The following is a 55455-nucleotide window of genomic DNA, read 5'->3' as shown; positions in this document are numbered from 1 at the left end:
ACGCCCGCGCCGAAGGGCTGAGCGATGCCGTGGCCGATGCGATCCGCGATCACTACAAGCCGGTCGGGCAAGGCGATGATGTCCCGACTGCGTCGGTGACGGTCGCCGTGGCGCTGGCGGACAAGCTGGATACGATCCGCAGCTTCTTCGGCATTGATGAAAAGCCGACCGGATCGAAGGATCCCTTCGCGCTGCGCCGCGCCGCGCTGGGTATCATCCAGCTGGTTACGAGTAATGCCCTGCGCCTGGGTATTGGCGAGGGCGACGTGCTGTCCTTCTTTGCTGACCGCCTCAAAGTCCAGCAGCGCGAAGCGGGCGTTCGCCACGACCTGATCGACGCCGTGTTCGCGCTCGGCGGCGAGGATGATCTGGTGCGGCTGCTCGCGCGGGTCCATGCACTTCAGGCGTTCATTGGCACCGAGGACGGGGCGAACCTGCTGGCTGGTTACAAGCGCGCCGCGAACATCCTCAAGAAGGAAGAGTTCGAGCCCGGTGCGACCAACACCGCGCCCGAACCGGCGGAAGCCGCGCTGATCGCCGCGCTCGATGCCGCCGCCCCGCGTGCGGCGGCGGCGGTCGAGGCGGAGGACTTCACCGCCGCGATGGCCGCGCTGGCCACGCTGCGCGCGCCGATTGACGCGTTCTTCGAAGCCGTCACGGTCAACGATGCCGATCCGGTCAAGCGCGCCGCACGGCTTGGTCTGCTGGAACGGCTGCGCAGCGCGGTTCACCAGGTGGCCGACTTCTCGCGCATCGAAGGCTGACCTTACGGCAGGGCACGGCGCTGGTCCCCCGGATTTGCTCCGGGGGCTGCGCTGTGTTGCCCCTGAAACAAGTCGCCCTGCGTGCTGCGATGCACAATTTGGCTGACTTCACCGCCTGCCATCGTTAGGGGCGAAAGGACACCGGCAGCGATTCGCCGGTTTCTGGAAATGGCGGTTTTCCATGACTTCATACGTATTCACATTCGGCGGCGGCGTAACCCATGCGGACCCGCGGGCGAAGGACAAGACGGTGGTGGGCGGCAAGGGCGCGAACCTTGCGGAAATGGCCGGGATCGGCCTGCCGGTGCCGCCGGGCTTCACCATCACCACCGAAGAATGCGTGCGCTACCTGGCTGAAGGCGGCGACTTTTCGGACAGCCTCAAGGCCGAAGTGGCCGAAGCGCTGGCCCATATCGAACGTTCGGTCGGCAAGCAGTTCGGCGATCCGGCCGATCCGCTGCTGGTCTCGGTCCGCTCGGGCGCGCGGGTGTCGATGCCGGGGATGATGGACACGGTCCTCAACCTTGGGCTTAACGACCAGACGGTGCAGGGGCTGGCCGCCTCGTCCGGCGATGCGCGCTTCGCCTGGGACAGCTACCGCCGCTTCATCCACATGTATTCCGACGTCGTGCTGGGGCTGGACCATCACCTGTTCGAGGACGCGCTGGAAATCGCCAAGGAAGACGCGGGCTATTATGCCGACGTCGAAATGCAGGCGGAAGACTGGCAGAAGATCGTCAAGGAATACGAAGGAATCGTCCAGGACAAGCTGGGCCGTCCGTTCCCGCAGGACCCGCAGGAACAGCTGTGGGGCGCGATCCGCGCCGTGTTCGACAGCTGGGATTCCGACCGCGCGAAGGTCTATCGCCGGCTGAACGACATTCCGGGCGATTGGGGCACGGCGGTCAACGTCCAGGCGATGGTGTTCGGCAACATGGGCGAAACCAGCGCCACGGGCGTTGCCTTCACCCGCGATCCGGCGACCGGCGAGAAGGCCTATTACGGCGAATGGCTGATCAACGCCCAGGGCGAGGACGTGGTCGCGGGGATCCGCACCCCGCAATATCTCACGAAGTATTCGCGTGAACGTGCCGGGGCCAAGCCGCTGAGCATGGAAGAGGCGATGCCGGAAGCCTACGCCGAGCTGGCCGCCGTGTTCGAGCTGCTGGAACAGCACTACCGCGAAATGCAGGACATCGAATTCACGGTGGAACGCGGTAAGCTGTGGATGCTCCAGACCCGCACCGGCAAGCGCACCGCCAAGGCCGCGCTCAAAATGGCGGTCGACATGGTCGGCGAAGGGCTGATCGATGAAAAGACCGCGATCCTGCGGGTCGATCCGATGGCGCTGGACCAGCTGCTGCACCCCACGCTCGATCCCGATGCCCCGCGCGACATTCTGGCCAAGGGCCTGCCGGCTTCGCCCGGCGCGGCCAGCGGCGCGATCGTGCTGGATGCCGACACCGCGCAAAGCCATGCCGAACGCGGCGAGGCGGTGATCTTGGTCCGCGTCGAAACCAGCCCCGAAGACATTCACGGCATGCACGCCGCCAAGGGCATCCTGACCGCGCGCGGCGGGATGACCAGCCACGCCGCCGTGGTGGCGCGCGGCATGGGCCGCCCCTGCGTGTCTGGCGCGGCGGGCCTGTCGATCGACATGGCGAACCGGACCCTGCGGATCGGCAACCGCGAGCTCAAGGAAGGCGATATCATCACGCTGGACGGCACCACCGGTGATGTCATGGCCGGCGAAGTCCGCACGATCGAGCCCGAGCTGGTTGGCGATTTCGGCGTGCTGATGGACTGGGCCGACCGGCACCGCCGGATGAAGGTGCGCACCAATGCCGAAACCCCGGCCGACTGCCGCACCGCGCGCCAGTTTGGCGCGGAAGGCATCGGGCTGTGCCGCACCGAGCACATGTTCTTCGACGACAAGCGCATCGCCGCGGTGCGCCAGATGATCCTGGCCGAGGACGAGGCGGGCCGCCGCGCCGCGCTCGCCAAGCTGCTGCCCGAACAGCGCGCCGATTTCCACGCGATCTTCGCAGTGATGGCCGGCCTGCCGGTCACCATCCGCCTGCTCGATCCGCCGCTGCATGAATTCCTGCCGCACAGCGATGCCGAATTCGCCGAGCTGTCGGACATGATCGGGATCGGGGTGGACACGCTGAAGCGCCGCGCGGGCGAACTGTACGAGTTCAACCCGATGCTGGGCCACCGCGGCTGCCGCCTGGGGATCACTTTCCCGGAAATCTACGAGATGCAGGCCCGCGCGATCTTCGAAGCGGCGTGCGATGTTGCCGCCGCCAGCGGTGAAGCGCCGGTGCCCGAAGTGATGATCCCGCTGGTTGCCACCCGCCGGGAACTGGAAATCCTCAAGGGCGTGGTCGACCGCGCCGCGCAGGCCGTGTTCGCCGAAAAGGGCCGCACGCTGCACTACCATGTCGGCACCATGATCGAGCTGCCGCGCGCCGCGCTGATGGCGGGCGAGATTGCCGAAGTGGGCGAATTCTTCAGCTTCGGCACCAACGACCTGACGCAGACCACCCTGGGGCTGAGCCGCGACGATTCGGCCAAGTTCCTGAACGCCTATGTGGAACAGGGCATCTTCGCGCGCGATCCGTTCGTCAGCCTGGATGTCGATGGGGTCGGCCAGCTGGTCAGCCTTGCGGCAGAGCGTGGCCGGACGACCCGTCCGGACATCAAGCTGGGGATCTGCGGCGAACACGGCGGCGATCCGGCCTCGATCGCGTTCTGCGAAAAGGTCGGGCTGGACTATGTCAGTGCCTCGCCGTTCCGCGTGCCGATCGCCCGTCTGGCGGCAGCGCAGGCGGCGCTGCGCTAGGCGCGCCAGCCGCTCAGCGTCAGCAGCTCGAACCGCTCGACCCGGCGTGTCCCGAACGCCGCCTCGGCCCGCGCCAGTGCGGCGCGGGTCAGCGGCGGACCGGGGCGGGCCAGCACGTTGCCAAGGCCCTGCGCGCGCAGGTCCTCGACCAGCCGGGCCAGGGTGGAAAAACGCACATCCACGTGGCGGCTGTCCGCCACCGGATTGCTCCAGCCCGCGCGCTGGAGCAGCTGTGCCCCGGCGCGCACGTCGATCATCGGGTGCATGCGCGGGGCAGGGCGGTCGCCATCCGCCGCAAGCATCGCTGCGCGAAGACCCGCCAGCGATCCAGCGCTCGGCACGCACACGATGGCCAGCCCACCCGGCGCCAGCGCCTTGCGAATGTGGATCAGCGCGCCAGGCAGGTCGTTGACCGTGTCGAGCGTGCCCAGGCTGGCGATCAGGTCAAAGCCGCTGGTGGGATAGGGCAGTTCCTCGGCAAATCCGTCTGCCGGATCCGCTTCGGTTACCGCTGCACCCATCGCGCGCAATTGCGGGGCGAGCGTGCCGGTCCAGTCGCCGATCACCAGCGCCTGCTGCGGCGTGTGGCGCAGGAAGCCCAGCCGTTCGATCACGTCCTCGACCATGTCGTCGATCAGATAGCGCGCGGCATCGGGGCCGCGTTGCAGGTGCAGCGCGCGGCGGCGCGCGGCCAGACGGCGGGCGGGCGAGAAGATCTGCGGCGGAGCGGCGGCTTGGCTCATTCCCGCGCCCTGCCTTGCGCCGGGGCGGGGCGCAAGCGATAGTGCGGGCCTGATGCAGGTTCCCGCCGCCCTGGCCCCGATCGTCGACCTGGTGTTTCCGCCGCGCTGCCCGCTGTGCGGTGAGGCGCTGGTCGAACAGAGCGGGCTCTGTCCCGAATGCTGGGGCGAGCTGCGCATTCCTGGTGCTCCGGCCTGCGCAAAGTGCCAGCGTCCGTTTGACCTGGGCGTGCCGGACGGCGCGATCTGTGCGCCGTGCCTGGCCAATCCGCCCCGGCACGACGGGATCGCCGCCGGTACGCTCTACACCGCCGAATCGCGCAAGCTGGTGCTGGCGTTCAAGCACGGCCAGCGCATCGCCCTGGCGCCGATGCTGGCGCGATTGATCGTGGCGCGCCTGCCGGCCGAGGTTGGCCCGGATTGGCTGGTGGTGCCGGTGCCGCTGCACCGCTGGCGGATCTGGCAGCGCGGCTACAACCAGTCGGCCTTGCTTGCGCGCCAAGTGGCGCAGGCGCGCGGCGCGACGCTGCTGGTCGATGGACTGGTCCGCCACAAACGCACCCCGCCGCTGGGCGGATTGGGGCGCAAGGCGCGCGCCCGGGCACTGTCCGGGGCGATCGCGGCCAATCCCAGGCGGCAGGCGGCCTTGCACGGGGCAAAGATCGTGCTGGTCGATGACGTGTTGACCAGCGGGGCGACTTCGGATGCCTGCGTGGCGGCGCTGAAACGGGCGGGGGCGGCCAGCGTGATGATCGCCTGCTTTGCCCGCGTGCTCGACGAGGCGCTTTAGCGGAAGGCGGCCAGACTAACGAAAACGCCCGGAACCGAAGCTCCGGGCGTCCTCGTGACGAAACTCTCAGAACGCTGCCGTGAAGCAGTTCGGCGTTCCCCCTTGAACGCCTCGTTCAATCCCTCATGCGGTCGCCCGGTCGTTGCGGGCTGTCCCTGAACCAGGGCCTTGCGGACTGGTGGGCGGCGCTTAACCGCAAGTGTTCAATCAGCGAATCGCGCCTGAATTGGAAGCGGGAAGCCGCATCCAGGCAGATTTTGGTCGACACATGTGGTTATCCTGCAACAAAGGGCGCCTATGGCTGGTAGCGACACCCACGAGAGAGAGCAGGGCAGTGACTTTCTGCCCAGGTTTGACGGCAATGGTCTGGTGACCGCGGTGGCCTGCGATGCGGATAGCCGCGAGGTGCTGATGGTCGCCTACATGAATGCCGAGGCTTTGCAGCGCACGCGCGACACCGGGTTGGCAACGTTCTGGTCGCGCAGTCGCGGCGCCTTGTGGCTGAAGGGTGAAACCTCGGGGCATTTCCTGCGTGTTCAGGAAATCCGGGTGGATTGCGATCAGGATGCGCTGGTGCTGTTGGTGCGGCCCGAGGGGCCAGCCTGTCACACCGGGGCGGTCAGTTGCTTTTACCGGCGGCTTGACGGCGAGGGGCTGCACCGGATCGCTGATTGACGCTTACGTAAAGGTAAGCTATTAACGCCGGCATGGATCACTTTGGCGGAACTCCGGCGTCGCACGATGGCGCGCATCTCGATCGTCCAGACGCGCTGCAGCGCGAACAGTTCACCATCTCCGACCTGACGGCGGAGTTCGATTGCACGGCGCGCGCGCTCCGCTTCTATGAGGACGAAGGGCTGATCGCCCCGGCCCGCGTCGGCCTGACCCGGGTCTATTCGAAGCGCGACCGGGCCAGGCTCGCCTGGATCATGCGCGCCAAGAACGTCGGTTTCAGCCTGACCGAGATCAAGGAGATGATCGATCTCTACGATTTGGGCGATGGCCGCGCCGAACAGCGCCGGGTGACCGTCCAGCGCTGCATGGACAAGGTGGAACGCCTGCAACAGCAGCGCGCCGACATCGATGCCGCCATCAACGAGCTGAACGAGTTCATTCGCCTCGTCAAAACCCGCGACCCGGCCGCATTCGTGGCCTGAACTTTTCGAACCGAGGATCACATCATGCCCGTCTACAAGGCGCCCGCGCGCGACACCCGCTTCGTTCTCAACGAAGTGCTCAAGCTGGAACAATATGCTGCGCTGCCGACATTCGAGAACGCCGGCCCCGACATGGTCGACACCATCGTCGAGGAATGCGGCAAGTTCGCCGCCGAAGTGCTCGCCCCGCTCAATCCGGTGGGTGACAAGGAGGGCTGCAAGCGCAACCCCGACGGTTCGGTGACCACGCCCAGCGGGTTCAAGGAAGCTTTCAAGCTGTACCGTGAAAGCGGGTGGGGGACGCTGTCCTCGCCGACCGAATTCGGCGGGCAGGGGATGCCGCACGTGCTGGGCTTCGTGGTCGAGGAATTCGTCGCCACGGCCAACCATGCCTTCGGGATGTATCCGGGCCTGACCAATGGTGCGGTCAGCGCGATCCTGGCCAAGGCATCGCCCGAACTTCAGGCGAAGTACCTGCCCAAGATGGTGACCAACGAATGGCTGGGCACCATGAACCTGACCGAGCCGCACTGCGGCACCGACCTGGGCCTGATCCGCACCCGCGCCGTGCCGCAGGCCGATGGCAGCTACTCGATCACCGGCACCAAGATCTTCATTTCGGCCGGTGAACACGACCTGACCGACAACATTGTCCACCTTGTCCTGGCCAAGACTCCGGACGCGCCGGAAAGCAGCAAGGGCATCTCGCTGTTCATCGTGCCCAAGGTGCTGGTGAATGACGATGGTTCGCTGGGGGATCGCAACGCGGTGTCGTGCGGCGCGCTCGAACACAAGATGGGCATCCACGGCAACGCCACCTGCGTGATGAACTACGACGGGGCCAAGGGCTGGATCGTGGGTGAGGAGAACAAGGGCCTGGCCGCGATGTTCATCATGATGAACGCGGCGCGCCTGGGCGTCGGCATCCAGGGTCTGGCCCAGGCCGAAGTCGCCTATCAGAACGCGGTCAAGTATGCGCAGGAACGCCGCCAGGGCCGCGCCCTGACCGGGGCGGCCGAGCCGCAGGAAAAGGCCGACATGCTGTTCGTTCACCCGGACGTGCGCCGCATGCTGATGGACGCCAAGGCCTTCACCGAGGCGATGCGCGCGTTCTACCTGTGGGGCGGCCTGCTGGTCGACCTGAGCCACAAGGCCGCGACGCCGGAGGAACGCCAGACGGCGGACGACATGATCAGCCTGCTGACCCCGGTGCTGAAGGGCTACGGGACCGACAAGGGTTTCGACACCTGCGTCAACATGCAGCAGGTGTTCGGCGGCCACGGCTATATCGAGGAATGGGGGATGAGCCAGTTCGTCCGCGACGCGCGCATCGCCCAGATTTATGAAGGCGCCAACGGCGTCCAGGCGATGGACCTTGTGGGCCGCAAGCTGGCGCTGAACGGCGGGCGCGCCGTGCAGGCGTTCTTCGCGGAAGTCGATGCGGCCTGCGCCGCCGCCAAGGACAAGCCGGAACTGGCCGTGCTGGCCGCCGGGGTCGAACGCGCCAATGGCGAACTCAAGGCCGCGACAATGTGGTTCATGGCCAACGGTATGACCAACCCCAACAACGTTGGCGCCGGTGCGCACCACTACATGCACATGATGGGCGTGGTCGCGCTGGGCCTGATGTGGCTCAAGATGGGTGAAGCCGCGGTTGCAGCGCTGGCTGCCGGGGCGGAAGACAAGGCGTTCTACGAGGCCAAGCTGACCACCGCGCGCTACTATGGCGAACGTTTCACCCCCGATGCCGGGGCACTGCGCCGCAAGATCGAAACCGGATCGGAAGCCGTCATGGCGCTGCCGGTGGAAGCCTTCGCGACGGCGTAAGCGGACTGGTTACCCCTCCCGCTGGCGGGAGGGGGTCAGGCCATTCCCGGCTCGCTCAGCAGCCGGCCCATCGCCTTGCGCACCGGCGGCAATGCACCCAGCCGCAGCACCCCGGCCCGGATCGGGCGGGCGCGGCGGCGATCGTCGGTGAACAGGCCGACGAGGTGCAGCGTGGCCTGGTAGAGCGGCATGGTCGCCACGCGGTGCCGGATGGCATAACGCTTCAGCCGCGATGGTTCGCCCGGGTCGCTCGCCTGGGCAATTACCCGCGCCAGCCGCCACGCGCTGAGCAGTCCGAAGTTGAAGCCGTGCGCCGTCACCGGATGCATCCCCACCGCCGCATCGCCAACCAGCGCGCAGCGCGGGCCGCTGAAGCGTTCGGCATAAGTCATGGCCAAGGGGTAGGGCGTGGGACGCGTTTCGAGGGCAATCTCGCCCCATTCATCGCCCAGGTATCTGGCGTAGAGCGCCGTTAGATCGGCGTCCGGCAGTGCACAGACCCGCTGCGCCTCCGCATCGGGCAGGGTCAGCACAAGCGAGCTAATCCCTTCGCCCAGCGGCAGCAGCGCGATGGTCCGGCCATGGTCAAACCATTCGGTTGCCACGCCGCGGTGCGCCTTGGTGTGACGGATCCGGCCGACCATCATGGTGTGCCCGAACCGCTCGACAGAGGCGCCGATCCCAAGTTGTTCGCGGGTCTGCGAGAAGCGCGTATCGGCCGCGACCAGCAGGTCGGCGGCGAGCCGAGTGCCGTCGTCCAGCGTAGCCTCCGCCCCGGCGGGACTGGTCCGCGCCTGAACCACCTTGCGCCCGCAGCGCAGTTCGACGTTGGGCTGGCCGTCCACCGCCTTGAACAGCGCGGCGCGGATCAGGTGGTTGGAAACCAGGTGGCCGAGCGCCCCGGTCTGGCCCGAGCCGATGGACAACGCAAAGGGCGATTTGCCGTTGCGCACGCGCGCCTCGGTCAGCGGGAACTTTTCGGCTTCGGGGACGTGCTGCCACGCGCCGAGACGCTCTAGGATGCGTTCGGAGCGCAAGGTCAGCGCAATTTCGCGCCCGTCAGGCGGCGGGGCTGCCAGCTCCTCGCGCGGCTGCGGCTCGATCAGCACCACCTGGTGCGGTGAACCCGCGAGCGAACGGGCCAGGCTGAGCCCGGCAGGACCGGCTCCGACAATCAGGATGGTGCGGCGCATGGAAATACCTCCACCACGGCGCTTAGGCCGGGTGGAGGCGAGGGGATTTGCGCAAGGTCAAGCGGAGGCGAAAACCTCGTTCAGGAAACTGGTCAGCGCGGCCCAGCTCTGGCGGTCGGCGCTTTGGTCGTAGGCAATGGCAGGGAGGCCGCGCGCATCGCTGGCGGGGTCGGTGAAGCCGTGTTTGACCCGGGCATAGCTGTGGAAATGCCAGTCGGCGCCCACGGCGTCCATTTCCTCCCAGAAGGCCATGACCTGGCTGCGAGGGGCCATCGGGTCGGCATCGCCGTGGCAGACCAGAATGCGCGGCTTGATTGCCGCGGCGGCCGGGCGCTGGGTATCGAGCAGGCCGTGGAAGCTGGCCACAGCAGTGAGGTCGGCCCCGCTGCGCGCCAGTTCCAGCACGGCCTGGCCGCCCATGCAGAAGCCAATCGCGGCGAGGGCAAGGCCCTGCGCCGCCGGATGCGCGCGGAGTGCGGCAACGGCGGCGTGCAGGCGGGCGCGGTAGTGATCGACATCACCGCGCAGCGCTTCGGCCAAGGGACGCGAGGCTTCGAAGCTGGCCACAGGTTCGCCGTAGAAATCGGCGATCATCGCGGCATAGCCCATGTCGGCCAGCAGCTGGGCGCGCCGTTCGATTGCGGGCAACACGTTGGCGATGGTCGGGAACACCACCACCGCTCCGCGCGGCGCGCCTGCCGGGCGGGCAAGCCACCCGGTCAGCGCTGTGCCGCGATCGCTATAGTCGACCCGCTCGAGCGTGCTCATTCCGGCAGGAAGTCCGGCACCGACAAATAGCGCTCGCCCGTGTCGTAGTTGAAGCCCAGCACGCGGCTGCCGGCCGGCAACTCAGCCAGCTTCTGCTTGATCGCGGCCAGCGTCGCGCCCGAGCTGATGCCAACCAGCATGCCTTCCTTCGTGGCGCACAGACGGGCCATTTCCTTGGCGTCGGCCGGGTCGACCTGGATCGCACCGTCGATCGATTGGGTGTGCAGGTTGGCCGGGATGAAGCCCGCGCCAATGCCCTGGATCGGGTGCGGAGCAGGCTGACCGCCCGAGATTACCGGCGAAAGGGTTGGTTCGACCGCGAAGGCCTTGAGCGCAGGCCACTTGGCCTTGAGCGCTTCGGCGCAGCCGGTCAGGTGGCCGCCGGTGCCAACCCCGGTGATCAGCACGTCGATGGGCGTGTCGGCAAAGTCGGCCAGGATTTCCTGGGCGGTGGTCTTCATGTGGACGGCGATGTTGGCCGGGTTTTCGAACTGCTGCGGCATCCACGCACCGGGGGTGCCGGCGACGAGTTCGTGCGCGCGTTCGATCGCGCCCTTCATGCCCTTTTCGCGCGGGGTCAGGTCAAAGGTCGCACCATAGGCGAGCATCAGGCGGCGGCGCTCGATCGACATCGATTCGGGCATGACCAGCACCAGCTTGTAGCCCTTGACCGCAGCCGCCATGGCGAGGCCGATCCCGGTGTTGCCGCTGGTCGGCTCGACGATCACGCCGCCGGGCTTGAGGCTGCCGTCAGCCTCGGCCGCTTCGATCATGGCGAGGCCGATGCGGTCCTTGATCGAGCCGCCGGGATTGGCGCGTTCGGCCTTGATCCAGACTTCATGGTCCGGGAACAGCCGCGACAGGCGGATGTGCGGAGTGTTGCCGATGGTGGCAAGGATGCTGTCAGCCTTCATGAGACATCTTCCTTCTGACGGTACTGCGGCGCGAAGGTCTTCGCGCGCTTGAGTTCGGGGAATAACACGGTCCAGATCGCCGTCACCACCACGGCGCCCGCGCCGCCCAGCGCAACCGCGCCGACCGGGCCGAGCAGCGCGGCGGCGAGGCCAGACTGCATTTCACCCAGCTCGTTCGAGGCGGAAATCGCGAGGCCCGAGATCGAGGAAACGCGGCCGCGCTTGTCATCCGGGGTGTTGAGCTGGACCAGGGTGTTGCGGATGAACACCGACACCGCATCGGCCGCGCCCAGCACGGCGAGCATGGCCAGCGAGAGGTGGAAATTGTGCGACAGGCCGAACGCCAGCGTGGCTGCGCCATAGACCGCGACTGCCCACAGCATCTTGGCCCCGACATTGCGGGCGATGGGCCGGAAACCAAGGTACAGCGCGACCAGTGAAGCGCCGAGCGCCGGCGCGGCGCGCATCAGGCCGAGGCCTTCGTCACCCACCTTGAGCACGTCATAGGCGAAGGCCGGGAGCATGGCGGTGGCGCCGCCGAGCAGCACGGCGAACAGATCGAGCGTGACGCAACCGAGCAGGAAGCGTTCGTGCCAGACGAATTTCGCGCCCTCGCTCATCAGTTTGAGCGGGTGGGCCGGAGCGGCGGCTGGCGGTGCGCGGTGATGGATCGCCAGCAGGGAGATGATCGCCAGCACCAGCGCGCCGGCCGAAAACCAGTAAGGCAGGGCGTGGTCGCGGGCGAGTAGGAACCCGGCCAGGGCCGGGCCGATCACGGCGGCAGACTGCCAGGCGATGGAACTGGTCGCGACTGCCTTGGGCAGCAGTTCGGCCGGGACCACATTGGGTACGATGGCGCTGATGGCCGGCCCCATGAACACGCGGGCTGCGCCGTACAGCGCGGCCATGGTGAAAAGCAGCGGCAGTGTCAGCACGTTCATCGCATTGGCGAGGGCCAGACCCACCGCGATCACCAGGTCGATGGTGCAGGAGACCGCGCCAACGTAGCGCCGGTCCATCCGGTCGGCCAGGACCCCGGCCAGCGGGGTCAGCAGGGCAAAGGGGATGAACTGCACCAGCCCCAGCACGCCCAGCAGGAAGGCGGCTCGCGCCTCGCTGAGCTGGTGGACTTCGCGGGCGATCTGATAGGTCTGCGCGCCGATCACCACGACCATCGATGTGGTGGCAGCGGTGGAAATGAACCGCGTCAGCCAGATCAGGCGATAGTCACGGACTTGCAGGGGATGGGTCGGCTGGCTCACTCGCCAGCAATGGCACCCCGCCCGGCGCTTGCCAAGGCGGGACTTGCTACGCGGTGATAAACGGCTGCTTTAGCGCGAGCGGCGCAGGCGCGGGTTGGGTTGCAGCGTGTCGATCATGCGGATGAAGTCATCCAGGCGAATGATCCGTTCAAACTGGAATCCGGCGCGCTCGGCAGTCGCCCAGATCAGGTGCGCTTCGATCCGGCCGACCACCGGCAGGCGGATCACCACACGTTCACCGCGGCTGAGCTCAAGCTGGCCATCGGCCATGAAGCCATGCGCCGAAAGATTGACGATATGCAGATGCACGTCGCCCAGACGCCGATGTTCGCCGATCACCTTGTGATCGACGGGGTGGCGGGTAGCCCGGCGCATGTCGGTTACGGTCAGTTGAGCTCCTGCGCCCATGCCCGTGGTGCCTCCTGGTGGATTCGAACAGCCCCAAGGATGCAGGATATTGCCGAATAAACCGTAAACCCGGCAAGTTCTTGCCGGATAAGGCTTTCATCAGGCGGGGCGCAGGATTCCGTGCTTCTTCTTGCCCGACGAAATGCGCCGTTCGGCCCCGCCGGCGATGTGAAACGATTCGTCCGTAACCGCTTCGCCGTCGATTCGCGCGCCGCCCCCGGCGATCAGGCGCTTGGCCTCGCCTCGGCTGGCGGCAAAGCCGATCCCAACCAGCGCGTCGATCATCGCCAGTCCGGCAGCCGGCAGTTCCAGCACCGGCAGGTCCTGGCCCAGGCCGCCCCCGGCGAAGGTTGCCGCCGCCGTCGCTTCGGCAGTGCGGGCAGCTTCCTCGCCGCGGCACAGCCGGGTGACTTCATTGGCGAGGATCACCTTGGCCTGGTTGATTTCGCTGCCTTCCAGCGCTTCGAGCCGGGCAATCTCGTCCAGCGGCAGGTCGGTGAACAGGCGCAGGAACTTGCCCACGTCGCGGTCATCGGCATTGCGCCAGTATTGCCAGAAATCGTAGGCCGGCAGGGCATCGTCGTTGAGCCAGACGGCGCCTGCGGCGGTCTTGCCCATCTTGGCCCCATCAGCCGTGGTCAGGAGTGGGGTTGTGACACCGAACACTTCGGTGCCGTCCATCCGGCGCGCCAGTTCGATCCCGTTGACGATGTTGCCCCACTGGTCGCTGCCGCCCATTTGCAGCCGCACGCTCATGTTCTTGGCAAGGTGGCGGAAATCGTAGCCTTGCAGGATCATGTAGTTGAATTCGAGGAACGTCATCGGCTGTTCGCGATCAAGCCGCAGCTTGACTGAATCGAACGTCAGCATCCGGTTGATGGTGAAATGGGTGCCCACTTCCTGCAGCAGCTGGATATAGCCCAGCTTGCCCAGCCAATCGTGGTTGTTGACCATCACCGCGTCGGTCGGCCCATCGCCGAAGGTCAGGAAGCGCTCGAAGATCGTGCGGATCGAGGCGATGTTGGCCTCGATCGTCTCGTCGCTCAGCATCTTGCGGCTTTCGTCGCGGCCGGTGGGATCGCCGATCCGCGTCGTCCCGCCGCCCATCAGCACGACCGGCTTGTGCCCGGCCTGTTGCAGGCGGCGCAGCAGCATGATCTGGACGAGGCTGCCGACGTGGAGCGATGGCGCGGTGGCATCGAAGCCGATATAGCCGGGCACGACCTGCTTCGCGGCGAGGGCATCAAGCCCTTCGGCGTCGGTCAGCTGGTGGATGTAGCCACGCTCGTCGAGCAGGCGGAGCAAGGTCGATTGATAGGTCATGCGTGCTTTCCGGTTTGCGGGCGCGCGCCTAGCACGGAGTGGTGCGGATTGGAAATGTTTGAACTGGCCTGCCACGGCGATCATCCGCCACGCGATCTGCGCGGCGTGCAGGCGCGGATCATTGGTCTGGACCCGCACTGGCTGACGCTGCGCTGGCGGATCGAGGGCGCGGGCGCGCTGGTGGTTCCGCCGCTGGCGGGTAAGGGCCGCGCGGATGGCCTGTGGCGCACCACCTGCTTCGAGCTGTTCGTGCGGGCAGACGGGCAGGCGGGCTATGCCGAATTCAACCTTAGCCCGTCCGAACGCTGGGCCGCCTATGACTTTACCGGCTACCGCGCGGGGATGGCCGACCGCCCGGTGGCGCGCGGTCCCGTCTGCACCATGCGCCAGGGGCAGGGGCTGGCGATCTTCGATGCGGCGATCCCGCGATCCGCGCTGCCACCGCTGCCGTGGACCTATGGGCTGAGCGCCGTGATCGAGGAGCAGGGCGGGCAGCTGTCGTACTGGGCGATCGCTCATCCGCCGGGCAAGGCCGACTTTCACCATGCCGCTTGCTTTGCCGCCACGCTTGCGGCACCGCTCGCCCCATGAAGTTCGGTATCGACCGCCTGTTGGCGGACCCCGCCTTGCGCAAACCACTGGAAGGCAAGCGCGTTGCCCTGGTCGCCCATCCGGCCAGCGTCACGGCGGACCTGACGCATTCGCTCGACGCGCTGATTGCCGCCGGGGTCAATGTGACCAGCGCGTTCGGCCCGCAGCACGGGCTGAAGGGCGACAAGCAGGACAACATGGTCGAAACCGCGGACGAGCTGGACCCGCTCTACCGCATCCCCGTGTTCAGCCTTTATGGCGAGGTGCGCCGCCCCGGCGCGCGGATGATGGACACGGCCGACGTGTTCCTGTTCGACCTGCAGGACCTGGGCTGCCGGATCTACACCTTCGTCACCACGCTGCTTTATGTGCTGGAAGCCGCGGCAGGCACTGGCAAGGCGGTATGGGTGCTGGACCGGCCCAACCCGGCCGGGCGCCCGGTCGAAGGGCTGACCTTGCGCGCCGGCCAGGAAAGCTTCGTCGGGGCCGGCCCCATGCCGATGCGCCATGGGCTGACGCTGGGCGAAATGGTCCAATGGTTCGTGCGGCACTTCAACCTCGATGTCGATTACCGCGTGATCGCGATGGACGGCTGGCAGCCTGACGGCCCGGGGCTTGGCTGGCCGACTGACCGGGTGTGGATCAACCCCAGCCCGAACGCGGCGAACCTCAACATGGCGCGCGCCTATGCCGGCACGGTCATGCTGGAAGGGACCACCCTGTCCGAAGGGCGCGGCACCACCCGCCCGCTCGAAGTGTTATTCGGCGCGCCCGATCTGGATGCCCGCGCCGTCCATGCCGAAATGCAGCGGCTTGCCCCGCACTGGCTGGACGGCTGCCGGATCCGCGAATGCTGGTTCGAGCCGACGTTCCACAAGCACGCCCATGCGCTGTGCAGCGCGCTGATGATCCACGCCGAAGGGCCATTCTACGATCACGCCGCGTTCCGCCCGTGGCGGCTCCAGGCGCTGGCGTTCAAGGCGATCCGGCGGCTCTACCCGGACTATCCGCTGTGGCGCGACTTTCCCTATGAGTACGAGTTCGAACGGCTGGCGATCGACGTGATCAACGGCGGCCCGGCCTTGCGCGAATGGGTGGACGATCCGCAGGCCGCGCCGGACGACCTCGACGCTCTGACCAGGCCGGACGAGGCGGCCTGGCAGGAAGCGACCCAGTCGCTGCTGCTCTACTGAAAGGGAGAAGGATGACCGGACCGGCTGCCACCGACTGGCGAGGCTCCACCCGCGTGATGCTGTGGGTGCTGCTGGTCGTCTACATCTTCAACTTCCTTGACCGGCAGATCGTCAACATTCTGGCCGAACCGATCCGCAAGGATCTGGATCTGTCGGACACCCAGATCGGGCTGATGACGGGGCTGGCCTTTGCGCTGTTCTACACCTTTCTGGGCCTGCCGATCGCGCGCATTGCCGATCGGCCCACCACCAATCGCGGCTGGCTGATTGCGGGGGCGCTGGCGGTGTGGTCGGGCATGACCGCGCTGTGCGGCCTGGCGCAGAATTTCGCGCAGTTGCTGCTCGCCCGGATCGGGGTGGGCGTAGGCGAGGCCGGCTGCACGCCCGCCGCCCATTCGCTGATTGCCGACCGCGTGCCCGCAAACAAGCGCGCCAGCGCCATGGCGTTCTATGCCCTGGGGATCCCGGCAGGATCGCTGCTGGGTATGGTGATCGGCGGCTATCTGGCGGATGAGATCGGCTGGCGCACGGCCTTTCTGCTGGTCGGCGCGCCGGGCGTACTGTTGGCGCTGGTGGTGGTGGCCTTGATCCGCGATCCGCCGCGGCCCTCGCGCACTGCGGCAGAGGGTGGAGCGCTGGGCCTGCTGGCCACGCTGAAGGTGCTGACCGGATCGCGCACCTTCGTGCTGGTCCTGGCGGCGGGATCGGCTTGTTCGTTTCTGTCTTATGGCAAGACCACCTGGTCGACGATCTTCTTCCAGCGCAGCCACGGGATGAGTCCCGGCGAAGTGGGCTTCTGGTTCGGCCTGTGGGGCGGGATCGCCGGGATGATCGGCACCTTCATGGGCGGCTGGCTGGCCGACCGCTTCGGCGCGACCGACCGCCGCCACGTGGTGACCGCACCGGCCATCGGCATGGCGCTGGCAGTGCCGGTGGCCTTTGCCGCCTACCAGGCGACCGATTGGCGGGTGTCGCTGGCGCTGATCATGGTCCCCAACGTGCTCAATTCGCTCTATTACGGCCCGGTGTTCTCGTCGGTGCAGGGGCTGGTCGCGCCGCACCAGCGCGCGGTGGCGAGCGCCATGCTGCTGTTCTGCCAGAACCTGCTGGGGCTGGGGCTGGGACCGTTGTTCTTCGGGATGATCTCGGACTTCCTCAAGCCCGAATTCGGAGAGGAATCGGTGCGTTACGTCCTTTACGGCGCGGCCTTCATGGGCCTAATCCCGGCCTTGCTGTTCTGGCTGGTGCGCCCGCGCCTGACCGGCGAGCTGGACCGCTATACGTAGTTCGCGATCCAGGCGATCAGTTGCGCCGAAGGCAGTAGCAGGACCTGCGCCAGCATCGTGCCGGCCAGGCGGCTGAAGCTGATCCACACGATGGTGCGGCGGAACAGGGCTTCGCTGACCCGGCCTTCCACCGCATCGTCGGTCATCACCGACAACTGCGGGTCGATCAGCGCGAACAACAGGATCGTGGCAAAGCCGTTGATCACCGCCGAGAGCTGGCTGGCGGTAACGCGGAATTCGGGGTTGAGGTAACCGGCATAGAGCGAGGCGACCACGCCCACGGTAATCAGCGCCTGGGCCAGGCAATTGGCGAGGAGCACGCCCCAGCCCACGCCGCGCGGTTTGGCGAGGTTGCGCAGGTGCATCAGCGAGGGTGGATGCAGCGCATCGCGCACCGTCTTGAGCCCGGTTGGCGTCGCGGTCTTGAGGATCAGCTTGGCGGTTGAGCGGTGCTGCTGGAAATAGCCGATCGCCCGGGCGAACAGGCGCTGCCCGCTGGGTACCAGCACGATCCCCACCGCGACAGAGACGCTGGCCGAGGCCAGGATAATCTGGAAATCCAGGAACAGGCTGTCCCCGCCGCCGTGGACGATGCGGTTTTCGATCCGCTTGGCCAGGAACGGCCCTAGAAAGCTGTTCGACGTGCGGCTGACCAGCACCAGGATGTTGAACAGGGCAAAGCTCATCGCAATGCGGCGCGTGCGCACCCCGGCGATGCGCGCGGCATAAGCCAGGGTGCCGATCAGGTTGATCCCGGCGGTCAACAGGCAGATGATCAGCAACTGGCGGTCCATCACCGGGTCTTAGCCGCCGCGCGGCGGCGGGACCAGTGTCAGCCGAGCCGTGTCAACAGCGCCGTGTCGCCGATCAGGTAGCTGGTCATCGACAGTGCGCCGTCCAGCGTATCGTTGAACAGGCCCACCCCGTCGCCGGGCAGCCGCGCGCCGTGGACATAGAGCAGCGGCAGGTAATGCTCCGCGCTGTTGATCGCCGCACCGGCAGCCTGGTCATCAGCGGCAAAATGGGTCAGCGCGGCGTGATCGCCGGCCACCATCGCGCGGTTGATCCGCGCGCGGAAGTCCAGCGCCCAGTCGGGCTGGGTGCCGGCGTATTGCCGCCACAGCGCCAGGTTGTGGATCACGTTGCCGCTGCCCACCAGCAAGACCCCTTCATCGCGCAGCGGGGCGAGCGCCGCGCCCAGCGCGGCATGGGCATCGCCGTCGAGCGAGCGATCCAGGCTCATCGCCACCATCGGAATGTCGGCCGCCGGAAAGATCGGCTGCATCACCCCCCAGGCCCCGTGATCGAAGCCCCAGCTGTCATCGGGCTGGACCCGGTCGGTGCCAAGCAGGTCGACAATCCGCTGGACCAGCTCGTCCGATCCGGGGGCCGGGTATTGCATCGCGAACAACTCCGGCGGGAAGCCGCGGAAATCATGGATCGTGCGCGGGGCAGGACCGGCGGTGACATGGGTCTTACCATGCGTTTCCCAGTGCGCCGAGACGACCAGGATTGCGCGCGGGCGGGGCAGGACCTGTCCCAGTCGCTGCCAGGTGCGGCGTTCCGGCACGTCGGAAATCACGGTCATCGGCGATCCGTGGCCGATGAACAGGGCTGGCTGGCGATTGGCGGTCATGCGGCAGAGATGGACCTTGGCGTCCGCATTGCAAGCATGGGAAATCTTGGGGCGATCAAGCCTGCGCTTGGCCGGTGCGGTGCGGGGCGGTTTCGGGCATCAGCAACGCGGCGATCAGCCCCGGCACCCAGATCGCGATCAGATACCAGGCAATTGCCATGGGTGTCCCGCTTTCCTTGATCGCCCAGGTCACGATCAGCTGCGCGGTGCTGCCGAAAATGGTCAGCGGCAGGGTGTAGCCCATCGCGAAATTGCGCGCCCGGCTCGCCTTGGACAGGCTTTCGCTGACCGCGACTACGAAGACGCTGGAAATGCCGTTGGCCAGGCCGAACAGGGCGCAGGCCAGGGTGAATGTGGCGGGGGTGGGGCTGCCGATCAGCCAGGCGAACAGCGGCCAGGCCCCCAGCAAGGGCACGATCGCGGCGGCCAGGATGACCGGACGGCGGCCAACCCGGTCGCTCAGCCAGCCCGCGCCCAGCCCGGCGATCACCCCGGTAACATAGGACAGGAACTGCCCGCCCAGCGCCGCGCTTTGCCCCATCTTGAGCGAAGCCTGCGCGAAAGTGCCAAGGTAGTTGAGGATGTAGCTGGTCGAGGTGCCGGCCGAAAACAGCACGAAACCCAGCGCCATGATCCGCCATTCCCGGCGCGTCGGCGGCGGGGCATGGGCCGCGCGTTCCTCAACCGCGTGGGTTTCGGGCAGGGTCCGGCGGACCCACAGCGCATAGGGGATCACCACCAGCCCCAGCCCCAGCGCGATGCGCCAGCCATAGTCGGCCAGTTCCGCCTTGGTCAGCACCAGGCTCAGCACCAGGCCGACCAGCGCGCCCATGCCGCCGGCCGCCAGCTGGGTAACGCGTTGCAGGCTGCCGATCAGCCCGCGGTGGGTGTGCGCCGCAGCCTCGATCAGGAAGGCGGTGCTGGGGCCAACCTCGCCCCCCAGGGCAAAGCCTTGCAGCAGCCGCGCGATCACCGCGATGATCGGCGCGGCGATTCCGATCTGGGCATAACTGGGGGTCAGCGCCAGACCGGCGATGCCGGCCCCCATGCAGGCCAGGGTCAGCAGCAGTGCCGGGCGCCGCCCATGCCGGTCCGCGTAGGAACCGATCAGCCAGGCCCCCAGCGGGCGCGAGACAAAGCCTGCGCCGAAAGTCGCCAGGCTCGCGATCAGCGAGAGATAGGCGTTGTCCGAAGGGAAGAACGCCTGCCCGATCTGGATCGCGAAGATCGAATAGACCAGGAAGTCGTAGAACTCGATCGCATTGCCCAGCGTCGCGCCAACGATGGCGCGGCGGGCGTTGTGGCGTGTACCCCCGTCCACGCGCTCAATGCTTCTTGCGGGTCAGCTCGCGCATCGCGTTGTCGAGACCTTCCAGGGTCAGCGGGAACATCGAGCCGCCGACCGCTTCGCGGATCATCTTGGTCGACTGCGAATAGGACCACTGCTTTTCGGGCACAGGGTTGATCCACACGGTCGCCGGATAGACGTGCGCCAGGCGCTGCAGCCAGACGCTGCCGGCTTCCTCGTTGAAATGTTCAACCGAGCCGCCGGGATGGGTGATCTCGTACGGGCTCATCGCCGCGTCGCCGACGAACACGACCTTGTAGTCGTGCCCGTACTTGTGAAGGATGTCCCAGGTGTTGGTGCGTTCGCTCCACCGGCGCTTGTTGTCCTTCCACACGCCTTCGTACAGGCAGTTGTGGAAGTAGAAGAATTCAAGGTTCTTGAACTCTGCCGTGGCGGCGCTGAACAGTTCCTCGACCAGCTTGATGAACGGGTCCATCGATCCGCCGACATCAAGGAACAACAGCAGCTTGACCGCGTTGCGCTTTTCCGGGCGCATCTTGATGTCGAGCCAGCCCTGCCGCGCGGTGCCGGCGATGGTGCCGTCAAGATCCAGCTCGTCCGGGCTGCCTTCGCGGGCGAAGCGACGCAGGCGGCGCAGCGCGATCTTGATGTTGCGGGTGCCCAGCTCCCGCGAATTGTCGAGGTTCTGGAACTCGCGCTTTTCCCAGACCTTCAGCGCGCGCTTGTGCTTGCTTTCGCCGCCGATCCGCACCCCTTCGGGGTTGTAGCCGTTGTTGCCGAACGGGCTGGTGCCGCCGGTGCCGATCCACTTGTTGCCGCCTTCGTGGCGCTTCTGCTGTTCCTCGAGCCGCTTCTTCAGCGTCTCCATGATCTCGTCCCAGGACCCCAGCTTCTCGATCGCGGCCATTTCCTCGGGCGTGAGGAACTTTTCCGCCACAGCCTTGAGCCAGTCCTCGGGAATGTCGACCGGGTTCTGGCCGTAATCGGTCAGCAGACCCTTGAAGACCTTGTTGAACACCTGGTCGAACCGGTCGAGCAGGCCTTCATCCTTCACGAACACCGCGCGGGAGAGATAGTAGAACTGCTCGGGCGTCTGCTCGATCACGTCCTTGTCGAGCGCTTCGAGCAGCATCAGGTGCTCCTTGAAGCTCGCCTTGATGCCGGCGGCGCGCAGTTCATCCACGAAATTGAAAAACATCGGATCAGGCCTTTCCCTGCGGTTTATGCACCACCGCGACCAGAATGAAAGAGATATACATCAGCAGATACCACGCACCCAGCTTGGCCGGGCTGACCATCGCCCATTCGTGCTTCTGGCTGGGGTAGCGCCAGGCATTGGCGAAAGTGCCGATATTCTCGGCAAACCATATGAACAGCGCGACCAGCAGCCAGCCCACCAGCAGCGGCATCCAGCGCTCCTCGCGCCAGACGCGGAACCAGATGCGGGTGCGGGCGAACAACAGGATCAGCGCGGCGAACAGCGCCAGGCGGATGTCGGGCAGCCAGTGATGGGCGAAGAAGTTGACGTAGATCAGCACGGCCACGCCGCCTGCCAGTGCCGGACTGGGGTAGGCGGTGAAGCGGAAGTCGAAGATCCGCCACACCCGCGCCAGGTAACTGCCGACTGCCGCATACATGAACCCGCTGAACAGCGGCACGGCGCCGATCCGCAGCACACTGGCTTCGGGATAGAGCCACGATCCGGCCGCAGTCTTGAACAGTTCCATCACCGTGCCGACCGCGTGAAAGGCCAGAATCACCTTGGCTTCCTCCAGCGTTTCGAGCCGGAAGGCGAGCATCGCGGCCTGGATCGTCAGGGCCGCCAGCGTCAGGAAGTCATAACGGGCGAGCGCGGCATCGGCGGGATAGAACAGGTGCGTGCCCAGTAACAGCGCGAGCATCAGACCGCCGAACAGGCAGGCCCAGCCTTGCTTGAAGCCGAACAGCAGGAATTCATAGAGCCAGGAGTGCCAGCCCGGGCGCGGCTCGTACTGTTCGAGCGCGGTGCGGACCGCGGCGAACCGGGTGTGGGCGGGGGCACTCATCGCGGCATACTCAAGACTTGTATGTAATACATACAATATGTAGGCTGCCCGCAAACAGAGAGGACGCCTGCTACATGCTCAAGCTTTACTCGTTCGGCCCCGGGGCCAACTCGCTCAAGCCGCTGCTCACGCTGTATGAAAAGGGGCTGGAATTCGAGGGCATCCGGCTCAACCCCGCGAAGTTCGAACACCACAGCGACTGGTTCAAGGCAATCAACCCGCGCGGCCAGGTGCCGGCGCTGGTCGATGGGGACCGGGTGATCACGGAATCGACGGTGATCTGCGAATACCTGGAGGACAAGTATCCGACCGAAGTGAAGCTGCGCCCCGATGACCTGGCCGACCGCGCCGAAATGCGCGTGTGGACCAAGTGGGTCGACGAATATTTCTGCTGGTGCGTGTCCACGATCGGCTGGCATCGCGGCGTCAGCCACATGGCCAAGGCACTGAGCGACGAGGAGTTCGAGGAACACCTCAAGAAGATCCCGATCCCGGAACAACAGGTCAAATGGCGCCGCGCGCGCGAAGGCTTCCCGCAGGACCTGCTGGACGAGGAAATGCGCAAGATTGCCGTTTCGGTCCGCCGGCTCGACGATCACCTGCGCGAGCATGAATGGCTGGGGGGGGGGATGTACACCCTGGCTGACATCTGCAACTTCGCGATCGCCAACGGCATGCAGCACGGCTTTGCCGACCTGGTGAACGAGGCTGACACGCCGGGGCTGGTGCGCTGGATCGCGCAGATCAACCAGCGCCCGGCGGTGCAGCGCATGTTCGCCGAAGTGCCGATGGAACGGCTGGGGCCGCCGAAGGAGTGACCCCGCAGCGGCGGCGGGCACTCAGCTCTGCCGCCGCGCCATGAAGGCCAGGCGTTCGAACAGCATGACGTCCTGCTCGTTCTTGAGCAGCGCGCCGTGCAGCGGCGGGATCGCCTTGGTCGGGTCGCGGTTCTGCAGCACGTCGAGCGGCATGTCCTCGTTGAGCAGCAGCTTGAGCCAGTCGAGCAGTTCCGAGGTCGAGGGCTTCTTCTTCAGGCCCGGCACTTCGCGGACTTCGTAGAACACGTCCATCGCCTTCGAAACCAGCGTCTTCTGGATGCCGGGGAAGTGGACGTCGATGATCGCCTGCATCGTGTCGCGATCGGGGAACTTGATATAGTGGAAGAAGCAGCGGCGCAGGAACGCGTCGGGCAGTTCCTTTTCGTTGTTGCTGGTGATGACCACGATCGGGCGTTCCGCAGCCGCGATCGTTTCGCGCGTTTCGTAGACGTCAAAGCTCATCCGGTCGAGTTCCTGGAGCAGGTCGTTCGGGAACTCGATGTCGGCCTTGTCGATTTCGTCGATCAGCAGCACCGGCAGCTGGGGCGAAACGAAGGCTTCCCACAGCTTGCCCTTCTTGATGTAGTTCGAAATGTCATGGACGCGTTCGTCGCCCAGCTGGCCATCGCGAAGGCGGGCCACGGCGTCGTATTCGTAGAGGCCCTGCTGCGCCTTGGTCGTGCTCTTGACGTGCCATTCGATCAGCGGGGCGTTCACCGCCTTGGCGATTTCGTGGGCCAGCACGGTCTTGCCGGTGCCGGGTTCACCCTTGACCAGCAGCGGGCGGCGCAGCAGCACCGCGGCGTTGACCGCCACTTTCAGATCATCGGTGGCGACGTAGTTGCTGGTGCCTTCGAAACGCATGGGTTCTCCCCCGTGATGTTTAATCGCTTGGTTAAACGATAGGCGGCAGGCACTTCGGTGGCAAGGGGCTAGTTGAACCCGTTGGTCCAAGCTGACCGCCCGAACGAAGGCGGGCGCCGCTGCCTTTCGGCGCGGCGCCCGTTCCCCCATCCCACTCCGGAGCGAGGCCCCCACCTCGCATCGCGACCCGAAGCTGCTTTGTTGCGGACCTGCCTAAGCCGGGCTATGCCGACTTGACTATAAACTTTTTGGGAATTGGATGCGCGGCGATGATTGCGCTGGCCGGCCTTGCCCTGCTTGACCTGCTGACCGCTGAGCAGCGCCACTGGCTGGCCGCGCTGGGCACGCGCCGCAGCTATCAGGATGGCGAGCTGATTCACCGCCGGGGCGATCGCGATCCGTCGATGTGCGTGGTGATATCCGGTCGGGTCCGGCTGACCCGGCTCCATGCCGATGGCACGCAGACCTTCGTCAGTTCGATCCAGCCCGGCCAGCACTTTGGCGATGTTCTGCTGCACGGCGGGCGGCAGCGGCGCACGCACGATGCGGTGGCGGTCGGCGCGGTGCGGCTTGATCACTATGATGCCGATGCTTTTGCCAAAGTCCTTGAAAATCCGGTGGTGGCGCTGGCGCTCTACCGGATTACGGCGCTGCGCCTGTCGGGCGCAATGGCGATGAGCGATGACCTGCGCGCCCTCCCGCGCGAGGTCCACCTCGCCAAGATCCTGTTGTCGCTGCGCACCCAGGGCAATCCGCCCGGCACGATCGAATGCGTGCAGGACGATCTCGCCGCGCTGATCGGCACTTCGGTCATGACCCTGTCCAAGGCGCTGGGCGTTCTGAAGCGCGCGGGCCTGATCGAAACAGGCTATCGCAGCCTGCGGATCATCGATCGCAAGGCGCTGTCGGCCTGGTTGGCAGCGCGTTCGCCCGAATAGGCCGCCCGGCTCAGATCCCAGTCACGGCGTAATGGATCACCAGCTTGTCGTTGGCAGGCACTTCGATGCGGAACACGTAGCGGCCATCCACCTTGTCGAGCGGCCGGTCGGCATCGACCAGGCGCTGGGCGCCGGCGGTGTAGTATTTCACTTCCAGCTGGATCGGCGCGGCGCCCGCATTGGCAATCTGGATCCGCTGGACTTGTTCGCCCTTGCTCAGGCGGTCGAACAGTGCGCTGCTCAGCATCGGGACCAGCGCCCGGTCCTTGCTTGCGGCCAGGACGGTGCGGGTCACGGTGACATCGGGGGCAGGGCCGAGCCGCAGCTCGATCTTTTCGCCCACGGTAGTATCCGCCAGCTGCGGTTCGCCCACCAGCATTGCCCGCCCGGACTGCTCCTGTTCGACCAGGAACGATCCGGCCGGCAGCGGCAGACCCAGTTGGCTTGCCTTGTCGTTGCGGGTCCGCAGCAGGGGTGTGGCCATGACCTCACTGGTTACGTCGCTCCACGACCGGGCGGAGAATTCGGCCAGGTAGACCCGTTCGAACGGGACGCCGCGCTGCTCGATCAGGCGGGTCTGCTTCATCTGGCGCGCCGCCACGGTGGTGCGTTCCGCCACGCGGTAGAGCTTGAGATCGCCCAGCTGCTCGGCCTCGGGTGGAGGCGGAGCGGGGGGCGGTGGAGGCGGCGGAGCGGCCATAGCCATCATCGGCAGGGCCATGCGGTTCATCTTGCGCAGTTCGGCGCTGCTCATCTCCGCGTCGAAGCTGTCATAGGCCAGCCCCAGGAACGGCTGCACCAGTTCATAGGGACGATCGGGCTTCAGCGGCACATCGCTGGTCTTCTGCATCGGCCAGCAACTGGCCAGGGCGCGCGGCATGGCGTTGGCGAACTGGCGCACATAGGCGCGCTTCAGCCCGCCCGCGACGATCTGCGTCTGGGCGTTGTTGAGGCTGACCGAATTGCCGTTGGCCAGGGTGATCCAGCCGCCCAGGTCCATGGTCTTGCCATCCGCGCTGACCTGCGCGGTGTAATTGGCCGACCAGTCGAACCCCTGGGCGATGTAGGTCAGGGTGACCGTGGCGGTCAGCGCGCGGGCGCTGCGGGTCTGGACCGACAGGGTGGGGCGGGCGGAAAGACCGCCGGTGCCCGGTTCGTACCGCAGCGCTTCGGGCACGCCCGAACAGCGCAGCGCTTCGATCCCGTCCTTGGTGCGCAGCATCACTCCGGTTTCGTTGGCCGATGTGACTTCGGCTGGCACGAAGGTGACCTTGCCTGTCGTCGCACTGGTGCGCTTGAGCAGCAATTGCTTGCCAAGCGAAGCGCGCAGCAAGGTGGCGGGTGAGAGCAGGGCCGCATCGCGGTTCTTTTCGATCACGCCGCCCGGCAGGCCGGTGACGATCGCGCTTTCCGGCACGATGCCATCGACCACCCCGACAAAGCGCAGGCGGCTGCGCCCGGCCGGGATCGTCACCCGGCGCGTTTCGGTGACCACGGCAAACCCGCCCAGCGAATCCAGGCTGATCGAGCCGCCATTTCGCCACGGCGCGCGGTAGATCGTGACCGAGGTGTCCACCGGATCGGACGCGGCAACATCCTGCGCCAGCGCCGGGGCGGCAAGCAGCGCCAGCGTGGCGGCGAGGATCGGGGCAGGGGAGCGCAAGGGCCCAGTCCTCAGTAGCGCGAATCGAACGTGGCGTTCAGGTCCACCTTGCCATTGGCCGGAACCGGCACGTTCCAGGCGACCGAATCCGCGTCGAGCCGCTCGCTCTTGCGGCTTTCGGCAGATACCTTGGTATCGCCCCACAGCCCGCGCTGGACCACGCGTACGGTCACTGGCTTGGGCAGGGCATTCGACAGCGTATAGCGCATCGTGGTCTTCCAGCGGCTGCTGGACAGGCGCTGACGGTCCTCGACCACCGGCTGGACCTTCACGTCAAAGGCATCGCCGGTGCTGATCGACAGCTTCGAACCCATCGGGGTGTGGCCGATCGCATGTTCGCCGATGAACTGCGCCTGGCCGCGCGAATCCTTGATATAGAACCGCACGACCCCGGCGGGCAGCTGGTCGCCCAGCCCGCCCTGGGCGCTGTTGCTGAACTGATAGACCGTTGCCGCACTGATCGGCTGATCCGCGGTCTGCAGCCAGCCGAAACTGGCCTGGTAACCGTGGCTGGCCGGCGCGCCGTGAACATCGAGGAAGCTGACCTGCTTGGTCTGCATGTTGGCGATGGTGGTGCGTTCAGCCAGCGGATAAAGGTAATAGTCGCCCAGCCGTTCGCGGCTGCCCGTCTCGGTCCCGGCCTCGACCAGCCCGCCGTTGTAGCGCGGCGAATTGCGCTGGCCGAGCAGGCGCGGGGTGCCGGCCACCAGCACGGTCTGCGCGTTGTCGTAAGTGGTGCCGGAATTGTTGGTCAGCGTGACCCAGCCCTGGACGTCGATCTGGCCCTTGGCCTCGTCGAACAGGGCGACATAGTCCGCCCGCCAGCCCAGGCCCGGGGTGAGATAGCGCAGCGATGCCTCGCGCGTGCCGGCGGTGCCCTGGACCAGCATCGATAGAGTGGGTTCGGCGCGCATGTTGGGCGGGACCTTGTCGAAGATCACCCGCACCGGCAGGCCATCGTCGCGCAGCACTTCGATGCGGCTCCCGATCTGCAGCACAACGCCGCCATTGGCCGCCAGAACCACCGCCTGCTCGCGCGTTTCCGCGCCGGTCGCCGGGTTGGTGCGGACCAGGGTAATGGTTTGCCCCACGGCGTTTTCCATGATCTTGGCCGGGCTCAGCAGGTCGTAATCGAAGTTCTGTTCGATGATCGCCATGTCGCCAGCGTTAAGCGAGGCGGTTTCGGGGCGGATCTGGGCCGAGACGTTCTTGAATTCGACCCGCTGGCGCTGCCCGGTAAAGGTGATCGCCCGGGTATCCTGCACCAGCGCCTGGTTGTCGGCATAGATCGTGATGGTGACGCCCGGTTCGGCCAGGGCCGGCATGGCAACAGCGGCGGCCGCCAGGGTGAGCGCAATCGAACGATGTAGCATGGCTGGGTCCCTCTCCCGTTTCGTGTGACAACGTAACATCGCTTGCTGTCGCCGCGATGAACGATTGCGCAGGGTCAATGTCGGGTTCACCCTGCCAGCTTACTGCACGTTCAAGGACGCGCAAGTCGAGCGATGGAGGGGACTATGCGGATTGCCTTGTGGACGTTTGCGGCCAGCCTGGCACTGGCCCATGGCGGCGCGGCCATGGCCGCCGATGCGCCGCCGCCGGCGGTTGACTGGGGCACCTTGCACGACATTCTCGAAGCGGTCCCGCAACCACCCACGCGGATCTACGATGCGGTCGGTTTCGAGCGCGGCATGGGGCCGCGGATCGAACGGCTGGAAGAACGGATCAACCGCTTCGAGGAACGGCTCGACTACTTGACTGACGAGGCGGACACCGCGACAGTGCAGCGCGAGTTGACCCTTGCCGCGGAACAGCTCGAGGCCGCCCGCCGCCGTTACATGGCCACTCCCGGAACCGCGGGCGACGACCGCGAGACCGCCCGCGCCCGCCGCAGCCCGCGCGGGACCGCGCCGCCGGTCAGCGTGGCGGCGGTTAACAGCGCGATGGGGCGCTTTGCCTTCCAGGTAAGCGACCGCGCCCTGGTCGAGGAGCGGGCAGGCGAGGACCTGTCCGAGACCTGGCGCAAGCGCGATGAAGCCTGCGGCGATGACGAAGTCTGCGTCCGGCGCGAGGAGAACGAACACTGGGGCAAGGTCGCCCGCTACAAGAACGCCCAGTATCCCGCCGTGATTGCCGAATGGAACGTGCTGGCCGAGCAGGCCTATCGGCTGAGCGATGGGATCGGCCGCTATTCGGCCCGGCCTGCGCCTGCGCCGCGCAACCAGATGCAGATCGAACGGCTCGCCAACCTGCAACCGCTGCGCGCGCTGCTGCTGGCGACCGGGACGCTATTCAGCGAATCCCGCAAGCGCTGGGAGGAAGCGGACAATATCCAGACCCTGCTGACCCAGCACACCCCGGGGCATTGATCCGCGTCGCATCCGCGCGCGGATCAGTGCGGTTCAGGCATCAATCATTTCGGGGTCGAGTTCCCCGGCGCGGTTCTGGATGAACATGAAGCGCTGGGCCGGGTCCTTGCCCATCAGCCGGTCGACCAGATCCTTCACTGCCGCGCGGCCTTCGTATTCGGGGGGCAGCGTAACGCGCAGCAGGCCGCGGGTCTTGGGGTCCATCGTGGTTTCGCGCAGCTGGCCCGGATTCATTTCTCCCAGGCCCTTGAACCGGCCGACATCGACCTTCTTGCCCTTGAACCTGGTCGCTTCCAGCTCGGCGCGGTGGGCGTCGTCACGGGCATAGGCGCTCTCCTTGCCGCAGGTCAGGCGGTAGAGCGGCGGCTGGGCAAGATAGAGATGCCCCTTGCGCACCACTTCTGGCATTTCCTGGAAGAAGAAGGTCATCAGCAGCGTGGCGATGTGCGCCCCGTCGACGTCCGCATCGGTCATGATAATGATGCGGTCGTAGCGCAGATTGTCCGGGTTGCAGTCCTTGCGGGTGCCGCAGCCCAGCGCCAGGCCCAGGTCGGCGATTTCGGTGTTGGCGCGGATCTTGTCCGCTGTGGCGCTGGCGACGTTCAGGATCTTGCCGCGGATCGGCAGGATTGCCTGGGTCTTGCGGTCGCGCGCCTGCTTGGCGCTGCCACCGGCCGAATCCCCTTCGACGATGAACAACTCGGTTTCGCCTTCGCCTTCGCCGCTGCAATCGGTCAGCTTGCCGGGCAGGCGGACCTTCTTGGCGTTGGTCGCGGTCTTGCGCTTGACCTCGCGCTCAGCCTTGCGGCGCAGGCGCTCGTCCATCCGCTCCATCACGTGGCCCAGCAGCGCCTTGCCGCGGTCCAAGTTCTCGGACAGGAAATGGTCGAAGTGGTCGCGCACCGCGTTTTCAACCAGGCGCGCGGCTTCCGGGCTGGTCAGGCGGTCCTTGGTCTGGCTCTGGAACTGGGGATCGCGGATAAACACCGACAGCATGATTTCGCTGCCGGTGATCACGTCCTCGGGCGTGATGTCCTTGGCCTTCTTCTGGCCGACCAGTTCGCCAAAGGCGCGGATCCCCTTGGTCAGCGCGGCGCGCAGGCCGGCTTCGTGCGTGCCGCCATCGGGGGTCGGAATGGTGTTGCAGTAGAAGCTGTAGGCCCCGTCCGACCACAGCGGCCAGGCGATCGCCCATTCGACCCGGCCCTGTTCCTCACCCGCGTCGTTCGCGGCAAAGTCCTGGCTGCCAGAAAAGAACTGCGTGGTGACGCATTCTCGCGCGCCGATCTGTTCCTTCAGGTGATCGGCAAGACCACCAGGGAACTGGAACACGGCTTCGGCCGGAACCTCCTCGCTGGCAAGCGAGGGGGCGCATTTCCAGCGGATTTCGACGCCCGCGAACAGGTAGGCCTTGGACCGCACCAGCTTGAACAGCCGCAGCGGCTTGAACTTCGCATCTTCGCCGAAAATCTCGGGATCGGGAATGAAGCTGACCGAGGTGCCGCGCCGGTTGGGCGTGCCGCCGAGGCGCTGCAACGGGCCAAGCGGAGCGCCGCGCGAGAATTCCTGCGCGAACAGTTCCTTGTTCCGTGCCACTTCGATCCGGGTCAGGGTGGACAGCGCATTGACCACGCTGACCCCCACGCCGTGCAGGCCGCCGCTGGTGGCATAGGCCTTGCCCGAAAACTTGCCGCCCGAATGCAGCGTGGTCAGGATCACTTCCAGCGCCGACTTGCCCGGATACTTGGGGTGTTCGTCCACCGGGATGCCGCGACCATTGTCGGTGATGGTCAGGCGGTTGCCTTCTTCGAGTGTAACCTCGATCCGGTTGGCGTGGCCGGCCACCGCTTCGTCCATCGCATTGTCGAGCACTTCGGCGGCGAGGTGGTGGAACGCGCGTTCATCCGTCCCGCCGATATACATGCCGGGGCGCCGCCGGACAGGCTCAAGCCCCTCCAGCACTTCGATCGCGGAACCGTCATAGCTTTCGCCGCCCGCGCTGGGCAGCTTGTCGAACAGGTCGTCGGCCATGGGAACGCCTATAGAACACCGGGAATCCGGCAGGCAAGCGCCGCTGCGCGGTTATCGTCAGTCCGTGAAGCGATCCGGCGCGGGGCTGACAATAGCCACCCCCTTGGCCTGGACCTGACGCACTTCCAGCGCGCGGTCGATCACCCCGTCGGCGCCGAAGCGGAACGGCCCGTCGATCCCGAGGAACCCGCCACTGTCGGTGATCCGCGCAATCGGAAACTGCGTGCCCGGCTGCCAGTCTCGCGCGATCCGGATCGACAGCAGGACGCTGTCATAACCCATGGTCGACAGGCGATAGGGCGCCACGCCGAAGCGGGTCTTGTAGCTTTCCGCGAAAGTCTTGAACCGCCCATCGGAAATCGCCGAAAACAGCGCCCCGCGCATTGCCGGGCTGCTGTAGACGGTGGCTTCGCCGTTCCACAGCTCCGGCCCCAGCAGGCGGGGCAGGGCTGCGCCGGGGGCCTTGAGCTGGGCGGCGGCCTGCACGGCGAAGCGGGCATTGTCGGCCAGCAGCACGGCATCGAAGCCGCCCTTCGCCTTGAGCCGCTGCGCCGCGCTGATCACCGAGGTGTTCGAGCGGTCATAGGTCTGGGTCTGGACCAGCGTGCCCCCGGCGGCCTTGACCGCTTCGGCATAGGCGGCAGCGGCGCGCTGACCGTATTCGCCCTTGGGGGCCAGCAGCGCGAACCGCTTCGAACCGGTGCTGGCGGCATACTTCACCGTCCGTGCCAGCGAGGCTTCGGGCACCGTCGACATCACGAAGACATCGCGCGCGGCGACGCCGGTGCTGCCGGTATAGGTCACCAGCGGCACCTTGGCGGCGCGGGCGATGGTGGCGATGGGCGGCACGTCCTCAGCCTGGATCGGGCCCAGGATCAGGCGGTTGCCTTCCTGGATCGCCTTGGTCGCGGCGGCAGCCGGGCCGCCAGCAATGTCATAGCTGGTGATGCGCAGGTTCTTGGCGTTGGTATCGAGCAGCGCCATGGTCGTCGCATTGGCGATCGACTGGCCCACGGCGGCGTTCGGCCCGGTCAGCGGCACCAGCAGCGCGACGCGGTGGCGCGCCTGGTCGGCCGGCAGGGCATCGCTCGGCGGGGGCGGGGCGGGCGGCGGCGCCTCGGGCACGCCCTTTGGAATGACCTTGCACCCGGCCAGCAGGACGACGACGCCCAGCGTGGCCAGCTTGCGCCTGTCGATGCGACCTTCGAACATGGCTTGCTGCTCCCTCTCCGGCGGTCCAAAGGGTGATCCCATGGAAACGCCGCTTGCTCCGGGCCTCTATATTGTCGCCACGCCGATTGGCAATCTTGGCGATATTTCAATGCGTGCCACAGCGGTACTCGGTGCCGTGGCTGCGATAGCCTGCGAAGATACGCGGGTTACCGGCAAGCTGCTCCAGCACCTGGGGATCAAGCGGCGGATGATCCGCTATGACGATCACGCAAGCGAGGAAACCCGCGCTCATGTGCTCAGCATGGCCGCGCAGGAGCCGGTGGCGCTGGTCAGCGATGCCGGCACGCCGCTGATTTCCGATCCCGGCTACCGCCTGGTCCGCGATGCGAAGGCGGCGGGTATCCCCGTGGTCAGCATTCCCGGGCCAAGCGCGGCGGTGGTCGCGCTGACCCTGGCGGGCCTGCCCAGCGACCGCTTCCTGTTTGCCGGGTTCCTGCCGAACAAGGCCAAGGCCCGCGCCGAAGTGCTGGCCGAACTGGGCGGCGTGCGGGCAACGCTGGTGTTCTATGAGACCGCCCCGCGCCTGGCCGATGCGCTGGCCGCCATTGCCGAAGTGCTGCCCGGCCGCGAAGTGGCCGTGGCGCGCGAGCTGACCAAGCGGTTCGAGGAATGCCGCACCGGCTCTCCGGCAGACCTGATCGCCCATTACGCTGCCCACCCACCCAAGGGCGAGATCGTGCTGGTCATTGGCCCGCCGGGCGAGGCGCAGGCGCAGGACCACGACATTGATGCGCTGCTGCTCGCCGCGCTCAAGACTTCCAAAGCCTCGCAGGCGGCGGCGGAAGTGGCGCGGATCACCGGGCAGGACCGCAAGTCGCTCTACGCGCGGGCGCTGGAACTGAAGTGACCACCCGCGCCGAACGCGAGGCGCGGGGGCGGCGCGGCGAATGGCTGGCCGCGTGGTATCTGCGCCTCACCGGCTGGCGGGTGCTGGCCCGGCGGGTCAAGACCCCGCGCGGCGAGGTCGACCTGGTGGCGCGGCGCGGGCGAACCGTCGTCTTTGTCGAAGTGAAGTGGCGCGCCTCTGCGGCGGAACGTGACCGGGCGATCGATCCCTACCGCCTGCGCCGCGTGATCGCCGCCGCCGAAGCGCTGGCTCCGCGCTATGTTCGCGCGGGCGATGACATGCGGATCGACGTGCTGCTGCTTGCGCCGGGGCGCTGGCCCCGCCATATCCCCAACGCCTCTCTGGCCTGAACGGAGCCGATTGCCCCATGACCCTGCGCGTAGCTGTCCAGATGGACCCGCTGGAAACGATCAAGATCGCTGGCGATTCCAGCTTTGCGCTGATGGAAAAGGCGCAGCAGCGCGGCTATTCCGTGATGCATTATGACGTGAAGTCGCTCGCGCTCGATGAAGGCCGGCTCACCGCGTGGGCCGCTCCGGTCGAAGTGCGGCGCGAGGTCGGCAACCACTTCAGCGCGCAGGAGCGCCGCAAGATCGACCTCGTCAAGGACGTGGACGTGGTGCTGATGCGCCAGGATCCGCCGTTCGACCTGTCCTACATCACGGCAACCTTCCTGCTTGAGCGGCTGGAGGGGCAGACTCTGGTCGTCAACGATCCGGCCAGTGTGCGCAACGCGCCGGAAAAGGTCTTCGTGCTCGATTTCGCGCACTACATGCCGCCCACGCTGATTGCCCGCCGGGCCGAGGACGTGCGCGAATTCCATGCCCGCCACCCCGGCGACCTGGTGATGAAGCCGCTGCACGGCAACGGCGGCAAAGCCGTGGTCCGCATTCCGGCGGATGGCAGCAACCTGGGCGCGCTGATCGAATTGTTCGACAACGCCTGGGTCGAACCGCACATGTTCCAGCCGTTTCTGCCTGACATCGCGTTGGGGGACAAACGCATCGTGCTGGTCGACGGCGAAATCGCCGGCGCGATCAACCGCCGCCCCGGCGCGGGTGAATTCCGCTCGAACCTGGCCGCTGGCGGCTCGGCCGAAGCGACCACGCTGACGCCGCGCGAGGAGGAAATCTGCGCGGCGCTTGGCCCGGCGCTGAAGGAGCGCGGGCTGGTGTTCGTCGGGATCGACGTGATCGGCGGCCAGTGGCTGACCGAAATCAACGTCACCAGCCCGACCGGAATCCAGGCGATCGACCGGTTCAACGGCACCGACACCCCGGGCCTGATCTGGGACGCGATTGAACGGCGACTGGCGGCGATGCGTCGCTGAAGGCCCTGCCATGGACGAGTTGATCATCCGCCTGATCGAACAGGGCGGCTACCTTGGCATTTTCGTGCTGATGGTGGTGGAGAACGTGTTTCCGCCAATCCCCAGCGAAGTAATCATGGGCGTGGGCGGGATTGCCGTGGCGCGTGGTTCGATGGAGTTCTGGCCCTTGCTGCTGGTCGGCAGTGTGGGATCGACGCTGGGCAATTATGTGTGGTTTGCGGTCGGGGACCGGCTTGGCTATCGTCGGCTGGAGCCGCTGGTGCACCGCTGGGGCCGCTGGCTGACCATGACCTGGCAGGACGTCGAACGCTCCACCGCGTTCTTCCAGCGGCACGGGCAATGGGTGGTATTCTTCCTGCGCTTCTCGCCGTTCCTGCGCACGCTGATCTCGCTTCCCGCCGGGCTGACCCACATGCCGCGCGGGCGGTTCCTGGTGTTTACCTTTGCCGGCACCCTGGTGTGGAACTCGTTGCTGATCGTCGGCGGGCACTGGTTGGCCGGTTACATGGAGGCGATGGACGGGGTGATCGGCCCGGCAACCGCGGCGATGGTCCTGCTGGCTGTCGCGGTCTGGCTGTGGCGCGTGGTGCGCTGGAAGGACGAGGGCTAACGCTCGCGCGGGTGGGCGTGGCGATAGACGTCGAGCAGCACGGCGGCATCCACCTTGGTATAGATCTGGGTCGAACCCAGACTGGCGTGGCCGAGCAGTTCCTGCAAGCTGCGCAGGTCCGCCCCCGCGCCCAGCAGGTGCGTGGCAAAGGAATGGCGCAGCGCGTGCGGGGTGGCCGTGGCCGGAAGCCCCAGCGCAACCCGCGCCCGGGCCATCGCCTTCTGCACCATGCCTTGCGACAGGGGCCCGCCCTTGGCGCCGCGAAACAGGGCTTCATTCTTGGTCAGCGGCCAGGGGCACTTCGCGGCATAGTCCGCCACCGCCTCGCGCACGATCGGCAGCAGCGGGACCATGCGCTGCTTGCCGCCCTTGCCGGTGACGACCAGCGTTTCGCCCAGCGGCAGCGCCCCGCCGGGCAGCGACAGCGCTTCGGCAATGCGCAGGCCCGCACCGTAAAGCAGCAGCAGGACCGCGCGGTCGCGCGCGCCGATCCACGGCTCGCTCGCGTCCTCGTCTACCGTCACCGCCAGGTTCACCGCCTCGTCCGGAGTGACCGGGCGGGGCAGGCCCTTCTTGACGCGGGGGCCGCGCATCCGGGGCGGAGCGGGATCGGCCAGCCCGGCCTGTTCGCGGGCGAAGCGGATGAAGGCTTTCAGCGCCGATAGCTCCCGCGCGGCGCTGGCGTTGCCGATCCCGTCCGCCCCGCGCCGCCGCGCCAGCTGCGCGCGCAGCGCCGGGGCTTCGATCCGGGCGAGGGCGGGCCAATCCATCTCGCCCACCTCGTCGAGCAGCCGCGCTGCCGTGGCGACATAGGCGCGGACCGTGTGGGGCGAGCGGCGGCGCCCTTGCGCCAGGTGGGCATGCCAGGCTTCGAGCAGGTCGGCCCGGGTCACGCCGCGACCAGGTCCGCCGGGACCAGTTCGGCCAGCAGGCCGTCGAGCAGCGGCATGCCCGCATCGCTCACCCCGATCCGTCCGTCGCCGCTCCAGCACAGGCCCTGCCGGGTGTAGAACTCCAGCTTGTCGGCATCGCAGAGGGCTTCGGGAGCAAGGCCGAACCGCGCGGCGAGGGCGGTCAGGTCCACCCCTTCGCGCAGGCGCAGGCCCATCAGCATCGCCTCGCTCGCCTGTTCGGCCGCGCCCAGTGCGCGCTCATCGGCAATGCCGTGGCGTTGTGCATCGAGTGCGGCGAGCCAGTTCTCGGGCTTCTTGTGGCGCACTGTCGCCATGCCGCCGCGCCGGCCATGCGCGCCGGGGCCGATCCCGCAATAGTCCTGATAACGCCAATAGGTCAGGTTATGGCGGCTTTCCTCGCCCGGCATGGCGTGGTTGCTGATCTCGTAGGCGGGCAGGCCCAGGCTGGCGGTAATCTCGCGCGTCAGGGCGAACAGGTCGGCGGCGGCGTCATCATCCAGCGGCGTAAAGTGCCCGCGCCGGACCATGGTTTCAAATCGCGTCCCCGGCTCGATCGTCAACTGGTAGAGCGAGAGGTGCGTAGTCCCCAGACCAATCGCGCGCAGCAGGTCGGCGCGCCATTGCTCGGCGGTCTGGCCGGGCAGGGCATAGATCAGGTCGAAGCTGACCCGCGCAAAATGCCGCTGCGCCACGTCGAGCGCTGCCAGCCCTTCATCCGCATCGTGGATCCGCCCCAGGAAATCGAGCGTCTCGTCATGCAGCGCCTGCAGACCCAGCGACACTCGGTTGACGCCGGCACTGGCGAGCGCGGCATAGTTCGCGGCCTCGACCGAGCTGGGGTTGCCTTCCAGTGTGATTTCCACGCCCTCGGCAAAGCCCCACAGGTGTTCCGCCTCCTCTAGCAAGCGCGCGACCGTGGCCGGGGGCATCAGGCTGGGGGTGCCGCCGCCGAAGAACACGCTGTCCAGTTTCTCGCCGCCCGCCAGTTCCGCCTCGTGGCGCAAGTCCCGCAGCAGCGCGTTCAGCCACAGGTCCTGGTCCACGCGGTCGCGGACATGGCTGTTGAAGTCGCAATAGGGACACTTGGCGAGGCAGAACGGCCAATGGATGTAAAGCGCGCGGGCCATGGGCCGCTCCTAGCACCATTCCAGCCGTCATTGCGAGCGCAGCGAAGCAATCTAGGGGTGTATGCGAAACTCTGGATTGCTTCGCTGCGCTCGCAATGACGATTGACCGAGACTAGCCAAACTGCTCCGCGACCAGCTTGGCAAAGGCATCGGCGCGGTGGCTGATTGCGTGCTTCTCGTCCGGTTGGTGTTCGGCGAAGGTGCGGCTCTCGCCCAGCGGCACGAACACCGGGTCATAGCCGAAACCCAGTTTGCCGCGCGGCGGCCAGGTCAGCGTGCCCTGCGCGCGGCCTTCGTAGACCGCGCTGTCGCCGTCCGGCCAGGCAATCGCCAGTACGCAGGCAAAGTGGCACGAACGGTCGGCATCCGGCCCTTGCTCGCACAGCAGCCCTTCGACCTTGCCCATCGCCATGTACCAGTCGCGCCCGGCAGGGCCTTCGAACCACTGCCGTTCGGCCCAGTCGGCGGTATAGACCCCGGGGCGTCCGCCCAGCGCATCGACGCACAGCCCCGAATCGTCGGCGAGCGCGGGCAGGCCCGAAGCCTGCGCTGCCGCCCGCGCCTTGATCAGCGCGTTTTCGACAAAGGTCTTGCCGGTTTCGGCCGGTTCATCCAGCCCCAGCGACGCCGCGCTGATGCAGCTGAGGCGGTAAGGGGCCAGCAGCGCCGCAATCTCCTTGAGCTTGCCGGCGTTGTGCGTGGCAATCACCAGGGTTTCGGCGCCGAGCCTGCGGGTCACTTGCCCACAGCCTCGCCCTGGGCGGTGAAGATGCGGTCGCAGCCGATCCGCGCCAGGCGCAGCAGGCGCAGCAGCGCTTCCTCGTCATAGGTCGCGCCTTCGGCGGTGGCCTGGACTTCGGCGATCTGGCCGCCTTCGATCAGCACGAAGTTGGCGTCGGCATCAGCCGAGCTGTCCTCATCATAGTCCAGGTCGAGCACCGGGGTGCCGTTGAAAATGCCGCAGCTGACGGCGGCAACTTTGCGGGTCAGCGGGTCTTCCTGGATCGCGCCCGCGGCCATCAGTTTGTCCACCGCGATGCGCAGCGCCACCCAGGCGCCGCTGATCGAGGCGGTGCGGGTGCCGCCATCGGCCTGGATCACGTCGCAATCGAGGGTGATCTGGCGTTCGCCCAGCTTCTTGAGGTCGACCACGGCGCGCAAGGAGCGCCCGATCAGGCGCTGGATTTCCTGGGTGCGCCCGCTCTGCTTGCCCTTGGCCGCCTCGCGGCTGCCGCGGGTGTGGGTGGCGCGCGGCAGCATCGAATATTCCGCCGTCACCCAGCCTTCGCCCTTGCCGCGCAGCCACGGCGGCAGGCGTTCCTCGACCGAGGCGGTGCAGATCACCTTGGTGTGGCCGAAGCTGACCAGCACCGAACCTTCGGCGTGCTTTGTGTAGTGGGGTTCGAAGCTGATCGTGCGCATCTCGTCGGGCGCGCGGCCGGAAGGTCGCATGGGTAAGTCCTCAAGGTTGTTTCGCGCGTGCGTTAGGCGCAATGGGCTTGAGCCTGCAAGAGTGCGGCTTAAATTGTGCGGCGAGATGACCAGCCAACCGATCACCGAACTGACCAGCCGCGCCCGCGATATCTTCCGTTTGGTGGTGGAGGGCTACCTGACGAGCGGGCAGCCGGTGGGCTCGAAAACCCTGGCCGGGGCAGGAGGGCTGAACCTGTCACCGGCTTCGATCCGTTCGGTGCTGCACGAACTGGAAATGCTGGGCTTGCTGGCCGCGCCGCACACCAGCGCCGGGCGGCTGCCGACCGAACAGGGGCTGCGTCTGTTCGTCGACGGGATGATGCAGGTCGCCGAACCCACGGCAGAGGAACGCGCCGCGATCGAACGGCAGGTGGCGCAGCCCGGCCCGATCGAGGCGGCGCTGGCGGCGACCAGCGCGGTCCTGTCCGACCTGTCGGCCTGCGCTGGGGTGGTGATGGTGCCGCGCCGCGAACCGCGCCTGGCGCAGCTGCAACTGGTACCGCTGGCCCCGGACCGGGCGCTGGCGGTGATGGTTGGTGCGGATGGGGCAATCGAGAACCGCGTGGTCGCCATTCCGCTGGGCCTGCCGGCGAGCGCGCTGGAGCAGGCCAGCAATTATATCACCGCGCGGCTTGCCGGGCGCACCCTGGGCGAGGCGGTGGCGGCGATCCGCAACGAGATTGCCTCGGGCCGCTCCGCGCTCGACGCGGCCAGCGCGGACCTGGTCCAGCGCGGGCTGGCAGTGTGGAGCGAGGATGCGGCGCGGCGCCCGGTGCTGATCGTGCGCGGCGCGGCGCACCTGCTCGACGAATCGACCCTGACCGATCTGGAACGGGTGCGGCTGCTGCTGGATGACCTGGAAAACAAGCAGTCGGTTGCCGACCTGCTCGATGCCGCGCGCGAGGCCGAGGCGACCCGCATTTTCATCGGTTCCGAGAATCGCCTGTTCGCGCTATCGGGCTCGTCCGTGATCGCCTCGCCCTATCGTGACCGGGATGGGCGCGTAGTCGGCGTGGTGGGGGTTATCGGCCCGACGCGGTTGAATTATGCGCGGGTCGTCCCCATGGTGGATTTCACCGCCCAATCGCTGGGCAAATTGATCGGTTAGACAGGTTTTTTGACAAGATGAGCGACGATAGCAAACCGCAGGGCGACCCGGCGGTCGAAGCCGAACTGGCGGGCGTTCCCGATGAACTGCTGGACAAGGAAACCGACAAGCTGGGCGAATCGCTCGACCGGCTGCGCGAGGATCTGGAAGTCGCCCGGCAGGAAGTGCTCTATGCCAAGGCCGAGACGCAGAACGTGCGTCGCCGCCTGGAAAAGGACATTGCCGATGCCCGCGCCTATGCCGCGACCGGCTTCGCCCGCGACATCCTCTCGGTGGCCGATAACCTGGGCCGCGCGCTTGACGCCATTCCCGCGGACCTGCGCGAAGATGATCGCCTGAAGAGCCTTGTGACCGGGATCGAGGCGACCGCGCGTGAGATTGACAAGGTGTTCGGCCTGCACGGCATCAGCCGCATCGCCGCCAAGGGCCTGCCGCTGGATCCGAACCAGCACCAGGCCATGCTCGAAGTGCCGAGCGCCGAGGTTGAAGCCGGCGTGATCGTGCAGGAACTTCAGGCCGGTTACATGATCAAGGACCGCCTGCTGCGCCCCGCGATGGTCGCGGTTGCCAAGAAGCCGGACTGACGCAGGATTTGGGGGGCAGGGCATGAGGATCGCGCGCTTCTGGCTGGCGATCCCGCTGGCCCTGGTTTCCCTTCAGCCTGCCCAGGCGCGCGGCAACGCCGACTTGCAATTGCAGGCCATCAGCGATGCCTATTACCGCTCTGCGCTGGAGCATTACGGCGAGATCGAGCTGAGCGACGGCACCACCCGGCCGGGCGACCGCCTGCCTTCGGCCACGCCGGCCAGCAACCTGGCGGCGGCAAAGCGGGAGCAGGCCTGGCTGGCGCGGCTTGATGCGATCGATGCCAAGCGGCTGAGCCCGGCGGGCCGGATCAACGCCAGCGTCCTGCGCACCCTGCTGCGCGAAGGGATCGAAAGCGCGCGGTTCCGCCGCTGGGAAATGCCGTTCGATAGCGACAGCAATTTCTGGAGCTATCTGCCCGCGCGCGAACCGCTGGCCACGGCCGAGGATTACCGCCGCTACATCGCCCGGATGAACGATCTGCCGCGCTATTTCGCGGAACATACGGCCAATGCCCGCGCTGGGCTGGCGCGGGGGTTTTCGGTGCCGCGTGCCAGCCTGGATGGGCGCGATGTGTCGATCGCCGCTTTCGTGGTCGATGATCCTGAGAAAAGCCCGTTCTGGGGCGCTCTTGCCAAGATGCCGGAACGGATTCCGGCGGCTGAGCAGGCTGCGCTCAAGGCCCAGGCCCGCGCTGCCATCAGCGAGGCCGTCACTCCGGCTTTCGCGCGATTCCTGGCCTTCTACCGCGATGAATACCTGCCCGGCACCCGCACTTCGCTCGCCGCCAGCCAGCTGCCGGACGGAGCGGCTTATTACGCGCAGCAGATCCGCGAGTATACCACGACCGATCTGACCGCCGAACAGATCCACCAGATCGGCCTTGACGAGGTGGCGCGGATCACCGCCGAAATGGACAAGGTCCGCGAACAGGCCGGGTTCAAGGGCAGTCTGGCCGAATTCATCCAGTTCCTGCGCACCGATCCGCAGTTCGTGGCGCGCAGCCCGGACGAGCTGCTGGGCGTGTCGGCCTATGTCGCCAAGCGGGTGGACGGACGGCTCAAGGACTATTTCGGACTGCTGCCGCGCTATCGCTACACGATCCGCCCGGTCGATCCGGCGATCGCGCCGTTCTACACCGCGGGCCGGGGCGGGCTCGAGGCGTGCCAGATGAACACTTATGACCTGCCGTCGCGCCCGCTCTATAATATCCCGGCGCTGACCCTGCACGAATGCGCGCCCGGCCACAGCTTCCAGGGCGCGCTGGCGCTGGAACAGCAGGCGCTGCCGAAATTCCGCCGACAGACTTATTTCTCGGGCTTTGGTGAGGGCTGGGGCCTTTACACCGAGTATCTCGGCGAGGAGATGGGGATCTATCGCACCCCCTACGAGCGCTTCGGCAAGCTGAGCTACGAGATGTGGCGCGCCGTGCGGCTGGTGGTCGATACCGGGATCCATCACTATGGCTGGAGTCGCCAGCAGGCGGTCGATTACCTCGCCAGTCGCACCGCGCTTTCCACGCGCGAGGTCAATACCGAGGTTGATCGCTATATCAGCTGGCCGGGGCAGGCGCTGGCCTACAAGCTGGGCGAACTGACGATCCGCCGCGTCCGCGCCAAGGCGGAACAGGCGCTGGGGCCAAAGTTCGACATTCGCAAGTTCCACGATGTCGTGCTCTCGCTCGGCTCGGTCCCGTTGCCGACACTGGAAGAGCGCATCGACGCCTTCATCGCCGATGGCGGTCAGGGGCTGCCGGGGGTTGCCTACCCCTGATCGTTCAGACGAAGCGCACGATCCGCTCAAGCTCAGCCGCACTGGCAGCCGTGCGAGGGTTTGAGCCGCGTCGATAGAGAAAAGTGTGGGCGACGATTTCCGCCTGCTGCTCCAGCCCGTAACGCTCCAGCGGCCAGCCCTCGCGCAGGCGATAGCTGTATTGGCGGTCCCACATGCCGCGCAGCACCACCCACCAGCGGCCGCGGGTCTGGGCCTGCCAGACGTGGGTCATCTCGTGGATGAAGTGCGCTTGGAGCTCGATCCGGGCGGCTGAGAAATCGTCGCAGTAGCTGCCGGATTCGGGGTGGAAGTGGATGTGCCCCCACGGCGCCATGGTGACGTGGCGGGGGTGCAGCCACCACCACTTGCGGCGGCGGACGCGCACCTCGCGGCAATCGACGGCCGCGCCGAAGACCGAGCGGACCAACGCCGCTTCACCCGCGGTCAGCGCGCGTTCCCCGCCGGCGGGGCAGCTCTCGCTCAGTGGCCCGACCCGTGGTCCATGCCGCTCATCGCCGCCTCGCCGGCAGCCTGGATCGGCAGCTGGGTGGACAGCTTGTCGCCATCGGCGAAGATCAAGGTCAATTCGGCGGTCGATCCGGCGGTCAGCTTGGGATCAAGGTCGAACAGCATCACGTGCAGTCCGCCGGGCGCAAAGCTGACACTGGCGTTGGGGTCGATGTCCACCCGGTCGACCGGGCCCATCTTGCCGCCGACGGTCTGGTGCATTTCGGCCTTGCCGACGCCGTCGACCGCCACGGCGGCCAGGGCCACCGCCTTGGTATCGGAATTGGCCAGGGTGAAATAGGCGACGCCCGGATTACCCTTGACCGCCGGCAGGACCAGGCGCGCATCGGCCACGGCAACGCCGGGCTTGGCATCGGGCGCGGTGCTGGCGGGAGCTTCGGGCGCCTTGGCTTCCTGCTGGCAGGCGGACAGCGCCAGGCCGAGCGCCAGCGGGGCCAGAACGGTGAGGGCTTTGCGCATCATTTTTCAATCCTTTGCGGGGCGTTCGAACTTGCCTTTACGCCTAATCGGCAAGGGGCCTTGTGCCAAGCGAAACCACACCTATATCGGCCCCGTTCAAGAGCTGCCGACCTGCCTTGCCGGGAACCTGGGGGGCCTACGAAGCGGCGTCACATAAGACCAAGGATGGGTATTTATGGGTAAAGTGATCGGTATCGACCTCGGCACCACCAACAGCTGCGTTGCGGTGATGGACGGCGGCAAGCCCAAGGTCATCGAAAATTCGGAAGGGGCCCGCACCACCCCGTCGATCGTGGCCTTCACCAAGGACGGTGAACGGCTGATCGGCCAGCCGGCCAAGCGCCAGGCGGTGACCAATGGTGACAACACGATTTTCGCGGTGAAGCGCCTGATCGGCCGCCGCTTTGACGATCCGGTGACCAAGAAGGACACCGAATTGGTCCCTTACCACATCGTCAAGGGCAAGAACGGTGACGCCTGGGTCCAGGCCGGCGGCGAAGACTATTCGCCCAGCCAGATCAGCGCCTTCACCCTGCAGAAGATGAAGGAAACGGCGGAAAGCTATCTGGGTGAAACCGTCACTCAGGCGGTGATCACCGTGCCGGCCTACTTCAACGACGCGCAGCGCCAGGCAACCAAGGATGCCGGCCAGATCGCGGGCCTTGAAGTGCTGCGCATCATCAACGAGCCGACCGCGGCGGCACTGGCCTATGGCCTTGAGAAGAACGACGGCAAGACCATTGCGGTCTATGACCTTGGCGGCGGCACGTTCGACGTTTCGATCCTCGAGATCGGCGACGGCGTGTTCGAAGTGAAGAGCACCAACGGCGACACCTTCCTGGGCGGCGAAGACTTCGACACCCAGGTGGTCGAATGGCTGGCCGATCAGTTCAAGAAGAAGGAGGGCATGGACCTTCGCACCGACAAGCTGGCGCTGCAGCGGCTCAAGGAAGCCGCCGAAAAGGCCAAGATCGAACTGTCGAGCGCGCAGACCACCGAAATCAATCTGCCCTTCATCACCGCCCGCATGGAAGGCGGCGCGACCACCCCGCTGCACCTGGTCGAAACGATCACCCGCGCCGACCTTGAAAAGATGGTTGCGAACCTGATCGAGCGCACCAAGGAACCGATGAAGAAGGCGCTGGCCGATGCCGGCCTGAAGGCTTCCGACATCGATGACGTGGTGCTGGTCGGCGGGATGACCCGCATGCCGCGCGTGCGCGAAGTGGTGAAGGAATTCTTCGGCAAGGAACCGCACACCGGCGTGAACCCGGACGAAGTCGTCGCCATGGGCGCGGCGATCCAGGCGGGCGTACTGCAGGGCGACGTCAAGGACGTGCTGCTGCTCGACGTGACCCCGCTCTCGCTCGGCATCGAAACGCTGGGCGGCGTGTTCACCCGCATGATTGATCGCAACACCACGATCCCCACCAAGAAGAGCCAGGTGTTCTCGACCGCCGAGGACAACCAGCAGGCGGTGACGATCCGCGTGTTCCAGGGTGAACGCGAGATGGCCGCGGACAACAAGATCCTTGGCCAGTTCGACCTGGTCGGCATTCCCGCCGCCCGGCGCGGCGTGCCGCAGATCGAGGTGACTTTCGACATCGACGCCAACGGCATCGTGAACGTCAGCGCGAAGGACAAGGGCACCGGCAAGGAACAGCAGATCAAGATCCAGGCGTCGGGCGGCCTTTCGGACAACGACATCGAACAGATGGTCAAGGACGCCGAAAAGTTCGCCGAGGAAGACAAGAAGCGGCGTGAAACGGCGGAAGCCCGCAACAACGCCGACAGCCTGGTCCATGCCACCGAACAGCAGCTGGCCGAGCATGGCGACAAGATCGACGCGGACCTCAAGTCCGAGATCGAGGCCGCCATTGCCGAAGCCAAGACCGCGATCGAAGGCGGCGATCCCGCTGAAATGACTGCCAAGACCCAGGCCCTGACCGAAAAGGCCATGAAGATGGGCCAGGCGATCTATGAAAAGGAACAGGCCGCCGCAGCCTCGCCGGGGGCCGACAAGCCCGCCGGGGACGACGACGTGGTCGACGCCGAGTTCTCGGAAGTCGACGAGAACAAGGGCTGATCAGGCAGATGAAAGGGGCCTGTCGCCGCGCTTGCCGCGCGGCGGCGGGCCCGCTTTCCTGAGGGGGCCACATGTCAGCCGAACTCGACTATTACGAACTGCTTGAAGTCAGCCGCGACGCGGATGAAGGCGTGCTCAAGTCCAGCTATCGCAAGCTGGCGATGAAATGGCACCCGGACCGCAACCAGGGCGATGCCGACGCGGAAGCGAAATTCAAGGCGATCAGCGAGGCGTACGAATGCCTCAAGGATCCGCAGAAGCGCGCGGCCTATGACCGCTTCGGGCACGAAGCCTACAAGAACGGGATGAGCGGCGGGGGCGGCCCCGGCGGACCCGGCGGGATGGGCGGCGGCTTTTCCGACCTGGGCGACATTTTCGAAACGATCTTCGGCAGCGCCTTTGGCGGTGGCGGTGGCGGCGGGCGCCAGCAGGCGCGGCGCGGCGCCGACCTGCGCTATGACATGGAAATCACGCTGGAAGAGGCGTTCCATGGCAAGCAGACCGAAGTCGACATCGAGGTCAGCAGCCGGTGCGAGCCGTGCGACGGTTCGGGCGCGGAGCCGGGCACCGGCACGCGGCGCTGCAACCTGTGCGGCGGCCACGGCCAGGTCCGGGCCCAGCAAGGCTTCTTCATGGTCGAGCGCACCTGCCCGACCTGCCACGGCCGGGGCGAGGTGATCGAAAAGCCGTGCCGCGCGTGCCGTGGCGAAGGCCGGGTCGACCAGCCGGTCACCCAGCAGGTCGACATTCCGCCCGGGGTCGATACCGGCACCCGCATCCGCCTGCCCGGCAAGGGCGAGGCCGGGCCGTTCGGCGCGCCGGCGGGCGATCTCTACATCTTCATCCACATCCGCCGCCATCCGGTGTTCGACCGCGACGGGACCACGCTGATCACCCGCGTGCCGATCACTTTCACCACGGCGGCGCTGGGTGGGGAAATCGAGATTCCGGGCCTCGACGGCGAAGTGAACACGGTGACGATCCCGGCCGGGATCCAGTCGGGCAAGCAGCTGCGCAAGCGCGGCGTCGGCATGCCGGTGCTGCAGGGCCGGGGCCGGGGCGACCTCGTGATCGAAATCATGGTCGAAACCCCGATCAAGCTGACCGCCCGCCAGAAGGAACTGCTGCGCGAGTTGCAGGAAACCGAAACCGGCGAGGAATGCCCCCAGTCGAAAGGCTTTTTCGACCGGCTCAAGCAGGCCTGGGAAGGGCTGACCGAGTAAGGCTCAGGCCGGCCAGGTGAAAGCCAGCGTGCTTTCCCCGGCCGGCTTGCCCTCGGCGGCGAAGCGGCGTTCGATGATCGTGCCGCGTCCGGCGTGATCGATCAGCACCACGGTTGAAGCCCGCGTGCCGTAAACCGGATCGGCAATGAACACGCCTGAAAAGTCCGGCCTCGGCCCGTTAGGCGGCGGGGTGGGGTCGAGTTCGCGGTCAGCCAGGGCCAAGAATAACGCGGCGGGATCAGCGCTGTCCTGCGCCAGCCAGGCTGACAAGGCGGATTCCAGGCTGAGCGTCTTGCGCCAGGGCCGGTCCAGCGCGCCATTGGACAGGCCGTGAATGCCGGGCGCCAGCAGCCGGGCCAAGGGCGCGGGATAATTGCTGTAAAGCCAAGCCTGCGCGCCGCTGGCGACAAACAGATTGAACGGGTTCATCGCCGCCGTATCGCCCAGTGCTTCGTTCAGCAGCCAGTCCGTGACCAGTCCCCCGCGCGAAGCGAGTTCGGGCCGGGGATAGCCATCGACCCGGTAGTTGGTGACCAGCGCGAACCGTCCGGCCGGATGCAGGCCGAGCCAGGTCCCGCCCGCCGCCAGATCGCGCCCGGCGATGATCCCGTTGTCCCACTGTCCCAGCGGCGCGGTGGGGCGGGTATGATATTCGTCGCGGTTGCCGATCGCGATAAGCCGCCAGCGGGAATCCGCATGCCAGGCGATGGCGGCAACGCACATGTCAGATCAGCCCCTTGGCCTTCAGGCTGACATGGCCCTGCCGGCCGATGATCACGTGATCGTGGACGACGATGCCCAGCAGCCGCCCGGCCTCGGCAATGCGCTGGGTGATCTGCACGTCGGCGCGGCTTGGCTCGGGCGAGCCGGAGGGGTGGTTGTGGACCAGGATCAGCGCGCTGGCGCCGCTGTCGAGTGCCTTGCGGACCACTTCGCGCGGGTGGATCGCGGCTTCATCGATGCTGCCTTCGCTGATCAGGTGGTCCAGGATCAAGCGGTTGCGCGTGTCGAGGTATAGCACCCGCACCCGTTCGTGGTTGAGGTGCGCCATGTCGATCGTCAGGTAATCGAGCAGCGCCTGCCAGTGCCCAGCACCGGCTGTTCCTGCACCCCCGTGCGCGCCATGCGCCGCGCGGCCAGCGCCACCACTTTCAGCGCGGCGGCGCTGGTTTCGCCCATGCCGGGGTGATTGGCCAGCGCGGCGGGATCGGCGTTGAACACCCCGGCCAGGTTGCCGAAGCGGGTGATCAGGCTTTTCGCCAGCGGCTTGACGTCGCGGCGCGGGATCGCGGTCATCAACAGGTATTCCAGCACTTCGTAATTGGCCAGCGCCTCGCCCCCGCCGTGCAGCAGCCGCGCGCGCAGCCGGGCGCGGTGGCCGGCGCCGTGGTGGACCTGGTCTTCGCTGTCGGCCACGCGCATCCTTCCTGTAGCCAGCGCCATTCGCCGATGCAGCATTGCCTTTCCCGGCGCGAACGCGCAAGCATGAGCGCATGGACGAGGCCGCGCCCGAACCCCCTGATCTTGCGCCCGAACCTGCACCCGATGAACCCGAGGCGCGCAAGCCCCGGCGCAATTGGACCGTGCTGGGACTGGTGCTGGGCGTGTCGGCGCTGGCGCTGGGCGGCCTGTGGCTGAGCCGCGAGATGATTGCCGACAAGGTGATCGTCAGTCAGCTGGAAAAGTACAAGCTGCCCGGCACTTACACGATCGAATCGGTCGGCGTGCGCCATCACGTGCTGCGCGATGTCGTGATCGGCGACCCCAAACGTCCCGATTTTACCGCCGAGCGGGTGGAAGTGGACATCGTCCTCACGCTCGGCGTGCCAACGCTGGGCCGCGTCACCCTGGTCAAGCCGCGGCTCTTCGGCGCATATCGGGACGGCAAGTTCAACTTCGGCACGCTCGATACGGTGCTGGGCGCGCAGGCCGAGGGGCCTTCCGGCCTGCCCGACATGGAACTGGTGCTGCGCGATGGCCGGGCGCGGATCGAAACGCCGCTGGGCGTGGCCGGGGTCAAGGCCGACGGCAGCGGCAACCTGAAAAGCGGTTTTGCCGGGATCGCCGCCGCCGTCCTGCCGCGCGCCCGCTTCGGAGCCTGCTCGGCCGAGGGGGCGACGCTGTACGGCAAGCTGGCCACTAGCGGCGGCGCGCCGCAGTTCACCGGGCCGCTGCGCGCGGCGCGGCTCGCCTGTCCGGACCTGGCGCTGCGCGATGCGGCGGTGCAGCTCGATGCGCGCAGCAGCGCGGCGTTCGACAGTTTCAGCGGCAAGGCGGCGCTGTCCACCGGGGCCGCGCGCGCGGCCGGCCAGTCGCTCGCGCGGCTTGGCGGGCAGGGCGATTTCACGCTGAAGGGCGGCAATCTGACCGCCAGTTACAAGCTGTCCGGCAATGACCTGGGCGGCGCGGTGCAGGCCGGGACCGTGACGCTGGATGGCATGCTGCGCTCACGCGACAGCTTCGCGGCGATCGACGCCGAAGGAACGATCGGCGGCAGTCAGGTCCAGCCCGGCCAGGCGCTCGACGCCAGCCTGACGCAGGCGCAACGCTCGCTCGGCGAAACGCTCGCCGCGCCGCTGATCGGGGCGATTCGCCAGGGGCTGGCACGCGAAGGGCGGGGCAGCCGCCTGCAGGCCGCCTATGTCCTGCGCCGCACCGGCGCGCTGACCAGCCTGGTCGTGCCGCGCGGCACGCTGCGCGGCACGTCTGGTGCGAATGTGCTGGCAGTGTCCCAGCTGCAACTGGCGCTGGGGGGCAAGCGCGGGCCGCACATCTCGGGCAACGTGGTGACCGGCGGCGCCGGCCTGCCGCGCCTGACCGGGCGGATTGAACGCCAGCCAAGCGGGCAGGTGCTGGCCCGCTTCACCATGCCTGAATACCGCGCCGGGGATGCCGCGCTCGCCCTGTCCGGGCTGACCATGGCGCTGTCGCCGCAGGGCACGCTCGGCTTTTCGGGGCGGGCCACGGCCAGCGGGGCCTTGCCGGGCGGGCGGGCCGACCAGCTGCAACTGCCGCTGGAAGGCAACTGGTCAGCCGCGCGGGGGCTGTCGGCGCTGCGGCGCTGCACGCCGTTCGCGTTCCGCTCGCTCAGCCTGTTCAACGTCACGCTCGATTCGCGCACGGTCACGCTGTGCCCGGGGCCGGAAGGGGCGATCCTGCGCAGCGACGCGCGCGGCACGCGGCTGGCGGCCGGCGCACCCTCCCTTCAGGCCAGCGGACGGCTGGGCAGCACGCCGATTCGCCTCGCCAGCGGCCCGATCGGTTTTGCGATTCCCGGCACGCTGGCCGCGCAGCAGGTGGGGGTGGAACTGGGCGCGCCCGGATCCGCCAACCGCTTTACCCTGTCCAACCTGACCGCGCAGATCGGCGCGGACGTGACCGGGCATTTCACCGGCACCGATGTAAGGCTGGATGCCGTCCCGCTCGACATTTTCGCTGCCGATGGCGACTGGCGCCTCGCCGATGGCGTGCTGACCATCGCCAACACCGCCTTCCGCCTGGAAGACCGGGAAAAGGATGAGCGTTTCCGCCCGCTGATCGCCCGCGATGCCGCGCTGGTGCTGAAAGACAACCGCATCACCGCCGAGGCCCTGCTGCGCGAACCCTTGAGCGACCGCGAGGTGGCGACAGCGGCCATCCGGCACGATCTGAACAGCGGCACCGGCAGCGCCGACCTCGCCGTGCCGGGCCTGCTGTTCGACAAGCGCGTCCAGCCCGACACGCTGAGCTACCTCGCGCTGGGGGTGATCGCGAATGCCCGCGGCACCCTGACCGGGACCGGGCGAATCGACTGGAACCCGCAGGACGTCACCAGCACCGGCCGGTTCAGCACCGACAAGCTGGACTTCGCCGCCGCTTTCGGCCCGGTCGAAGGAGTATCGGGCACGGTGGTGTTCGACGATCTGCTGGGGCTGGTCACCGCGCCCGACCAGCGGCTCAAGATCGCGTCGATCAACCCGGGGATCGAAGTGTTCGACGGCGAGGTTTCCTTCGCGCTGCAACCCGGCCACGTGCTCCAGGTCAACGGCGCGCACTGGCCGTTCATCGATGGCACGCTGCAATTGCAGCCCACCCGCATGGTGCTGGGCGCTTCGGAAGTGCGGCGTTTCACGCTGAAAGTCACGGGGATCAGCGCCGCCTTGTTCGTGGAACGGCTGCAACTCGGCAACCTGGCGGCCAGCGGCTATTTCGATGGCGAGTTGCCGCTGGTGTTCGACGAGGAGGGCGGCTGGATTCGCGGCGGCCTGCTGGTGTCGCGCCCGCCGGGCGGCAATATTTCCTATGTTGGCGAGCTGACCTACAAGGACCTGTCGGCGATGGGCAATTTCGCCTTCCAGACGCTGCGTTCGCTTGATTTCCGGCGGATGCAGATCGGGCTGGACGGCGCGCTGGACGGCGACATCATCACCCGCCTCAAGATCGACGGGGTGCGCCAGGGCGAAACGGCAAAGAAGAATTTCCTGACCCGCCGCCTGGCCGGGCTGCCGATCCAGTTCAACATCAACATCAAGGCGCCGTTCCAGCGCCTCGTCACTTCGTTCAAATCGCTGTACGACGATACCTATGTGCGCGATCCGCGCTCGCTCGGGCTGGTGCCCGGTGCCGCTGCGCCGGTTCCCGCACCAGCGCCGGCCGCCAAGCCGGGCGTCATTCAGCCTCCAGACAGCAGGAATGGGCCATGAAGAACCCGCAATTGACCAACCGCGCCCACATTGCGACAACCGGTCCGATGGACAGGAGCAAGCGTGGGAAACGGTGGCCGACCCGGCGAGGCGTGAGCGCGCTGGGACTGTTGGTGGGCGGCACGATGGCGCTGGGCGGGTGCATTTCGGTTAATGCGCCGGACAAGCCGATCGTGATCGAGCTGAACATCAACATCAAGCAGGAGGTGGTCTATCGGCTCGCGGCGGACGCCGGGAACACGATTCAGGACAACCCCGATATTTTCTAGGATTTTGGAGAACAGCTGATGATGCCGCTTCGTGAACAGACCCGCCGCAAGCCCGCCATGCTGGTGGCCGGGGCGGCCGTGCTGGCCGCGCTGGCGCTGGCGGCTCCCGCCTCGGCGCAGCAGCGCGACCCGGCCTATGCCGCCGCGCGGGCCAACGGGCAGGTGGGCGAGGGGGCCGACGGCTACCTCGGCTTCCCAGTGCCGCCCAGCCCGGAAATCCGCCATCTGGCTGAAGACATCAACATCAAGCGCCGCGCGCTCTATGCCGACAAGGCCGAAGCGCAGAAGGCGACGATCGACGATTACGCCTTCACTGCCGGCTGCCTGGCGATCAAGCGCACCGCGCTGGGCGAAAAGTACGAAGGGCCGGACGGCAAGTGGTATACCCGCACCGGGGCCCCGCCGCTGGTCGACAGCCGCTGCCCGACCGTCGCCCCGGCGCAGTAACGCATCCAACCCGTTAAACGGGCAGGATCAGGGCCTCCTTCCACATTGCGTGGGGGGAGGCCTTTCTCTTGGTGTTGACTTGGATGCCGTGGCTGCTAAGGGGTCGGCGCCCTCGGCGGGCAGCCGTTGCCCGTGCCGTGTTTGCCTGCATATCAGGGGAGCTGGCATGAACGACGAGCCACCTGCACGAGACCCCATTGGCGAAGATGCGCGGATTGACGCGCTCGATGCGCGGCTTAAAGCCGCCAAAGAGCGGGAAGATCAACGCAATCGCCCGCAGGGAACCGTTGAAGCCGACGCGAGCTATCGCCTCGGCAGCAAGGTTCTGGCGGAATTGCTGGGGGGAATCGGTGGCGGTGCGTTCATCGGCTGGGTCATTGACCAATTTGCCGGGACCGCCCCCTGGGGTCTGTTGGCAGTGATGTCCCTCGGGATCATCGTGGCCTTCAGGAACATCATCCGGATGTCGTCGCAGCGCCCCGAATAATGGGCGCTGCTGCGCATATGACGAAGTGAAAGAGGCAGGACGCGTGGCAGCCGAAGGCGGAAAAGTCGACCCGATGCACCAGTTCTCGATCGAGCCGATGTTCGGCACCGATCACTGGCAACTCGCGGGCTATAACATCGCTTTCACCAATTCGGCGCTGTGGATGGCGATTACCGCCGCCGTGCTGTTCGTATTCGTGTGGGGCGGAATGAAGCGCCAGCTGGTGCCCGGCCGCTGGCAGATGGCGGTCGAAAGCCTGACCGGCTTCATCGACAACCTGCTGGCCGCCAACATCGGCCCGGCCGGCAAGAAGTATGTGCCGTACATCTTCTCGATCTTCAGCTTCATCCTGTTCGCCAACCTGCTCGGGCTGCTGCCCTTGATGCTCGTCGGCGTCCATCCCTTTACCCCCACCAGCCACTTCACCGTGACCGGCGTGCTGGCGGTGCTGTCCTTCGCGATCGTGCTGATCGTCGGTTTTGCCCGGCACGGCCTGCACTTCTTCTCGCTGTTCGTGCCGCATGGCACGCCGTGGTGGCTGCTGTGGCTGATTCCGATCATCGAACTGATCTCGTTCCTGGTCCGCCCGTTCAGCCTCGCGCTGCGACTGTTCGTGGCGATGATGGCTGGCCACGTGCTGCTGGAAGTGCTGTCGAGCTTCGTGATCGACAGCGCCAATTCCGGCCTGCTGTGGGGCAGCATTGTCGGCTTGCCCAGCTTCCTGCTGATGGTTGCCATCTGCGCGCTCGAGCTGCTGGTGGCGGGCATCCAGGCCTATGTCTTCGCGCTGTTGACTTCGCTGTATCTCAACGACGCCGAGAACCTGCACTGAGTTTTCTCTGCACTAAGTTTTCCAAGTCAATCCAACCGAATTCTAAGGAAAAGGAGTTATCACTATGGAACCTGCAAGCGCCAAGCTGATCGGTGCTGGTCTCGCTGCCATCGGCGCCGGCATGGCCGCCATCGGCGTCGGTAACGTGTTCGGTTCGTTCCTGGAAAGCGCGCTGCGCAACCCGGGTGCCGCCGACGGCCAGCAGGGCCGCCTGTTCATCGGCTTCGCCGCCGCGGAACTTCTGGGCCTGCTCTCGTTCGTCGTCGCGATGATCCTGATCTTCGTCGCCTGACCTCACGAACCTGATACCCGACCGGTTGGTCGCCGCCTCCTGACACGTGGGAGGCGGCGCCGGCCGGGCAAATGCGGACGCTCCGATGCCTCAAATCTCGCAGCTCGCCGAGACTTATGCCAGCCAGGTTTTCTGGCTGCTGATCTTCTTCGGCTTCATCTTCTTTGTCATCGGCCGGGGCATGGTGCCCAAGGTCATGGCCACCGTTGAAGCGCGCGACAAGCAGATCGCCGCCGACCTTGCCGCCGCCGAGACCGCCCGGTCTGCCGCGAATGCGGAAGAGGATGCGTGGCGCGTCCAGGCCAACACCCAGCGCGGTGAAGCCCAGGCCGTGATCGCCAAGGCCAAGGCCGAAGCGGCCAAGGCCAGCGAAGCCCGTCTGGCGCAGGCCCAGGCCAAGATCGACGCCCGCGTGGGCGACGCCGAGGCCCAGATCGCGACTGCCCGCAGCGGCGCGCTCAAGGAAATCGAACAGGTTGCGGCCGATGCCGCCGCCGATATCGTCTCGCGCCTGGCTGGCGTGAAGGTCGATGCCAAGGCTGCCCAGGCAGCCGTGAAGGAGGCGCTCAATGGCTAACCTGCTGGCGCTTGCCGTCGCCGCCGCGGCCGAACATGGCGCCGCTGCCGCCGAACATGGCGGCGGTCACGCCGAACCCGCCGCGCTGGGTCTGACCCCCGGCATGTGGGTGGCGCTGTCGATGGCGCTGCTGATCGCGATCATGGTGTGGAAGAAGGTCCCGGCGCTGATCGCCTCGGGTCTGGATTCGGGCATTGCCGGTATCCGCAAGCAGCTTGACGAAGCCAAGGCGCTGCGCGCCGAAGCCGAAGCGCTGCGCAAGGAATATGCCGACAAGATCGCTGGCGCCGAAAAGGAAGCCGCCGACATGCTGGCCCATGCCCAGCACGAAGCGCAGGCCATCGTCGCCAAGGCTGAAGCCGATACCACCGATCTGATCGCCCGCCGCGAACGCATGGCGGAAGACAAGATCGCCGCCGCCGAACGCGGCGCTGTGGCCGAACTGCGCGCCAAGGCGGCCGAAACCGCGGCCAGCGCCGCGCGTGGCCTGATCGCCGCGAACCACGACGCCAAGGCCGACAAGGCCCTGGTCGACGGGGCGATCGCCGGCCTTTGACGCATTTATCCGGTTGGAGAGGGAAAGGGCGGCCTGCGAAGGCTGCCCTTTTTCGTTGTGGCCAGCGCTCAGCCGGCGGCGGCCAGCACTTCGGCGCGGATGGTGGCGACCAGCTGCGGGTCGGACCGCAGACGGGCTTCCTCGGCATCGAGAATCGCCAGGAAGGCGTCGCGTTTCAGCGCGGCCAGTTCCGCCGGATCGATGATCGCGCCATGCGGCAGGCTGGACGCGACGAGGTCGATCATCCGTTCCGCGCCGTGCAGCCGACCCCACAGGTAATCGTTCTCGCGGTAGGCGCGGCTGAAGAAGGCCCCGAAGTTGTAGAATTCGACCCCGCGCAGCGTCTCGCGCGCACCGCCGGGCCGAATCGAATTGCAGTCGTTCGGGCTGATCCGGTCGACCTTGGCCGGTTCGATCTCGCTGGTCCCGATCCCCAGCAGCAAGGGCAGGGTGACCGTGTCGTAATAGGGGAACCCCAGATAGGTCAGCAGGATCCGCCGCCGCAACTCGCGCGGGGCGTCCTGCAGCGCCTCGGCCAGCAGCGCATCGACTACCAGGTCGGTCGCGCCAAGCTGGCGGCGCGTGGCGATGGTTGCCAGCACCAGGCCGGGATCCTCGAACACCTGCCGGGCAATCGCCGGAAAGTCGCGTCCCAGCGCTGCGCTCGTCTCGCGGTCGAAATAGAGCGCCAGCGCGCGGTAGACCACTTCACGCGCCGCCTCGCGCGCGGCGGGGTGCTCGGCGTCGATGTCGTCCCAGTCCTCGGACAGGCGGCGGGCGAGCAGGCGCAGGCGGCGGATGCGGTAGCGCAGGTCATGCTCGCGGTAAAAGGCGACGGTCGCTTCGGACGCGCCGCCTCTGGCCGTTGACAGGTGGTCGAGCCCGTGGGCGGCGAGATGTTGTTCGAGGTGCTGAGCAATCGTGCTGGCATCAGGCAGCGCCAGTTCCGGCGCGGCGGCCAGCACGTCTTCGGCCAGGCTTTCGACGATCCCGGCAAACTTGACCTGGCCATAGCCGTGATAGGCAAAGCCCGCGCGCCGCGCCGCCGATTGCTGCGCGCGGCCACGCCACTTGGTCAGTCGTTCCTGGCTCGGCCGGTCAAGGAACAGGGTGTGGCCGAATTCCGCCTCGACCGCCTGTTCGATTTCCGGGCGCAGCGCCTCGATCAGGTGGCGCAGCGCGCCCAGCTCGCGCGAGCGCCTGGCGATGACTTCAAGGTTGTCGCGCACCGGCTGTTCGCGCGGGATCGAGGAGAGCGAGCCGAAGATCACCGAGAAAAACCC

54 protein-coding genes and 1 pseudogene (2 of these 55 running past the window's edge) are annotated in these 55455 nt (G+C 66.9%); 29 read left to right on the top strand and 26 right to left on the bottom strand.

Going from position 1 to position 55455, the window contains the following annotated elements; all coding sequences use genetic code 11:
- Together glyS and ppdK are read left to right on the top strand one after the other, a co-directional pair.
- Positions 1–764: the 3' end of a glycine--tRNA ligase subunit beta gene (glyS, locus tag ACE3N9_RS03230; protein WP_374280808.1), read on the top strand. 1228 nt of this gene lie to the left of the window's left edge; 764 of the gene's 1992 nt are visible here — the last part of the coding sequence; its start codon lies beyond the left edge, outside the window; the stop codon is at positions 762–764.
- Positions 765–945: 181 nt separating this feature from the next.
- A complete protein-coding gene (ppdK, locus tag ACE3N9_RS03225; protein ID WP_374280806.1) occupies positions 946–3609 on the top strand; it encodes a pyruvate, phosphate dikinase in 2664 nt (887 codons plus the stop codon).
- Here the strand turns inward: ppdK and ACE3N9_RS03220 are convergent.
- Positions 3606–4352 (bottom strand): methyltransferase domain-containing protein, encoded by a 747-nt coding sequence (locus ACE3N9_RS03220; protein ID WP_374280804.1) that lies wholly within the window; start codon positions 4350–4352, stop codon positions 3606–3608. The two genes, ppdK and ACE3N9_RS03220, sit on opposite strands and share 4 nt — an antisense overlap.
- Before the next feature lie 52 nt (positions 4353–4404).
- On the opposite strand from ACE3N9_RS03220, the gene ACE3N9_RS03215 reads away from it, so the two are divergent.
- From ACE3N9_RS03215 to ACE3N9_RS03200, 4 genes are all read left to right on the top strand, one after another.
- Positions 4405–5139: a ComF family protein gene (locus tag ACE3N9_RS03215; protein WP_374280802.1), complete on the top strand. Its 735-nt coding sequence runs from the start codon at positions 4405–4407 to the stop codon at positions 5137–5139.
- 297 nt (positions 5140–5436) lie between these two features.
- On the top strand, positions 5437–5814 hold the full coding sequence (gene hisI / locus ACE3N9_RS03210; protein WP_374280800.1) for a phosphoribosyl-AMP cyclohydrolase: 378 nt from the start codon (positions 5437–5439) through the stop codon (positions 5812–5814).
- A gap of 32 nt (positions 5815–5846) precedes the next feature.
- Positions 5847–6296 (top strand): MerR family DNA-binding transcriptional regulator, encoded by a 450-nt coding sequence (locus ACE3N9_RS03205; RefSeq protein ID WP_374280798.1) that lies wholly within the window; start codon positions 5847–5849, stop codon positions 6294–6296.
- A 24-nt stretch (positions 6297–6320) separates the two neighbouring features.
- On the top strand, positions 6321–8123 hold the full coding sequence (locus ACE3N9_RS03200) for an acyl-CoA dehydrogenase C-terminal domain-containing protein (RefSeq protein WP_374280796.1): 1803 nt from the start codon (positions 6321–6323) through the stop codon (positions 8121–8123).
- 35 nt (positions 8124–8158) lie between these two features.
- Here the strand turns inward: ACE3N9_RS03200 and ubiM are convergent, their stop codons facing one another.
- The 6 genes from ubiM to tyrS form a co-directional block, all read right to left on the bottom strand.
- Positions 8159–9316, bottom strand: coding sequence for a 5-demethoxyubiquinol-8 5-hydroxylase UbiM (gene ubiM, locus ACE3N9_RS03195; RefSeq protein WP_374280794.1), 1158 nt, complete (start codon positions 9314–9316; stop codon positions 8159–8161).
- 57 nt (positions 9317–9373) lie between these two features.
- On the bottom strand, positions 9374–10084 hold the full coding sequence (locus tag ACE3N9_RS03190) for a dienelactone hydrolase family protein (protein WP_374280792.1): 711 nt from the start codon (positions 10082–10084) through the stop codon (positions 9374–9376).
- Entirely contained in the window at positions 10081–10998 is a 918-nt protein-coding gene (gene cysK / locus ACE3N9_RS03185) for a cysteine synthase A (RefSeq protein ID WP_374280790.1), read from the bottom strand. Before cysK ends, ACE3N9_RS03190 begins: the two co-directional genes overlap by 4 nt.
- Positions 10995–12260, bottom strand: coding sequence for an MFS transporter (locus ACE3N9_RS03180; protein WP_374280788.1), 1266 nt, complete (start codon positions 12258–12260; stop codon positions 10995–10997). Before ACE3N9_RS03180 ends, cysK begins: the two co-directional genes overlap by 4 nt.
- Positions 12261–12329: 69 nt before the next feature.
- Complete coding sequence (locus tag ACE3N9_RS03175) at positions 12330–12668, bottom strand: PilZ domain-containing protein (protein WP_374280786.1); 339 nt, start codon at positions 12666–12668, stop codon at positions 12330–12332.
- Between the two features lie 99 nt (positions 12669–12767).
- The gene (tyrS, locus tag ACE3N9_RS03170; RefSeq protein WP_374280784.1) at positions 12768–13991 is read right to left on the bottom strand and encodes a tyrosine--tRNA ligase; all 1224 of its coding nucleotides are present in this window, start codon (positions 13989–13991) and stop codon (positions 12768–12770) included.
- 54 nt (positions 13992–14045) lie between these two features.
- On the opposite strand from tyrS, the gene ACE3N9_RS03165 reads away from it, so the two are divergent.
- Genes ACE3N9_RS03165 through ACE3N9_RS03155 form a run of 3 tightly spaced genes read left to right on the top strand, consistent with a single transcriptional unit; the run spans position 14046 to position 17061 of the window.
- Entirely contained in the window at positions 14046–14582 is a 537-nt protein-coding gene (locus tag ACE3N9_RS03165) for a DOMON-like domain-containing protein (protein ID WP_374280783.1), read from the top strand.
- Positions 14579–15775 (top strand): exo-beta-N-acetylmuramidase NamZ domain-containing protein, encoded by a 1197-nt coding sequence (locus tag ACE3N9_RS03160; protein WP_374280781.1) that lies wholly within the window; start codon positions 14579–14581, stop codon positions 15773–15775. Before ACE3N9_RS03165 ends, ACE3N9_RS03160 begins: the two co-directional genes overlap by 4 nt.
- Before the next feature lie 11 nt (positions 15776–15786).
- Positions 15787–17061 (top strand): spinster family MFS transporter, encoded by a 1275-nt coding sequence (locus tag ACE3N9_RS03155; RefSeq protein ID WP_374280779.1) that lies wholly within the window; start codon positions 15787–15789, stop codon positions 17059–17061.
- Here ACE3N9_RS03155 and ACE3N9_RS03150 read toward each other — a convergent pair.
- The 5 genes from ACE3N9_RS03150 to ACE3N9_RS03130 are packed head-to-tail and all read right to left on the bottom strand — an operon-like array spanning position 17052 to position 22051.
- Positions 17052–17855, bottom strand: coding sequence for a lipid II flippase Amj family protein (locus ACE3N9_RS03150; RefSeq protein ID WP_374280777.1), 804 nt, complete (start codon positions 17853–17855; stop codon positions 17052–17054). The genes ACE3N9_RS03155 and ACE3N9_RS03150 overlap by 10 nt on opposite strands.
- Before the next feature lie 38 nt (positions 17856–17893).
- Positions 17894–18697 carry a 4,5-DOPA dioxygenase extradiol gene (gene ygiD, locus ACE3N9_RS03145; protein WP_374280775.1) on the bottom strand — a complete coding sequence of 268 codons (804 nt, stop codon included), beginning with the start codon at positions 18695–18697 and terminating at the stop codon, positions 17894–17896.
- Between the two features lie 55 nt (positions 18698–18752).
- Positions 18753–20018 (bottom strand): MFS transporter, encoded by a 1266-nt coding sequence (locus ACE3N9_RS03140; RefSeq protein ID WP_374280773.1) that lies wholly within the window; start codon positions 20016–20018, stop codon positions 18753–18755.
- Positions 20019–20022: 4 nt separating this feature from the next.
- A complete protein-coding gene (locus ACE3N9_RS03135; RefSeq protein WP_374280772.1) occupies positions 20023–21204 on the bottom strand; it encodes a VWA domain-containing protein in 1182 nt (393 codons plus the stop codon).
- A 4-nt stretch (positions 21205–21208) separates the two neighbouring features.
- Positions 21209–22051 carry a DUF817 domain-containing protein gene (locus tag ACE3N9_RS03130; protein WP_374280770.1) on the bottom strand — a complete coding sequence of 281 codons (843 nt, stop codon included), beginning with the start codon at positions 22049–22051 and terminating at the stop codon, positions 21209–21211.
- Between the two features lie 74 nt (positions 22052–22125).
- Here ACE3N9_RS03130 and ACE3N9_RS03125 point away from each other — a divergent pair, with 74 nt between their 5' ends.
- Positions 22126–22869, top strand: a complete 744-nt coding sequence (locus ACE3N9_RS03125; protein WP_374280768.1) for a glutathione S-transferase family protein — start codon at positions 22126–22128, stop codon at positions 22867–22869.
- A gap of 21 nt (positions 22870–22890) precedes the next feature.
- Here the strand turns inward: ACE3N9_RS03125 and ACE3N9_RS03120 are convergent, their stop codons facing one another.
- Entirely contained in the window at positions 22891–23733 is an 843-nt protein-coding gene (locus ACE3N9_RS03120) for an AAA family ATPase (RefSeq protein WP_374280766.1), read from the bottom strand.
- A 269-nt stretch (positions 23734–24002) separates the two neighbouring features.
- On the opposite strand from ACE3N9_RS03120, the gene ACE3N9_RS03115 reads away from it, so the two are divergent.
- Positions 24003–24671 carry a Crp/Fnr family transcriptional regulator gene (locus ACE3N9_RS03115; RefSeq protein WP_374280764.1) on the top strand — a complete coding sequence of 223 codons (669 nt, stop codon included), beginning with the start codon at positions 24003–24005 and terminating at the stop codon, positions 24669–24671.
- Positions 24672–24681: 10 nt separating this feature from the next.
- On the opposite strand, the gene ACE3N9_RS03110 is transcribed toward ACE3N9_RS03115, so the two are convergent.
- Together ACE3N9_RS03110 and ACE3N9_RS03105 are read right to left on the bottom strand one after the other, a co-directional pair.
- The gene (locus tag ACE3N9_RS03110; protein ID WP_374280762.1) at positions 24682–26334 is read right to left on the bottom strand and encodes a DUF4139 domain-containing protein; all 1653 of its coding nucleotides are present in this window, start codon (positions 26332–26334) and stop codon (positions 24682–24684) included.
- 11 nt (positions 26335–26345) lie between these two features.
- Positions 26346–27707, bottom strand: a complete 1362-nt coding sequence (locus tag ACE3N9_RS03105; RefSeq protein WP_374280760.1) for a DUF4139 domain-containing protein — start codon at positions 27705–27707, stop codon at positions 26346–26348.
- Between the two features lie 144 nt (positions 27708–27851).
- On the opposite strand from ACE3N9_RS03105, the gene ACE3N9_RS03100 reads away from it, so the two are divergent.
- Positions 27852–28703 (top strand): hypothetical protein, encoded by an 852-nt coding sequence (locus ACE3N9_RS03100; protein WP_374280758.1) that lies wholly within the window; start codon positions 27852–27854, stop codon positions 28701–28703.
- 33 nt (positions 28704–28736) lie between these two features.
- Here ACE3N9_RS03100 and parE read toward each other — a convergent pair whose 3' ends face one another.
- Together parE and ACE3N9_RS03090 are read right to left on the bottom strand one after the other, a co-directional pair.
- Complete coding sequence (gene parE, locus ACE3N9_RS03095) at positions 28737–30734, bottom strand: DNA topoisomerase IV subunit B (RefSeq protein ID WP_374280756.1); 1998 nt, start codon at positions 30732–30734, stop codon at positions 28737–28739.
- Between the two features lie 57 nt (positions 30735–30791).
- Positions 30792–31946, bottom strand: a complete 1155-nt coding sequence (locus ACE3N9_RS03090) for a penicillin-binding protein activator (protein ID WP_374280754.1) — start codon at positions 31944–31946, stop codon at positions 30792–30794.
- Between the two features lie 40 nt (positions 31947–31986).
- On the opposite strand from ACE3N9_RS03090, the gene rsmI reads away from it, so the two are divergent.
- The 4 genes from rsmI to ACE3N9_RS03070 are packed head-to-tail and all read left to right on the top strand — an operon-like array spanning position 31987 to position 34754.
- Positions 31987–32814, top strand: a complete 828-nt coding sequence (gene rsmI, locus ACE3N9_RS03085; RefSeq protein WP_374280752.1) for a 16S rRNA (cytidine(1402)-2'-O)-methyltransferase — start codon at positions 31987–31989, stop codon at positions 32812–32814.
- Complete coding sequence (locus ACE3N9_RS03080; RefSeq protein WP_374280750.1) at positions 32811–33164, top strand: YraN family protein; 354 nt, start codon at positions 32811–32813, stop codon at positions 33162–33164. The genes rsmI and ACE3N9_RS03080 overlap by 4 nt, the downstream gene beginning before the upstream one ends.
- Positions 33165–33181: 17 nt before the next feature.
- Positions 33182–34144: a glutathione synthase gene (gene gshB / locus ACE3N9_RS03075; RefSeq protein WP_374280748.1), complete on the top strand. Its 963-nt coding sequence runs from the start codon at positions 33182–33184 to the stop codon at positions 34142–34144.
- 10 nt (positions 34145–34154) lie between these two features.
- Positions 34155–34754: a DedA family protein gene (locus tag ACE3N9_RS03070; RefSeq protein ID WP_374280746.1), complete on the top strand. Its 600-nt coding sequence runs from the start codon at positions 34155–34157 to the stop codon at positions 34752–34754.
- On the opposite strand, the gene ACE3N9_RS03065 is transcribed toward ACE3N9_RS03070, so the two are convergent.
- From ACE3N9_RS03065 to rph, 4 genes are all read right to left on the bottom strand, one after another.
- Complete coding sequence (locus ACE3N9_RS03065) at positions 34751–35647, bottom strand: tyrosine recombinase XerC (protein ID WP_374280745.1); 897 nt, start codon at positions 35645–35647, stop codon at positions 34751–34753. The genes ACE3N9_RS03070 and ACE3N9_RS03065 overlap by 4 nt on opposite strands.
- Positions 35644–36795 carry a radical SAM family heme chaperone HemW gene (gene hemW / locus ACE3N9_RS03060; RefSeq protein WP_374280743.1) on the bottom strand — a complete coding sequence of 384 codons (1152 nt, stop codon included), beginning with the start codon at positions 36793–36795 and terminating at the stop codon, positions 35644–35646. Before hemW ends, ACE3N9_RS03065 begins: the two co-directional genes overlap by 4 nt.
- Before the next feature lie 112 nt (positions 36796–36907).
- A complete protein-coding gene (gene rdgB / locus ACE3N9_RS03055) occupies positions 36908–37534 on the bottom strand; it encodes an RdgB/HAM1 family non-canonical purine NTP pyrophosphatase (RefSeq protein WP_374280741.1) in 627 nt (208 codons plus the stop codon).
- Complete coding sequence (gene rph / locus ACE3N9_RS03050) at positions 37531–38247, bottom strand: ribonuclease PH (protein ID WP_374280739.1); 717 nt, start codon at positions 38245–38247, stop codon at positions 37531–37533. The genes rdgB and rph overlap by 4 nt, the downstream gene beginning before the upstream one ends.
- Before the next feature lie 85 nt (positions 38248–38332).
- On the opposite strand from rph, the gene hrcA reads away from it, so the two are divergent.
- Genes hrcA through ACE3N9_RS03035 form a run of 3 tightly spaced genes read left to right on the top strand, consistent with a single transcriptional unit; the run spans position 38333 to position 41734 of the window.
- Positions 38333–39376 (top strand): heat-inducible transcriptional repressor HrcA, encoded by a 1044-nt coding sequence (gene hrcA / locus ACE3N9_RS03045; RefSeq protein ID WP_374280737.1) that lies wholly within the window; start codon positions 38333–38335, stop codon positions 39374–39376.
- A gap of 17 nt (positions 39377–39393) precedes the next feature.
- The gene (gene grpE, locus ACE3N9_RS03040; protein WP_374280735.1) at positions 39394–39960 is read left to right on the top strand and encodes a nucleotide exchange factor GrpE; all 567 of its coding nucleotides are present in this window, start codon (positions 39394–39396) and stop codon (positions 39958–39960) included.
- Positions 39961–39982: 22 nt separating this feature from the next.
- Entirely contained in the window at positions 39983–41734 is a 1752-nt protein-coding gene (locus ACE3N9_RS03035; RefSeq protein ID WP_374280733.1) for a DUF885 family protein, read from the top strand.
- A gap of 4 nt (positions 41735–41738) precedes the next feature.
- Here the strand turns inward: ACE3N9_RS03035 and ACE3N9_RS03030 are convergent, their stop codons facing one another.
- Both ACE3N9_RS03030 and ACE3N9_RS03025 read right to left on the bottom strand, forming a co-directional pair.
- Positions 41739–42161, bottom strand: a complete 423-nt coding sequence (locus ACE3N9_RS03030) for a vgr related protein (protein WP_374280732.1) — start codon at positions 42159–42161, stop codon at positions 41739–41741.
- Between the two features lie 53 nt (positions 42162–42214).
- Positions 42215–42724, bottom strand: coding sequence for a copper chaperone PCu(A)C (locus tag ACE3N9_RS03025; protein ID WP_374280730.1), 510 nt, complete (start codon positions 42722–42724; stop codon positions 42215–42217).
- Between the two features lie 172 nt (positions 42725–42896).
- Here ACE3N9_RS03025 and dnaK point away from each other — a divergent pair, with 172 nt between their 5' ends.
- On the top strand, positions 42897–44807 hold the full coding sequence (gene dnaK / locus ACE3N9_RS03020) for a molecular chaperone DnaK (protein ID WP_374280728.1): 1911 nt from the start codon (positions 42897–42899) through the stop codon (positions 44805–44807).
- A gap of 71 nt (positions 44808–44878) precedes the next feature.
- The gene (gene dnaJ / locus ACE3N9_RS03015; RefSeq protein ID WP_374280726.1) at positions 44879–46030 is read left to right on the top strand and encodes a molecular chaperone DnaJ; all 1152 of its coding nucleotides are present in this window, start codon (positions 44879–44881) and stop codon (positions 46028–46030) included.
- Positions 46031–46033: 3 nt separating this feature from the next.
- Here dnaJ and ACE3N9_RS03010 read toward each other — a convergent pair whose 3' ends face one another.
- Together ACE3N9_RS03010 and radC are read right to left on the bottom strand one after the other, a co-directional pair.
- Positions 46034–46753 carry an NRDE family protein gene (locus tag ACE3N9_RS03010; RefSeq protein WP_374280724.1) on the bottom strand — a complete coding sequence of 240 codons (720 nt, stop codon included), beginning with the start codon at positions 46751–46753 and terminating at the stop codon, positions 46034–46036.
- Between the two features lies 1 nt (position 46754).
- Positions 46755–47452, bottom strand: a pseudogene (gene radC, locus ACE3N9_RS03005) (DNA repair protein RadC).
- A 71-nt stretch (positions 47453–47523) separates the two neighbouring features.
- On the opposite strand from radC, the gene ACE3N9_RS03000 reads away from it, so the two are divergent.
- The 8 genes from ACE3N9_RS03000 to ACE3N9_RS02965 all read left to right on the top strand — a co-directional run bounded on the left by ACE3N9_RS03000 (position 47524) and on the right by ACE3N9_RS02965 (position 54172).
- The gene (locus ACE3N9_RS03000) at positions 47524–50712 is read left to right on the top strand and encodes a YdbH domain-containing protein (RefSeq protein WP_374280722.1); all 3189 of its coding nucleotides are present in this window, start codon (positions 47524–47526) and stop codon (positions 50710–50712) included.
- A complete protein-coding gene (locus tag ACE3N9_RS02995) occupies positions 50709–50981 on the top strand; it encodes a YnbE family lipoprotein (protein ID WP_374280720.1) in 273 nt (90 codons plus the stop codon). The genes ACE3N9_RS03000 and ACE3N9_RS02995 overlap by 4 nt, the downstream gene beginning before the upstream one ends.
- A gap of 18 nt (positions 50982–50999) precedes the next feature.
- Complete coding sequence (locus tag ACE3N9_RS02990) at positions 51000–51428, top strand: YdbL family protein (protein ID WP_374280718.1); 429 nt, start codon at positions 51000–51002, stop codon at positions 51426–51428.
- A gap of 166 nt (positions 51429–51594) precedes the next feature.
- On the top strand, positions 51595–51915 hold the full coding sequence (locus ACE3N9_RS02985; protein WP_374280716.1) for an AtpZ/AtpI family protein: 321 nt from the start codon (positions 51595–51597) through the stop codon (positions 51913–51915).
- A gap of 43 nt (positions 51916–51958) precedes the next feature.
- Positions 51959–52747 (top strand): F0F1 ATP synthase subunit A, encoded by a 789-nt coding sequence (locus ACE3N9_RS02980; RefSeq protein ID WP_374280713.1) that lies wholly within the window; start codon positions 51959–51961, stop codon positions 52745–52747.
- A 64-nt stretch (positions 52748–52811) separates the two neighbouring features.
- Positions 52812–53039: a F0F1 ATP synthase subunit C gene (locus ACE3N9_RS02975; protein ID WP_054122335.1), complete on the top strand. Its 228-nt coding sequence runs from the start codon at positions 52812–52814 to the stop codon at positions 53037–53039.
- Between the two features lie 85 nt (positions 53040–53124).
- Entirely contained in the window at positions 53125–53616 is a 492-nt protein-coding gene (locus ACE3N9_RS02970) for an ATPase (RefSeq protein WP_374280711.1), read from the top strand.
- Positions 53609–54172, top strand: coding sequence for a hypothetical protein (locus ACE3N9_RS02965; RefSeq protein ID WP_374280709.1), 564 nt, complete (start codon positions 53609–53611; stop codon positions 54170–54172). Before ACE3N9_RS02970 ends, ACE3N9_RS02965 begins: the two co-directional genes overlap by 8 nt.
- A gap of 68 nt (positions 54173–54240) precedes the next feature.
- On the opposite strand, the gene ACE3N9_RS02960 is transcribed toward ACE3N9_RS02965, so the two are convergent.
- Positions 54241–55455, bottom strand: partial view of a patatin-like protein gene (locus tag ACE3N9_RS02960; RefSeq protein WP_374280706.1) — the 3' portion only. The gene runs 1107 nt beyond the window's last position; the window shows 1215 of its 2322 coding nt (coding positions 1108–2322); its start codon lies beyond the right edge, outside the window; the stop codon is at positions 54241–54243.

This window comes from Novosphingobium sp. (assembly GCF_041905565.1).
Taxonomy (GTDB): Bacteria; Pseudomonadota; Alphaproteobacteria; order Sphingomonadales; family Sphingomonadaceae; genus Novosphingobium.
The sequence above is the reverse complement of the archived record's forward strand: the minus strand, read 5'-3'. Positions and strand labels throughout refer to the sequence as shown.

What these genes read in the sequence shown, in the direction of transcription:
- ACE3N9_RS03000 (WP_374280722.1), top strand. Translation starts at nt 47,524, where the DNA reads ATGGACGAGGCCGCGCCCGAACCCCCTGATCTTGCGCCCGAACCTGCA.
- ubiM (WP_374280794.1), bottom strand. Translation starts at nt 9,316, where the DNA reads ATGCGCCGCACCATCCTGATTGTCGGAGCCGGTCCTGCCGGGCTCAGC.
- ACE3N9_RS03160 (WP_374280781.1), top strand. Translation starts at nt 14,579, where the DNA reads ATGAAGTTCGGTATCGACCGCCTGTTGGCGGACCCCGCCTTGCGCAAA.
- ACE3N9_RS03115 (WP_374280764.1), top strand. Translation starts at nt 24,003, where the DNA reads ATGATTGCGCTGGCCGGCCTTGCCCTGCTTGACCTGCTGACCGCTGAG.
- rsmI (WP_374280752.1), top strand. Translation starts at nt 31,987, where the DNA reads ATGGAAACGCCGCTTGCTCCGGGCCTCTATATTGTCGCCACGCCGATT.
- cysK (WP_374280790.1), bottom strand. Translation starts at nt 10,998, where the DNA reads ATGAAGGCTGACAGCATCCTTGCCACCATCGGCAACACTCCGCACATC.
- ACE3N9_RS03070 (WP_374280746.1), top strand. Translation starts at nt 34,155, where the DNA reads ATGGACGAGTTGATCATCCGCCTGATCGAACAGGGCGGCTACCTTGGC.
- ygiD (WP_374280775.1), bottom strand. Translation starts at nt 18,697, where the DNA reads ATGACCGCCAATCGCCAGCCAGCCCTGTTCATCGGCCACGGATCGCCG.
- ACE3N9_RS03215 (WP_374280802.1), top strand. Translation starts at nt 4,405, where the DNA reads ATGCAGGTTCCCGCCGCCCTGGCCCCGATCGTCGACCTGGTGTTTCCG.
- ACE3N9_RS03035 (WP_374280733.1), top strand. Translation starts at nt 39,983, where the DNA reads ATGAGGATCGCGCGCTTCTGGCTGGCGATCCCGCTGGCCCTGGTTTCC.
- hemW (WP_374280743.1), bottom strand. Translation starts at nt 36,795, where the DNA reads ATGGCCCGCGCGCTTTACATCCATTGGCCGTTCTGCCTCGCCAAGTGT.
- ACE3N9_RS02995 (WP_374280720.1), top strand. Translation starts at nt 50,709, where the DNA reads ATGAAGAACCCGCAATTGACCAACCGCGCCCACATTGCGACAACCGGT.
- ACE3N9_RS02965 (WP_374280709.1), top strand. Translation starts at nt 53,609, where the DNA reads ATGGCTAACCTGCTGGCGCTTGCCGTCGCCGCCGCGGCCGAACATGGC.
- ACE3N9_RS03220 (WP_374280804.1), bottom strand. Translation starts at nt 4,352, where the DNA reads ATGAGCCAAGCCGCCGCTCCGCCGCAGATCTTCTCGCCCGCCCGCCGT.
- hrcA (WP_374280737.1), top strand. Translation starts at nt 38,333, where the DNA reads ATGACCAGCCAACCGATCACCGAACTGACCAGCCGCGCCCGCGATATC.
- ACE3N9_RS03120 (WP_374280766.1), bottom strand. Translation starts at nt 23,733, where the DNA reads ATGCGTTTCGAAGGCACCAGCAACTACGTCGCCACCGATGATCTGAAA.
- dnaJ (WP_374280726.1), top strand. Translation starts at nt 44,879, where the DNA reads ATGTCAGCCGAACTCGACTATTACGAACTGCTTGAAGTCAGCCGCGAC.
- rph (WP_374280739.1), bottom strand. Translation starts at nt 38,247, where the DNA reads ATGCGACCTTCCGGCCGCGCGCCCGACGAGATGCGCACGATCAGCTTC.
- tyrS (WP_374280784.1), bottom strand. Translation starts at nt 13,991, where the DNA reads ATGACCTATCAATCGACCTTGCTCCGCCTGCTCGACGAGCGTGGCTAC.
- parE (WP_374280756.1), bottom strand. Translation starts at nt 30,734, where the DNA reads ATGGCCGACGACCTGTTCGACAAGCTGCCCAGCGCGGGCGGCGAAAGC.
- ACE3N9_RS03100 (WP_374280758.1), top strand. Translation starts at nt 27,852, where the DNA reads ATGCGGATTGCCTTGTGGACGTTTGCGGCCAGCCTGGCACTGGCCCAT.
- ACE3N9_RS03150 (WP_374280777.1), bottom strand. Translation starts at nt 17,855, where the DNA reads ATGGACCGCCAGTTGCTGATCATCTGCCTGTTGACCGCCGGGATCAAC.
- ACE3N9_RS03130 (WP_374280770.1), bottom strand. Translation starts at nt 22,051, where the DNA reads ATGAGTGCCCCCGCCCACACCCGGTTCGCCGCGGTCCGCACCGCGCTC.
- ACE3N9_RS02970 (WP_374280711.1), top strand. Translation starts at nt 53,125, where the DNA reads ATGCCTCAAATCTCGCAGCTCGCCGAGACTTATGCCAGCCAGGTTTTC.
- ACE3N9_RS03090 (WP_374280754.1), bottom strand. Translation starts at nt 31,946, where the DNA reads ATGTTCGAAGGTCGCATCGACAGGCGCAAGCTGGCCACGCTGGGCGTC.
- ACE3N9_RS03175 (WP_374280786.1), bottom strand. Translation starts at nt 12,668, where the DNA reads ATGGGCGCAGGAGCTCAACTGACCGTAACCGACATGCGCCGGGCTACC.
- gshB (WP_374280748.1), top strand. Translation starts at nt 33,182, where the DNA reads ATGACCCTGCGCGTAGCTGTCCAGATGGACCCGCTGGAAACGATCAAG.
- ACE3N9_RS03010 (WP_374280724.1), bottom strand. Translation starts at nt 46,753, where the DNA reads ATGTGCGTTGCCGCCATCGCCTGGCATGCGGATTCCCGCTGGCGGCTT.
- hisI (WP_374280800.1), top strand. Translation starts at nt 5,437, where the DNA reads ATGGCTGGTAGCGACACCCACGAGAGAGAGCAGGGCAGTGACTTTCTG.
- ACE3N9_RS02990 (WP_374280718.1), top strand. Translation starts at nt 51,000, where the DNA reads ATGATGCCGCTTCGTGAACAGACCCGCCGCAAGCCCGCCATGCTGGTG.
- ACE3N9_RS03190 (WP_374280792.1), bottom strand. Translation starts at nt 10,084, where the DNA reads ATGAGCACGCTCGAGCGGGTCGACTATAGCGATCGCGGCACAGCGCTG.
- ACE3N9_RS03155 (WP_374280779.1), top strand. Translation starts at nt 15,787, where the DNA reads ATGACCGGACCGGCTGCCACCGACTGGCGAGGCTCCACCCGCGTGATG.
- ppdK (WP_374280806.1), top strand. Translation starts at nt 946, where the DNA reads ATGACTTCATACGTATTCACATTCGGCGGCGGCGTAACCCATGCGGAC.
- ACE3N9_RS03105 (WP_374280760.1), bottom strand. Translation starts at nt 27,707, where the DNA reads ATGCTACATCGTTCGATTGCGCTCACCCTGGCGGCCGCCGCTGTTGCC.
- ACE3N9_RS03165 (WP_374280783.1), top strand. Translation starts at nt 14,046, where the DNA reads ATGTTTGAACTGGCCTGCCACGGCGATCATCCGCCACGCGATCTGCGC.
- ACE3N9_RS02985 (WP_374280716.1), top strand. Translation starts at nt 51,595, where the DNA reads ATGAACGACGAGCCACCTGCACGAGACCCCATTGGCGAAGATGCGCGG.
- dnaK (WP_374280728.1), top strand. Translation starts at nt 42,897, where the DNA reads ATGGGTAAAGTGATCGGTATCGACCTCGGCACCACCAACAGCTGCGTT.
- ACE3N9_RS03200 (WP_374280796.1), top strand. Translation starts at nt 6,321, where the DNA reads ATGCCCGTCTACAAGGCGCCCGCGCGCGACACCCGCTTCGTTCTCAAC.
- ACE3N9_RS02975 (WP_054122335.1), top strand. Translation starts at nt 52,812, where the DNA reads ATGGAACCTGCAAGCGCCAAGCTGATCGGTGCTGGTCTCGCTGCCATC.
- grpE (WP_374280735.1), top strand. Translation starts at nt 39,394, where the DNA reads ATGAGCGACGATAGCAAACCGCAGGGCGACCCGGCGGTCGAAGCCGAA.
- ACE3N9_RS03125 (WP_374280768.1), top strand. Translation starts at nt 22,126, where the DNA reads ATGCTCAAGCTTTACTCGTTCGGCCCCGGGGCCAACTCGCTCAAGCCG.
- ACE3N9_RS03205 (WP_374280798.1), top strand. Translation starts at nt 5,847, where the DNA reads ATGGATCACTTTGGCGGAACTCCGGCGTCGCACGATGGCGCGCATCTC.
- ACE3N9_RS03025 (WP_374280730.1), bottom strand. Translation starts at nt 42,724, where the DNA reads ATGATGCGCAAAGCCCTCACCGTTCTGGCCCCGCTGGCGCTCGGCCTG.
- ACE3N9_RS03135 (WP_374280772.1), bottom strand. Translation starts at nt 21,204, where the DNA reads ATGTTTTTCAATTTCGTGGATGAACTGCGCGCCGCCGGCATCAAGGCG.